Genomic DNA, 41,932 nt, shown 5'->3' on the forward strand with positions numbered 1-41,932 from the left:
ACCACGCGCCTGGGCATTCCGCCGGGCCGCGACGAACACCTGTTCTACCGCTACGTCGATCCGGCCTATGCCGCGTTCTGCACCCGCAATCCGCTGCGGCGCGGGCAGCGGCAGGGCACCGACTACGTCTGGGTGGACCGCGGCGGCGCGGTGGTGGTGTAGAGGCCAGGCCCGCCCGCCAGCGACGCACGCCGGCGGCGGCCGTGCGGATCTGCCGTGGGCCGCCGCCGCGACCGGGCGGGCGCGTGGCACGCCGCGGGCCGCACGAGAAACGCCCGGAAGCCGCCGAGATGATCCGGCATGCCTCCGGGCGTCGCGCTGCGTGTATCAGCGCGTCAGGCGCCTACTGCGTCGCCGACAGGTCGATGGTATACAGCGCGCGGCCCGCGCCGTCGTTGGCCTGCACCTCGGTCACTTCGTCCAGCCCGGCCGCCGTGGCCACGCCCGCCGCACCCTGGCCCGTCTTGAACAGCACGCGCCCGGCCGTGGCAACCGGCGTGAAGTGCCAGCTGCGCGCCGAACCGTTGGCCGCGCGGGTGATCGCCGGGTTGGCCTTGATGTAGTTGATCAGCACGTCGCGGTTCGCGTCGGGCGAGGCGTACACGATGTCGAACTGCTTGCCGTCGCCCAGGATGAAGCGTGCGCTGCTCTCGGCGCGGTAGTTGTTGGTGGCGACGATGAAGTCCATGCCGTCCACGGGATTGCCCTGGTAGGTCAGGTTGCGGATGCGGTCGTTCTCGGCACGCGTCACGTCGATCTCGTACTGCAGGTCGGGCGTGGTGAACATGTCGTAGTTGTAGCCCGCGAACGCCGACTGGCCCGCCGGCACCTGGCCGGTGGTGGTGTCCTTGATCAGCCACTGGTCCGCGGTGGCCGCCGGATCGATGCGGTTGAAGCGCTTGGCCGCGTTCTCCAGCCACAGCTTCAGCTCGGCGCCGGTGACCTTCACCGCGTACACCGTGTTGGGGTACAGGTACAGGTCGGCGGCGTTGAAGATGGCCACGTCGCCGGCCGCCACGTCGGTGTAGTCGCCGCCGCCCTGGAAGCCCGCCTTGAAGGGCGCGCTGATGGACAGCACAGGAATTCCGGCATACTCGGGCAGGTTCTGGTCCACGTAGTCCTGCACATAGGCCTGCTGCGCCTGGTTCACCAGCTGGATCGCGGTGGGGTCGCCCACGTCGGCGAACAGCGTGCTCATGCGGAAGTCGGTGGCGCCGATCGGCGTCCTCACGTAGTCGATGGCGGCTTCATGCTGCGTCTCGACCGAGTCGCGCACTTCCTGGTCCGGCGCCACGTAGGCGGGCGTCGTGCCGGCGATCTGCGTGCTGCGCAGGTCGACGCGGGTCTGGTCCTTCGCAACCTGCCACGCCTTGCCATCCCAGTTCAGCGTGTAGTCGATCACGCCCAGCGCCTTGCCCCACGAGCTGGCCATCGTGGCCGGCACCCCGTTGACCGTGCCGGCCTTGTTGTCCACGCCGCTGTACGTGAAGACCGGGCTGGCGCCACGGTCCGGGAAGGTGTTGTGCTGGTGACCCATCACCAGGCCGTCGATGCCCGCGATCTGCGACACGTACAGGCCCGGGTTCTCCATGTCGGCGGAGTAGAGGGCGTCGCTCAGGCCGCCGTGCAGCAGCACGAACACCAGGTCGGCGCCCTTGGCGCGCGCCTCGGACACATACTGCTGCGCGGCTTCGCGGCCGCCCTTCACCGTGACCTTGCCTTCCAGGTAGCGCTTGTCCCAGTTCATGATGCCGGGGGTGGTCAGGCCCACGATGCCGATCCTGATCGGCAGCTTGACCTGGTCGCCGTCTTCCTGCGTGGCGGTGACTTCCCGGTCCAGGATCACGTACGGCTGCAGCAGTTCCTTGCCGCTTTTCACGCTCATCACGTTGGCCACGGTGACCGGGAAGCCCGAGCCCGCGCACTTCAGGCTGGCGTCCACGCCGTCGACGTCCAGGCCGCCGCCCAGCACCTGGTTCAGGTAGGGCAGGCCGTAGTTGAATTCGTGGTTGCCCACGGTGCCCGCGTCGTACTTCAGCACGCCCATGGCCTTGTACATGGACGACTGCTGCGCGCACGGGATGGGCGAGACCTGCGCCTCGTAGTCCGACAGCGCGGTTCCCTGGATGGTGTCGCCGTTGTCGACCAGCAGGGTGTTGGGGAATTCCTGGCGCGCGGCGCGGATCAGCGTCGCGGTGCGCTCGAAGCCGTACGACGCGTCGTCGGCCAGCTTGAAGTAGTCGTAGCTGCGCACGTTGAAGTGCAGGTCCGTCGTGGACAGCAGCGCCAGCTCTGCCGTGGCCTTCTCCTGCGCGGCCGGGGGCGGCGTGGTCGAGTCGCCGCCGCCATTGCCGTTGTCGTCGTCATCGTCGTGATCGCCGCCGCAGGCGGCCAGGCTGGCGGCCATGGCGATGGCCAGCGCGGTGTGAAGCAGACGTTGGCGTTTCTTGCGAGGATCGTTCAGCGACGCGAGGGTAGGCATCTGAGCTCCTGGATGAGTGGTGTGTAGGCATCGCGGACAGCGTGTGCAACACGGCTGTAGGCGCGACCGATTATTCAGAGACCCGCTGACCCGCCCGTGACTTCCCGCGTAGCAAATGACGAGCATGTGTAGCAAAACTTTCCTTCCCCTGAAAATGGCCATTGCGGCCGGACGCCGGCGTGGTTTTCATGCAACCGTGCCGCGAGCGGCGGGGCGCATCGTGCGACCGACGTGGGGCGGACTCGGGCCGCGTGCATGGCGGCGCCTGGGCGACCCGTAGAATTGGCGCTTTCCGGAGAACTGCTTGGACTCGATGACCTTGCTATGGGTGGCCGCCGGCGCGGCCGTGGCGGCCGCGCTGGTGGGCTTGATGGGCCTGGTGGCGCTGACGCGCCAGCCGCGCGGGGGCGGGACCGACGAGGTGGCGGAACTGCTGGAGCGCCTGGAGCGCACCCTGCGCGCCGACCTGGCCGACAGCCAGCGCGGCCTGCGCGACGAGCTGTCGGATTCCGTGCGCGCGTTGCGCGAGGAACTGGCCCAGCGCCATGAAGACCTGCGCGCGGTGATGGCGCGCGACGCCCGCGAATCGCGCGCCGAGCATGGCGAGTCGCTGGCGCGCTTCGCCAGCCAGTTCGGCGAACGCCTGCAGGGCCTGGTCGAGCTGAACGATCGCCGCATGGGCGAGGTGCGGCAGACGGTCGACCAGCGGCTGCAGGCGCTGCAGGCGGACAACGGCCAGCGCCTGGAGGCCATGCGCCGCACCGTGGACGAACAGTTGCACGCCACGCTCGAGCAGCGCCTGGGCGAGTCGTTCCGGCTGGTCTCCGAACGCCTGGAGGCCGTGCACAAGGGCCTGGGCGAGATGCAGACGCTGGCCGCGGGCGTTGGCGATCTCAAGCGCGTGCTGACCAACGTGAAGTCGCGCGGCACCTGGGGCGAGGTGCAGCTGGCGCGCCTCATCGAGGACGCCATGACGCCCGAGCAGTACGGCCGCAACATCAAGCCCGTGCCGGACAGCGACGCCATCGTCGAGTTCGCCATCCGCCTGCCGGGCCGCGCGCCGGACAGCGCGCCGGTGTGGCTGCCCATCGACGCCAAGTTTCCGAAGGAAGAGTACGAGCGCCTGATCGAGGCGCAGGAGGCCGCCGATCCCGACGGCGCGCGCGCCGCCGCGCAGGCGCTGGGCCGCGCGGTCGAGACGCAGGCCAGGCTGATCGCCTCGAAATACGTGGCGCCGCCGCACACCACGGACTTCGCCATCATGTTCCTGCCCACCGAGGGCCTGTATGCCGAGGTGCTGCGCCTGCCGGGCCTGCACGACAGGCTGCAGGCGCTGCGCGTCAGCGTGGCCGGGCCAGGCAACCTGGCAGCCATGCTGAACAGCCTGCAGATGGGTTTCCGCACGCTGGCCATCGAGCAGCGTTCGTCCGAAGTGTGGCAGGTGCTGCGCGCGGTGAAGACCGAGTTCGGCAAGTTCGGCGCCTCGTTGGCCAGCGTGCGCAAGACGCTGGACAACGCCAGCAGCAAGATCGGCCAGACCGAGGTGCGCACGCGTGCCATGCTGCGCAACCTGCGCGACGTGGAAGAGATGTCGGATGCGCAGGCGGCCGAGCTGTTCGGGGCGCAGGAAGGGGCAGAGGCGCTGGGGCTGGCGGACGACCAGGCGCAGCCGCCGTCGCGCTGAGCGAACGACGCGGGGCCGCGTACCGGCTGCGGCTGGCGGGACGCGGGGCGTGGCCTCGCCATGCGCGCCGGCGCGCCGCGGCGCTTGCCTGCCGGCCGGTGCTGCTGCTAGCGTAGGGCTTCGGGCCGGCGCGGCACGGCTGGCCGAAGGAGACCCGCATGCAGGCGTTCAGCACGCATCAGGTGGCCAACCAGGTTCCGCCGCTCGAAGACTATTCGCTGTACGACACCGACCCGGTGCTGCGTGCGGCCGTCGCCCGCGAGGGCGCCGGCGCCTGGCAGGACGAGTTGCGCGAGCACGGCGCCTGGCTGGGCCGCGCACAGACGCTGCAGGCGGCCGAGCTGGCCAATCGCCACGGTCCCATCCTGCATGCCTACGACCGCGCGGGCCACCGTGTGGACCAGATCGAGTTCCATCCCGCCTGGGCGCAACTGATGAGCGGCATCGTCGCGCGCGGCCTGCACAGCAATGCCTGGCTGCGGCGCAAGCCGGGCGCGCAGGCGGCGCGGGCGGCGGCCTACCTGATGCAGGGCCAGGCCGAGGCCGGCACGCTGTGTCCCACCACCATGACCCATGCCGCCATGCCGCTGCTGATGCGCGAGCCGGCGGGCGACCTGGATTACGCGCGCGACTGGCTGCCCGCGCTGTACTCCCGCCAGTTCGACGGCAGCGACGCGCCTTTGTCGCTCAAGCGCGGCGCGCTGATCGGCATGGGGCTGACCGAGAAGCAGGGCGGCTCGGATCTGCGCGCGGTGGCCACCCGCGCGGTGCCGTTGGGGACGGGCGGCCGCGGCCGCGCGTATCTGCTGACCGGCCACAAATGGTTCTTCTCGGTGCCGCAGGCCGATGCCCATCTGGTGCTGGCGCGCGTGGACGGGGGGCTGTCCAGCGCGGCGGGTCCGTCCTGCTTCGTCGTGCCGCGCTGGGTTCCCGACGGCCCGCGCAACGCCGTGCGCGTGCGGCGCCTGAAGGACAAGGTGGGCAACCGCAGCAATGCCAGCGCGGAGGTGGAGTTCGAACAGGCCTGGGGCGTCATGTTGGGCGAGCCCGGCCGCGGCCTGGCCGTCCTGCTGGAGATGGCCGCCGCCACGCGGCTGGACTGCGTGCTGGGCAGCGCGGCGCTGCTGCGCCAGGCGCTGGCGCAGGCGCTACACCACGCGGCGCATCGCCAGGCCTTCGGCCGCCGATTGCTGGACCAGCCGGTGATGCGCGGCGTGCTGGCCGATCTGGCGCTGGAAAGCGAGGCCGCCACCCTGCTGGCCATGCGCCTGGCGCGCGCGGCGGATCATGCCGATCGTACCGATCGTGCCGGCGAGAGCGCTCCGGAACAACGCGCCGATGGACGTGCGCCGCATGCGCGCGGTCCGGATGACCACGCTCGATACGACCACGCCTGGAACGACCACACCCGTGACGGGCACGCCGCGAGCGAGCGCGCGTTGCTGCGCGTGGGCACGCCCGCGGCCAAGCTGTGGATCTGCAAGCGCGCCATCGCCGCGTCCGCCGAGGCCATGGAGGCGCTGGGCGGGAATGGCTACGTGGAGGACGGGCCGCTGGGCCGCATCTACCGCGAGACACCCGTCAATTCCATCTGGGAAGGGTCGGGCAACGTCATGGCGCTGGACGTCCTGCGCGCGCTGGGACGCGAGGCCGAGGCGTTGCCGGCCCTGTGCGCCGAGCTCGACCCGGCGCGCGGCGTGCTGCCCGCCTACGACCGCGCTTTGGATGCCTGGCTGGCCCTGCTGCAGGACCCGGCACGCGCCGAGCCGCGCGCCCGCACGGCGGCGGCGGGGCTGGCGCGGCTGTGGCAGGCGGCGCTGCTGATCCGGCATGCGCCGGCCGGCGTGGCCGCCGCGTTCGCGGCCACGCGGCTGGGGCAGGGCGCGTCGCTGTTCGGCGAATGGGATGATGCGTACGATGCGGGAGAGGTGCTGGCCCGTGCCTGGCCGGGCATGGGCTAGCGCGGGCCCGAAAGCACCCTTCGCATCTGCTACATTGCCGGACGGATTCGTGCCGCGGGCCGCCCCGGCAGAAGCGTCCCTTCCAAAGGGGACAATGCGCGCAACAATGGGGCGGCGTGCAGGCCTTCTTTACATGCTCGCGCGCCATGCGCGCCGGAATCACATCATGCTTACGCAACAGGAACTCAAGCAACAGGCGGCCGACGCCGCCCTCGAATTCGTCGACGCCGTGGCGGCGCCCGACGTGGTCATCGGCGTGGGCACCGGCTCGACGGCCGACCTGTTCATCGACGGACTGGCCCGCTTCAAGGGCCGCATCCGCGCCACCGTCGCCAGCTCCGAGCGCAGCGCGGCGCGCCTGGCCGGCCATGGCCTGGCGGTGCTGGACCTGAACGACGTCGACGGCATGCCCATCTACGTGGACGGCGCCGACGAGATCGACGCCGGGCTGTCGATGATCAAGGGCGGCGGCGGCGCGCTGACGCGCGAGAAGATCGTCGCCTCGGTGGCCGAGCGCTTCATCTGCATCGCCGACGAGTCCAAGCTGGTGCAGCGCCTGGGCGCCTTCCCGCTGCCCATCGAGGTGATCCCGATGGCGCGCGAGGCCGTGGCGCGTCGCATGGCGGCCCTGGGCGGCCAGCCGCGCCTGCGCGAGGGCTTCGTCACCGACAACGGCAACGTCATCCTGGACGTGTCCGGCCTGGCGATCGCCGACGCGCACGCGCTGGAAGCCGAGATCAACGGCATGGCCGGCGTCGTCACCTGCGGGCTGTTCGCGCTGGCCGGCGCCGACGTGGCGCTGCTCGCCACGCAGGGCGGCATCCGCAGGCTGGACAAGCCGGCCTGAGGGCGTCTGCTTCATATTGCTGTCATAAACAAGTCATAAGCTTGCGGGCCGTATGGGTCTCCATGGCCGCGCGGCACCATTTTTCCAGGCATCGCCTGCTCATAACCACGCAAGGAATCCGGATGACGGAGCACACCAACAAGCAGTTCGAAGCCGACCTGGAGCACGTCCGCTCCCAGTTCCTGCAGATGGGCGGCGTTGTCGAGGCCATGATCTACGAGGCCGTCGAAGCCCTGTCGTCGCACGATCCGCTGCTGGTCGAGAAGGTCCGTGAGCGCGAGAAGGAAGTCAACCGCCACGAAGTCGAGATCGACGAGCGCATCAGCCTGCTGCTGGCGCGCCACCAGCCCACCGCCATCGACCTGCGCACGCTGCTGGCCGTCAGCAAGATGCTGACCGACATGGAGCGCTCGGGCGACGAGGCCGACAAGATCGCCAGCACCGTGCGCCGCATGCAGGACAGCGACCGCTCGCAGATCCAGCTGGTCGAGCTGCGCCACATGGCCGACATGGTCGGCAACATGCTGCGCATGTCGCTGGACGCGTTCGCCCGCCTGGACGCCGTGCAGGCCGCCAAGGTCGTGCGCAGCGACAAGGAAGTCGACAAGGAATGGAAGGCTGCCCTGCGCAACCTGATCACCTACATGATGGAAGATCCGCGCACCATCTCGCGCGCCATCGACATGGTCTTCATCGCCCGCGCGCTCGAGCGCATCGGCGACCACGCCAAGAACATGTCGGAACGCGTCATCTACATGGTCAAGGGCGCCGACGTCCGCCACACCGGCGTGCGCAACACCGAACGCCAGGCGCGCGGCGACGACGACGAGTCGGCCGAAGGCTGATTCCAGGCGTGCTGCCGCGGTTCGCCGCGGCGGGCCGCCGATACGAAGGGCCTCGCGCGCGAGGCCCTTTCCTTTGGCCGATCATTTCGCTGCCTGCGTCTGCCCGGGCAGGGATGCACCCCATGGCTACCGCGCCTGCGCGGTTTCGGCCAGCGCCGCAACCCTTGCGTACCTGCACCGTTGCCCGCTTGCAACGGCATCCCGGCCAAATGCAACGGTATTAATGAGAATGATTCTGTTTTTGATATGATCGCGCCTTGTTCGCTGTCAGACCTTTCCTTTTCGCGATTCCGCATGAAACTACGTCCCCTGGCTTACCTGATCGCCACGCTGCCCTGCATGGCCCCCGTCCACGCCCAGACTTCCGATGCGAAGCCTGAAGGCACCATCACCATGCAGGCCGTCAAGGTCGAGGCCAGCGCGGATGCGTCGGCCGAAGGCCTGGCGCCGGCCTATGCCGGCGGGCAGGTCGCCACCGGTGCCCGTGTCGGCATCCTGGGCACGCGCAACAACATGGAAACCCCGTTTTCCATCACCAGCTACACCGATCAACTGATCCAGGACCGTCAGGCCAAGGGCGTGGGCGACGTGCTGCAGAACGACCCCGGGGTGCGCGTGGCGCGAGGCTTCGGCAACTTCCAGGAGTCCTATTTCATCCGCGGCTTCATTCTCGGCTCGGATGACATCGCCTACAACGGCCTGTACGGCCTGCTGCCGCGCCAATACATCTCGACGCAGCTGTTCGAGCGCGTCGACGTGCTGCGCGGCGCCTCGGCGTTCCTTACCGGCGCCTCGCCCAACGGCGGCGGCATCGGCGGCGTGATCAACCTGGTGCCCAAGCGCGCGGGCAACGAGCCGCTGACGCGCCTGTCCACGGGCTACACCAGCGACGGCCTGGGCGAAGTCGCGGCCGACGTGTCGCGCCGTTTCGGCCCGGATGACAGCTTCGGCATCCGCATCAACGCGGCGCAGCGCGGCGGCGAAGGCAGCGTCGACGATTCGCGGTCGCGCAACACCGTGTTCGCGCTGGGCCTGGACTGGCGCGGCGACCGCGCCCGCCTGTCGGCCGACGTGGGCTACCAGGACAACCGCCTGAAGCAGACGCGTCCCAACGTGACGCTCAGCGGCACGACCGTGGTGCCGAGCGCGCCCGATGCCCGCTCCAACTACGCGCAGCCGTGGACGTATTCGAACGAGCGCGACGTCTTCGGCACCCTGCGCGGCGAGTACGACATCACCGACAAGGTCACCGCCTGGGCGGCCTACGGTACGCGCCACAGCAAAGAGGAAAACTCGCTGGGCAACATCACCGTCACCAACGGCGCGACGGGTGCGGGCAACTTCTACCGCTTCGACAACGCGCGCAAGGACACCGTCAACACGGGCGAACTGGGCGTGCGCGCCAAGGTCGTCACCGGTCCGGTGAAGCACGAGATCGTCGCTTCGGGAGCCTATTACGACCTCGAGAAGAAGAACGCCTACGTGATGGACTTCTCGAACAAGTTCGCCACCAACATCTACAACCCGGTCAGCTATGGCCAGCCGCTGATCAGCGCCACGGCGCTGCGCGGCAACGACCTGGACGATCCTGCCAAGCAGGGCGTGGTCCGCACGTCCAGCTACGCCTTGGGCGATACGCTGTCGTTCCTGGACGACCGCGCCATCCTGACACTGGGCATCCGTCACCAGACCCTGTACCAGCGTGACGATGCCTACAACACGGGCGCGCGCGGTACGGCCTACGATGCCAGCCGCAACACGCCTGCCGTCGGCGCGCTGTTCCGCATCACGCCGGAAGTGTCGGTGTACGCCAACTACATCGAAGCCCTGACCGCCGGCGCCACCGCGCCGCAGACCGCCAACGGCGCGCCGGTCGTGAACCGTGGCCAGGCGCTGGCTCCGTATGTGTCCAGGCAGAAGGAAGTGGGCGTGAAGCTCGACCGCAATGGCCTGGGCGCCGGCCTTGCGTTCTTCTCAATCGCGAAGCCGCGCGGCTTCACTGGTTCCGACCAGGTGTTCCGCGAAGCGGGCGAAGATCGCCACCAGGGCCTGGAACTGACCACGTACGGCGAAGTGACGCGCAGCCTGCGCGTGCTGGGCGGCCTGACCTGGATCGACGCCGAACAACGTTCCACCGGCAGCTCCGCCACCGACGGCAAGCGCGTCATCGGCGTGCCGCGCTTCATGGCCAACCTGGGTGTCGAGTGGGACATCCCGGGCGTGCAGGGCCTGGCCGTGGACGGCCGCATGGTCTACACCGGCGCATCGTATGCGGACGGCGCCAACACGCTGCGCGTGCCCAGCTGGACCCGCTTCGACGCCGGCGTGCGCTACATGACCGAAATCGGCGGCCGCCTGGTCACCTGGCGCGCGCGTGTCGAGAACATCGCCAACCGCGACTACTGGTCGTCGGTCGGCGGCTACGAAGGCAGCGGCTACCTGGCCCTCGGCGGCCCCCGCACCTTCACGCTCTCCGCCAGCATGGAGTTCTGAAGCGGTTCAGCGGAGCAGAGCCGCGAACCGGTCTCCTCAGGGGACGTCCCCAAGTGGAAAAGCGAAGGCCCCGGAGCGATCCGGGGCCTTCTTCTTTTGGTCGAGCGACGTTTCCTGCTCGCCAAAGCCATGCGCATCTCAGGCCGTGCCGGCGGGCTTTGCAGCGGGCGCCGCGGCGCCCGTCCCGATTACTCCGCCACCGTCACGAACACCGGGTTCGAGTAGAACCACAGGTCGTTGTAGTTGCGTGCGTTAAGCGCGTCGAAGCGGGCGGCGTTGTCGGCGAAGTTGATCGTGGCATCGGCCAGCGGCTCGCCGGCGGCGGTCTCGTTGGCCACGGTCACGCCCAGGTTCGTGCCGCGCAGCCGCAGGTACTGGTTGCCCGACACCGTCATGTTGTACTTGATGACGTTGTAGCCGTCCTCGTCCACGGTCCAGTCGTCGCGGCCGAAGCGCGCCATCACGCGGGTCGACGGATTGGTCGCCGCGGCGTATTCCGGAGTGCCGGGTGCGGCGCGCTCGCCCACGTCGCCCACGATCAGGTCGACGTGGTCCACGGTCGGCTTCACGTAGGTCGGGTTGCCGCTGTTGAACGGATACTCGTAGTTGTTGCGCTCGGAGCTGCGGAAGCGGATGGTGACCTCGATCTTCTCGCCCTCGGCGGCCTGCACCTCGCCGCCCATGTGGGCCGTGCCGGCCGCGCTGGCGGCCGTGAAGTCCAGGTGGTCGATCAGGTCGCCGAACACGCTGTAGACGCGGCCGCTTTTCAGGCCGGCCACCACCGACGCCATGTCGTCGCCATCCTTGTACACGTACGTCTTGGAGTACTCGCCAGGCGCGTAGCCGCTGCTGTACAGGCCGCTGGCCGTGCGGAAGTGGTAGTCCGAATCGGCCACGTTCCAGATGCGGCGGCCTTCGCCCAGCAGCGCATCCCATACGCCGCCCAGCTGGGCCACCATCGAATCGGCGCCACCGTAGGTGCGCGCCGGCGCGACGTAGCCGCCGCGATCCGGCTCCATCTGGTTGCCCACCATGCCTTCGATCGAGAAGAACTGGTCCGGCGCGATGTCGTGCATCTCGCGCACCTGCGCGGCCGAATAGCGGCCGACGTAGCGCGACGGGTGGTTCAGCAGGACGTAGCTGTCGGGATGGTTGTCGCGCAGCCAGCGCAGCGCGGCCATGGCGTCGGCGTGCGTCGTGTAGGCGCGCGGCGTGCCGCTCAGGCGGCTGACCAGCGCCGGATCGAACAGGTTCGCGGCGCGGTTGGTGAAGAGGTATTCGAACTCGGCCACGGCCTGCAGCGAGGCCGCGGACATCGGGTCATCGACGCCGATGCCGATGTTGACGTGGTCATGCGTGGGCATGTCCCATTCGAACGACGAGAAGATGATCTTGCCTTCGTAGCGGCCGGCGGCCTGCTGCTGCTTGATGAAGGGCACTTCGAACTCGGCCATGCCGCGCGAGAACGCGATGGGGCCGCCGGGAATCGTGGCGCCGGTATGGTCGCGGTTGGACGTGCGCAGGTGGTTCGAGATCGAGGCCCAGTCCAGCTGGTAGCGGTCGAAGGCCTGGTCCAGCACGTGCTCCAGGCTGACCTGGGCATCGTCGGACTGGTAGGTGTGGACGTGCAGGTCGCCCTTGGTCCAGGCGCCGGTCTCGACGGGGGCGGGAGGGGCGGGCGCGTCGGTGCCCGGGGCCGGTTGCTCGGTGGCGGGCGGCGTGGCCGGCTGGTCGTCGTCGCTGTCGCCGCCGCCGCCGCAGGCGCTCAGCAGGGTGGCGAAGAACACGGGCACCAGCGCCCGGCGAAGTTGGCTTGGGCCGAACTGCATAGTCATAACCGGATGAATCCAAGTAATAGGCGGCCGGAAAGCGGCGCCTTTCAACGAGGCGCAAGTATTGGCATCCGCGGTTACGACACGGTGACAGCTGGTTGTCAGCGTTCCATCCCTTCGTGCGATTATCAGGAATGCCCCGCGCGCGAGGCTGATGGGCACGGGCAGCTTCACCGCCGCCGGCCGTGCAGAAAAAAGGCCCCGGATCGCTCCGGGGCCTGGTCTTCCGACGCGGCGCGCGCGGCGCCGCAGGGCAGGTGTCTTACACCTCGATCACGTCCGCCACGTCCTTGTAGTCGGGGATCTTGTCGAAGTTCAGGTACTGGTAGATCTGGTCGCCGCTCTTGTTGATGACGCCCATGTCGGCCATGTACTCGTCCTTGGTCGGGATGCGGCCCAGGCGCGAGCAGATGGCGGCCAGTTCGGCCGAACCCAGGTACACGTTGGTGTTCTTGCCCAGGCGGTTCGGGAAGTTGCGGGTGCTGGTGGACATCACCGTCGCGCCTTCGCGCACCTGCGCCTGGTTGCCCATGCACAGCGAGCAGCCCGGCATCTCGGTGCGCGCGCCGGCCGTGCCGAACACGCCGTAGTGGCCTTCCTCGGTCAGCTGCTGCGCGTCCATCTTGGTGGGCGGGGCGACCCACAGCTTGACGGGGATGTCGCGCTTGCCTTCCAGCAGCTTGGACGCCGCGCGGAAGTGGCCGATGTTGGTCATGCAACTGCCGATGAACACTTCGTCGATCTTGGCGCCGGCCACGTCGGACAGCGTCTTCACGTCGTCGGGGTCGTTCGGGCAGGCCACGATGGGTTCATGGATGTCGGCCAGGTCGATCTCGATGACGGCCGCGTACTCGGCGTCGACATCGGGCTGCAGCAGCTGCGGATCGGCCAGCCAGGCTTCCATGGCCTTGATGCGGCGGCCCAGCGAGCGCTCGTCTTCGTAGCCGTTGGCGATCATCCACTTCAGCATCACGATGTTGCTGTTGATGTACTCGATGATCGGTTCCTTGTTCAGGCGCACCGTGCAGCCGGCGGCCGAGCGTTCGGCCGAGGCGTCGGACAGTTCGAACGCCTGTTCCACCTTCAGGTCGGGCAGGCCTTCGATTTCCAGGATGCGGCCCGAGAACTCGTTCTTCTTGCCCTGCTTGGCCACCGTCAGCAGGCCCTGCTTGATGGCGTACAGCGGAATGGCGTTGACCAGGTCGCGCAGCGTGACGCCGGGCTGCATCTTGCCCTTGAAGCGCACCAGCACGGATTCCGGCATGTCCAGGGGCATCACGCCCGTGGCGGCGGCGAAGGCCACCAGGCCCGAACCGGCGGGGAACGAGATGCCGATGGGGAAGCGGGTGTGCGAGTCGCCGCCGGTGCCCACGGTGTCGGGCAGCAGCATGCGGTTCAGCCACGAGTGGATCACGCCGTCGCCCGGGTTCAGCGAGACGCCGCCGCGGGTGCTGATGAACTGCGGCAGCGTGTGGTGCGTCTTCACGTCCACGGGCTTGGGATAGGCGGCGGTATGGCAGAACGACTGCATCACCAGGTCGGCCGAGAAGCCCAGGCAGGCCAGGTCCTTGAGCTCGTCGCGGGTCATGGGGCCGGTGGTGTCCTGGCTGCCGACCGAGGTCATGCGCGGTTCGCAGTAGGTGCCCGGACGCACGCCCTTGCCCTCGGGCAGGCCGCAGGCGCGGCCGACCATCTTCTGGGCCAGCGTGTAACCCTTGCCGCTGTCGGCCGGATCCTTGGGCAGGCGGAACAGCGTCGAGGCAGGCAGGCCCAGGGCCTCGCGCGCCTTGGCGGTCAGGCCGCGGCCGATGATCAGCGGAATGCGGCCGCCGGCGCGCACTTCGTCGAACAGCACGTCGGACTTCACGTCGAAGGTGGCGATGACCTCGCCGTTCTTCAGGGCCTTGCCTTCGTAGGGACGCAGTTCGACCACGTCGCCCATTTCCATTTTGGAAACGTCGAGCTCGATGGGCAGGGCGCCCGCGTCTTCCATGGTGTTGTAGAAGATCGGGGCGATCTTGCTGCCCAGGCACACGCCGCCGAAGCGCTTGTTCGGCACGAAGGGGATGTCCTCGCCCGTGAACCACAGCACCGAGTTGGTGGCCGACTTGCGCGACGAACCCGTGCCGACCACGTCGCCCACGTAGGCGACCAGGTGGCCCTTTTCCTTCAGGTCCTGGATGAACCGGACCGGACCGCGCTTGCCGTCTTCCTCGGGCTGGAACGCGGCGCCTTCGCGCTTGTTCTTCAGCATGGCCAGTGCGTGCATCGGGATGTCGGGGCGCGTGGTGGCGTCGGGGGCGGGCGACAGGTCGTCGGTGTTGGTTTCGCCAGGCACCTTGAAGACCGTGACGGTCAGGCTCTGGGGCAGTTCGGGACGGCTGGTGAACCACTCGGCATCGGCCCAGCTCTGGATCACCGCGCGCGCGTTGGCGTTGCCCTTGTCCGCCTTTTCCTTCACGTCGTGGAAGGCGTCGAACATCAGCAGCGTCTTCTTCAGGCCGTCGGCCGCGACGGCGCCGACTTCGGCGTCATCCAGCAGCTGGACCATCGGGCCGATGTTGTAGCCGCCCAGCATGGTGCCCAGCAGTTCGGTGGCCTTGGCGCGGCTGATCAGCGCACACGATTCGGAGCCCAGGGCCACGGCGGCCAGGTACGAGGCCTTGACCTTGGCGGCGTCGTCCACGCCGGCCGGCACGCGGTGCGTCAGCAGGTCCAGCAGGTTCTGTTCTTCACCCGCGGGCGGGTTCTTCAGCAGCTCGATCAGGTCGGCGGTCTGCTGCGCGGAGAGGGGAAGGGGAGGAATGCCCAGCGCGGCGCGCTCGGCCACGTGTTTGCGATAGGTTTCCAGCATGGATGCCTGCCTAGAAAAGTCGGGTTGGCGGTAGGGTTGCGGCAGCGATTGTAGAGGCAACCGGGGCGATGGGGCAAATGTCTTATATCTTATATAAGACTTATGGGCGAAAGCGTGTCCCGCATGGGGCGCCGGTGTGGCGCGCAGGCTACATCAGGAAGCTTTTATAGCGTTCGAACCACAGCCAGCCGTTGCGCATGGTGGTTTTGCGCAGGGCCTCTGCCTGGTCGGCGTCGCCTTGCCGCAGCGCCTCGAGCAGGGCGCGGTGTTCGCGCAGCGCCTGTTCGCCGCGTCCCGGCAGGATGATGATGCGGCGGGACAGGAAGATGATCTTCTCGCGGATGCTGTCCAGCATGTCCTGCAGCAGCTTGTTGCCGGCCGCCTCGATGATGCGGCTGCGGAAGCTTTCGTAGCCGATCTGGAACTGCTCGTAGTCCCCGTCCTTCAGGTATTGCACCATCGGGCCGTCGAACAGTTCGACGAACTCGTCCCAGTCGCCCGGTTGCGAGCGCAGGGCCGCGGTGCGGGCGCACAGGGCCTCCAGCGCTTCGCGCACCGAAAAAATCTCGGCGACCTGCTCGTAGTCCAGCCGGTTGACGATGGCGCCCCGGTTGGGAATGCGCTCGATCAGCCCGCGCTGGGCCAGGATGCTGAAGGCTTCGCGCACCAGCGCGCGCGACACGCCGAACTGGTCGGCGATCTCGCTTTCGCGCAATTTGCTGCCCGGCGGGATGCGCTGCGTGGCGATCTGGTCGCGCAGGATCTCGTCGATGCTGATTTCCTTGCGCTTGGCCGGAACGGCGGCGTTCTTGGCTTTTTTCGAGGCGGGCCGGGACATGGGAAGACGTCAGGGTTCAGGGCAATCGCCACTCTACCAGAGCCAATTCCGTCACGTGCCGTCCGTTCACGATGTCAGACTAAAAGCCGACAATTCTGTCGACATGATTATTTACAATATGCACATGTGAAATCGGTCGTGGCCGGGCGTGCGCCACTTGCCTACGATGCCCGGATTGTCCTTGCGGGCGTCACCGGGGGGGTCATGGAAGCGGACCACCGACACGACCAGGCGCGGCGTGAAACCGCCGCCATCGAAGTCTCCGTCCTCGTGGCCTGGGCCGCCCGGATCCTGGCGCATGCCGGCCTGGCGCCGCAGGATGCCGCCGAGGCCTCAGGTCGCCTGTTGCTGGCCGACGAGATGGGCGTTGCCACGCACGGCATCGCGCGCTTGCCGGTCTATGTCGAACAGTTGCGCAGCGGCGCCCTCAATCCCCAAGCGCGGCTGGACTTCGACCCGGCGCCGCCCGGCGTGCTGCGGGTGCGGGCCAATCGGATGCTGGGCCAGCTGGCCGCGCTGCGTGCGATCGACCTGGCCTGCCGCGAGGTCGGCCCGCGACAGCCTGTCGTCACCGTGACGCTGAGCGCGGTCGGCCATCTCGGCGCGCTGCGCACGCACGTCGAGTCCGCGGCGCGCGCGGGCTACGTGGCCTTCCTGTGCCAATCCACCCAGCCCGTGATGGCGGGCGTGGGCGCGCACGGGCCGGCGATCGGCAACAACCCCTTCGCCTTCGCCGCGCCGCGTCCCGACGGCCCGCCCCTGCTGATCGACATGGCCGCCAGCCACGTGGCGCGGGGCAATCTGCTGGTGGCGCAGCGCGAAGGCACGCCGCTGCCCGACGGCTGGGCGATCGACGCCACGGGCGCGCCGACCAACGATCCCGCCGCGGGCCTGGCGGGCGCCGTGCTGCCCGCGGCCGGCCACAAGGGCCTGGCCTGGGCGATGCTGGTGCAGGTGCTGGCCAGCGCCTTGACCGGATCGCAGGCGGATCGGCTGGCCAGCGCGGGCGCGGGCGCCGGCGCGTACGGCGTCGTGATCGACCCGGCGGGATTCGCAGGCCGCGCCGTCTACGAGCAGACCATGGCCCAGTGGCTCGACACCTATCGCACCGCCTGCGGCGCGAGCGCGCACGTGCCGGGCGAAGGCGCGCATGCCGCGCGGCTGCGCGCCGCGCGCGACGGCATTTTTCTTTCGGCGGCCCTTGCCGCGGACCTGCAGGCGCTCGGCCGCAGGCTGGACCTTTCCTTTCCGTACGGAGCATAGTGATGAGCAGGGCAATACAGCTGGACCCCAGCGACAACGTCGCGACCATCGTCGGCGATCCCGTGAACGCCGACGATGCCATCCGCATCCAGGGCGACGGCGGCGTGACGCTGCAGGCGCGCGCCAGCATCGCGTTCGGCCACAAGGTGGCGCTAGAGGCCATCGCCGCGGGCCAGGCCGTCGTGAAGTACGGCGAGGTGATCGGCCGCGCTTCGCGCGACATCGCGCAGGGCGACCACGTGCACAGCCACAACCTGCAGACCGAGCGCGCGCGCGGCGACCGTGGCGAGGTGGAGGCATGAGCCCGCCGAGCCGCCTCAAGGGCGAATACCGGAGTGCGCAGCACGAAGGTGCACCATTGAGCGCCGATACCTTCCTCGGCTTCGAGCGTCCGGATGGCAGCGTGGGCGTGCGCAACAACGTCGGCGTGCTGTCGCTGATGGACAACTCCAATCCCATCGTCAGGCAGATCGTCGCCCTGGTGCATGGCACGGTGCCCATCACCACGCTGTTCGTGCGCGGCCAGTACGGGCGCGACCTGCAGATCACCTACGACACCATGGTGGGCCAGGCGCTCAATCCCAACCTGGCCGCCATCGTCGTGATCGGCCTGGAGCCCAAGGGCACCAAGCTGGTGGTCGACCGCATCCGCGCCGGCGGCAAGCCGGTATCCAGCGTCGTCGTGCAGGAAGTCGGCGGCACGCTGACCGCGGTGGCCGAAGGCGCACGCCTGGCGGCGCGCTACGTGCGCGAGGCCTCGCGCCTGCGCCGCACCCCGCAACCTTTGTCGCGGCTGCGCGTGGGGCTGGAGTGCGGCGGTTCGGACACGACTTCGGGCCTGGCGTCGAACCCCGCCATCGGCCACGCGGCGGACCGCCTGGTGGCGGCGGGTGCGCAGGTCATCATTTCCGAGACCCTGGAGTTCCTGGGCGGCGAACACCTGTTCGCGCGGCGCGCCACGGATCCCGCCGTGGGCCAGCGCTTCCTCGAGGCCGTGCGCAGGCTGGAAGCCGAGGCGCTGGCGCGCGGCGTCGACCTGACGGGCGTGAACCCGGCGCCCGACAACATCCGGGGCGGCCTGACCACCATCGAGGAAAAGGCGCTGGGCGCCATCGCCAAGTCCGGCTCCACGCCGCTGGTCGAAGTGCTGAGCTACGGCCAGCCGCCGACGCGCCCGGGCCTGAGCTTCATGGACACGCCCGCGCCCGCGGTCGAGTCGCTGACGGCCTTCGCCGCGGGCGGCGCGCAGCTCGCGCTGTTCTCCACCGGCGTGGGCAACCCCGTGGGCAATCCCATCATGACCTCGGTGAAGATCACCGCCAACCCGCATACCGCGCGCGACTTCGCCGACAACGTCGACGGCGACATCTCCGGGATCCTGACCGCCGGGCTCAGCGTGCAGGACGCGGGCGACATCCTGTTCGACATCGTGCTGGATGCCGCGTCGGGCACGCTGACCACGGCCGAGATCCTCGGCCAGCAGGAGACCGCCATCAGCCGCTTCGAGCCGTCGTCGTAGGAGCCCGCCATGCACGACATCGTGGTCACCGAATTCATGGACGAGGCCGCGCTGGCGCCGCTGGCCGCGCGCTACCGCGTGCATTACGACCCGGAGCTGCATGCCGACGCGGCGGCCATCGTCCGGCTGGCGCGGGGCGCGCGCGCCCTGGTCGTGCGCAACCGCACGCGCGTCGACGCCGCGTTGCTGGCCGGCTGTCCCGCGTTGCGGGTGGTGGGCCGGCTGGGAGTGGGCCTGGACAACATCGACCTGCCGGCCTGCGCCGCGCGCGGCATCCCGGTCGAGGCGGCCGTGGGCACCAACGACGTGTCCGTGGCCGAGCACACGTTCGCCGCACTGTTGTGGCTGCACAAGTCGGCATTGCGGCGCACGGCCGACGTTGCGCGGGGGCAGTGGCCGCGCAGTCCAGCGGGCAACAACGAGATCGCCGGCCGCACGCTGGGCATCATCGGATTGGGCCGCATCGGACGCCGCGTGGCGGCGCGCGCGCTGGCGTTCGACCTGCACGTGCAGGCCTGCGATCCGGCCCTGGAGGCCGGTGCCTTCGCGGCGGCGGGCGTGCGGCAGGCCAGCCTGGACGATCTGCTGCGCACCAGCGACATCGTCAGCCTGCACTGCCCCCTGAACGACAGTTCGCGCGGCATGCTGGACGCGGCGCGGCTGTCCACGCTGAGGCCCGGCGCGGTGCTGCTGAACACGGCCCGCGGCGGCATCCTGGACGAGTCCGCGGTGGTGGCCATGGTGCGGGACGGGCGGCTGGGCGGCGCCTTGCTCGACGTGTTCGGCGACGAACCGCTGGCGGCCGACGCGGGGCTGGCCGACGTGCCCAACCTGCTGCTGAGCGCGCATACGGCGGGCCTGACGCAAGAGGCATTCAGCCGCGCGAGCCATCACGTGGCGGATCGGGTGCGGCAGACGCTCGACACCCTGTAGCCTGACGACGCACGCAACGAAAAGGGGCCGCCGGCATCCGCCGGCGGCCCCTTCGCTTTGCCGCGCGTATTACTTGGCGTACGGGTTGTAGTCGTTGGTGTAGACGTCTTCGACGTTCAGGCCGGCCTTCAGCTGGCCTTGCGTCGTCAGCCACTCCGCCCAGCGGCCGAACTCGTCCTTGGAGATGACGCCGCCCTTGTTGTGCACGGCCTGCGTGTCCCACAGCTTGATGGCGGGCACCTGGTCGGCGCGGCCGATCCGGGTCAGGTAGTCGCCATAGACCTGGATCACCTTCTCGCGCGGCTGCGTCTGCGACCATTCGATCGCGCGCGCCAGCGCGCCCACGAAGTGGCGCGACGCCTTGGGATTCTTCTTCAGGAAGTCCGTGTTCATCACCACGCTGGCGAAGGTGTATTCGCCGAACAGGTCGTAGTCGCTGAACAGCTTGCGCAGGCCGCCGCGGTCCTGCGCCAGTTGCTGGAAGCCGCCGTTCATGATGGCCACGTCCAGCTGCTTCTGGCGCAGTGCCTGTTCGGCATTGGGCGGCGGGATCGGCACCAGCGTGACGCGCTTCTGGTCGGCCGCGCTTAGCTGGCCGCGCTTCAGGTACTCGTCGACGTAGGCCTGCGCGGCCGCGCCCAGCGTGTTCACGCCCACCTTCTTGCCCGGCAGGTCGGCGGCGCTGCGGATGGGGCTGTCTTCCAGCACCCAGCCGCCGTAGTAGTGCTCCTGGTTGGAGCCGTGGTAGCCGATCACGGCCTTGATCGGCGCGCCCGCCGCATAGGCGTTCAGAATGGCGCCGTTGAACGACTGGCCGAAGTCCACCTGGTCCGTGGCCGTGGCCTGGATGTCCGCGGGGCCGCCCGTGACGATGCCCAGGCGGTTGAGCTTCAGCGGCGCCAGATAGCCCAGCGCGTCGGCCAGCTCCGCGTAGACGACCTGTCCGCCGCTGAAGCTCTGGTAGCGGATGGTGTCGACTTCCAGGTCGCCCGTGGATGCGGCATGGCCGGCGGCCAAGGGCAGCAGCGTGAAGAGCAGCAGCGTGAAGCGTTTTTTTAGCGTCATGGGTCTTGCCTATGTGCGTGGGGAAAGGGAGGGCCGGGCCAGGCCCAGGTGGTCGCGCAAGGTGCGGCCCGCGTAGTCGCGGCGGTAGATGCCGGCCTCTTGCAGCAGGGGCACCACCTGGTCGACGAAGTCCTGGATGCCGCCGGGCAGGTGCGAGGACTTGATGATGAAACCGTCGGCGCCGCGCTGTTCGAACCACTCGGCCATCGTGGCTGCGATGCGCTCTGGCGTGCCGACCACGGCCAGGTGGCCGCGGCTGCCCGCCAGGCGGCGCACCAGTTGCCGGATGGTGAGCTTCTCGTTCCAGTGACGCACCAGGTGCTCGATGATCGCCAGGCGGCTCTTGATGCCTTCGAAGTCGCTGATGTCCCCCAGCTTCTCGGGCAGCGGATCGTCCAGGTCGTGCTTGGACAGGTCGATGCCGTAGCTGCCCAGCAGCGTGGCGTAGACGGAGGGCACCAGCAGGTCGTCCAGTTGCTCGCGCAGCCTCGCGGCCTCTTCATCGGTCGAGCCGATCACCGTCAACAGGCCGGGTATCACCTTGAGCGAATCCGGATCGCGGCCGAACCCCGCCGCGCGCGTGCGCAGATCGCTGTAGAAGGCCTGCGCATAGTCCAGCGTGGGCTGCGCGGTGAACACCAGTTCGGAATGGTTGGCGGCGAAGTTCCTGCCGTCTTCCGACGAGCCCGCCTGCACCAGCACGGGCCGGCCCTGCGGCGTGCGCGGCAGGTTCAGCGCGCCGTGCAGGCGATGGTGGTCGCTGTCGTGTGCCAGCGCGTGGATGCGCGACGGCTCGGCATAGGCGCCCCGGGCGGCATCCGCCGTCACGGCATCGTCCTGCCAGCCGTCCCACAGCGACGTGATGAGGTGCACGTACTCGTGGGCGTGCGCGTAGCGTTCGCCGTGCGGAACCACGCTGGCGTGGCCGAAGTCCTTCGCCGTGGCCGGCTCGCCGGTGGTGACGATGTTCCAGGCCGCGCGGCCGCCGCTGATGTGGTCCAGGGTGGCGAAGCTGCGCGCCAGGTTGTAGGGCTCGTTGTACAGCGTCGATCCGGTGGCCACCAGGCCGATGTGCCGGGTCGCGGCGGCGATGCCGGCCAGCAGCGTCAGGGGCTCCAACTCCCAGCGCACACTCTGGCGGATGCGCGGCGTGTAGGCCAGGAAATCGGCGAAGAACACGAAGTCCATCTTGCCGCGTTCCGCCACGCGGCTCAGGGCCTGGTAGTAAGAAAGATCGGTGCCGCGCCAGGGCTGGGCGGCCGGCATGCGCCAGCCCCCCTCGTGATCGCCGGATTGGTGGAATTCCGCGCCGAGGATGAGTTGGCGGCTTTGGGTGGGCATGTTCTGTCCTGTGTTCGGATGGGCCGGGAGGGCGTGCGCGGCTCAGGCGGCAGGCGTCGCGGCGGCGCGCCCGGCGGGGCGCGGCAGGCCGGCGTGCGCCCGTAGCGTGCCGCCGCCGTAGTCGCGGCGCAGCGCGCCGCGGTGCTGCAGCTCCGGAACCAGGTACTGGACGACGTCTTCCAGGCCGTCGGCGGTCACGGGCAGCGCCAGGCTGAATCCATCTGCGGCGCCGCTGTCGCGCCAGTGCAGCAGCGCGTCCGCGACCTGCGCCGGATGGCCGGCGATGACGGGCCAGGCCGGCGGCCAGTGCGGGCTGGCGTGCGCGGCCAGGGCGTCCAGCAGCCGGGCGCGCTGGCTGTCGCTGGGCGAGCAGACCACGCTGACCACCGGCCATGCCTGCGGACGGTTGCGCAGGCCCTGCAGGTGCCTGCGCTGCCGGCGCGCCTGTTCGAGGTCCGCGGGACGGTTGATGAACACCTCGCAATCGTCGGCGCCGGGGCCTTCCGGATCGCCCTGGCGCATGACCGGCACGTGCCCCTGGGGCGGACGCGGGATGTCGATGGGGCCGGCCACGCGGAACGCGCGGCCTTCATGGTCGATGGGTTGGATCAGGTCGGTGCGCACGTAGTTGCCCGCGGCCTTGTCGGCGATGCGGGCGCCGTCGCCCCAGCTGTCCCACAGGCGGCGCAGCACGGTCGCGTACTCGGCGCTGCGCGCCCACGCCTGCGGATCGCCGTCCTGGTCGAAACGCGCGGCCACGTCGGGCGCTTCCTCGTCCGCGGCCAGCCAGCCGGCGCGGCCGTTGCTGGCGTGATCCAGCGAGGCCAGACGCCGCGCCGTGTTGTAGGGCTGGTTGTGCTGCGTGGGCACCTCGGCGATGAGGCCGATGCGCTGCGTCAACGCGGCCAGTGCGCCCAGCACCGTCAGCGGCTCGAGCCGCAGGCGATGCGGCGTGGCCGCGACGCCGTCGTCCATGCCGCGGTCGTCCAGCAGCGTGATGGCGTCGAACTTGCCTTGTTCCGCGGTGCGGGCCAGATCGGCGTAGTAGGACAGGGATACCGGATCGTAGGCGCGCGTGCCCAGGCGCCAGGCGGCGGGATGATGGCCGGCGCCGGCGATCAGCAGGTTCAGGTGCAGGGAGGAGTCGGACATGGGATACGTGGCGCTCATTGCTTCCAGGCGGAGAAATGCCGTTCCAGCGACACCAGCGCGTAGTTGATGGCCAGGCCCAGCATCGATACGGACAGAATGCCGGCGTACATGCGGGCGATCTGGAAATTGTTCTGGGCGTAGGTGATGTAGTAGCCCAGGCCCGCGTTGGCGCCGACCATTTCCGCGGCGACCAGCACCAGGATGGACGTGGCGCCGGCCAGGCGGATGCCCGTGAATATCGTGGGAACGGAGGCGGGCAGCACCACCTTCTGGAACAGGCGCAGCGGGCCCAGCCCCATCGATTTGGCCGACTTGATCAGCAGGGGATCGACACTGCGCACACCGCTGATGGTGTTCAGCAGAATTGCCCAGGTGCATGCATAGAACACGATGGCGATCTTCGAGGTCTCGCCGATGCCAAGCAGCAGGATGAACACGGGCAGCAACGCCAGCGTGGCCGTGTTGCGGAATACCTCGATCAGCGGATTCAGCACGTCGCCCGCGCCCTTGTACCAGCCGATCAGCAGACCCAGCGGCACGCCGACCAGCAGCGCCAGTCCGAAGCCCGTGGCCGAACGCACCACGCTGGCCGTCAGGTTGGCGAGGGTCGTGCCGTCCTGCAGCATGTCGATCCAGGCCAGGGCGACTTTCGAGAAGGGCGGCAGGAATGCGGCGCTGACCAGGCCGGCGCGCGGCGCGGCCTCCCACAGGATGAGCAGCAACGCGATGGCGATCACGCGTTTCAAGGCGTTCAGAACGAAACCCAGCGGCGAGCGGACGTCTACCGGGGAAGGGGGGGAAAGCGAACGGGCGATCGATGCAGGCATGACTGGGGCAGGGGCAAGAAGAAATGGAAGGTCGCGCCGGAAGGCGGCGTCAGGCAGGCGCCAAGGCGTCTTCGCGCGCCCGGCTCATCTCGTCGCGCAGCAGCGTCCAGACCTTGTGCCGGTCGCGCACGAAAGCCTCGCTGGCGCGGACGTCGTCGTCCTCGTCGTCGCGCCAGTCGGACTCGATGTCGACGATGCACTTGATGCGGCCGGGACGAGAGCTCATCACGGCCACGCGCTGGCCGAGATAGACGGCCTCGTCGATCCCGTGGGTGATGAACACGATGGTCTTGCCGGTGGTGCGCCAGATGCGCAGCAGCTCGTCCTGCAGCTGTTCGCGCGTCTGGGCGTCCAGCGCGGCGAAGGGTTCGTCCATCAGCAGCACGCCCGGTTGGTAGGCCAGGCTGCGGGCGATGGCCACGCGCTGCTTCATGCCGCCGGACAACTGGTGCGGATAGTGGTCCTCGAACCCCGTCAGCCCCACCAGGGCCAGGCATTCGCGCGCGCGCTCCGCACGTTCGGCGCGCGTGACGCCGCGCAGCGACTCCAGGCCGAACTCGACGTTGGCGCGCGCGGTGCGCCATGGCATCAACGCGTATTGCTGGAACACGATGCCGCGGTCCAGGCCCGGTCCCACGATGGGTTTGCCATCGAGCAGGACACGGCCCGCGCTGGGCCGCGCCAGTCCGCCCAGCAGGTCCAGCAACGTCGACTTGCCGCAGCCGCTGGGACCGACGATCACAAGGAATTCGCCAGCCTCGACCGTCAGCGAGACGTCCTGCAGCGCCGTGAACGTCCGCGGGGCGTCGGCCCCGCGCTTCTTGCCGACGCCGAATACCTGGCTGACCGATTCGACGACGATGCGGGAGCCTGCTTGATGGTTGCGTAAGGGGTGGGTCATGAGTCTTTCTGGGCTGGCGATATGCACCCGAAACTGTAGACCTTGTGCGCGATTCCTTTAGGACAGATTTATCATTTGCATTCACCCTGTCGGTATAAATGAATACAAATTTGTCGACACGATATTCGACAAAAATCCAGGACGGGAACGGCTGTCCGAGCCCTGGGAGCGATACTTGCTGTCGACCTCGCAGGCCGCGGCCGGCTTCAGGAAGCGGATGGAAACAGGAGCACTGCATGACCTACAAGCTTTGGTACTGGGACGGCATCCCCGGCCGCGGTGAATTCGTCCGCCTCGCCCTGGAGGCAGCCGGCATCGACTACCGCGAATGCGCGCGCGAGCCGGGCGCCACGCCGCAGACCGTGGCCGATGACATGCAATCCGACCGCAGGCATCCCCCGTTCGCGCCGCCCTACATGGAAGCGGGCGAATTGACCCTGGGCCAGACCGCCAACATCCTGCTGTACCTGGGCGAGAAGCACGGGCTGGCGCCGGAGTCCGTCGAGGGCCGCTACTGGGTCAACCAGCTGCAGCTGACCATCGCCGACATGGTGGCCGAGGCGCACGACACGCACCATCCCATCGCGGCCAGCGACTACTACGAGGACCAGCGGGAAGAGGCCGCGCGCCGCGCCGAGAATTTCCGCACCGAGCGCATCCCGAAATTCCTGGCCTACTTCGAGCGCGTGCTGGAACGCGCGCAGGCCGACTGGCTGGCGGGCGGCGAGCGCTGGAGCTATGCGGACTTGTCCCTGTTCCATCTGGTGGACGGCCTGCTGTACGCGTTTCCCAAGCGCATGGTGTCGCTGTCCTCGCGCTATCCCAAGGTGATGGCGCTGCACGCGCGCGTGGCCAATCTGCCTGCGCTGCAGGACTACTTCTCAAGCGACCGCCGGCTGCCGTTCGGCGACGGCATCTTCCGCTATTACCCGGAGCTGGATGGCAAGTAGGCAGGGCCGCACGGCGGGGCCGCGCTCGGATCGGCGGCATCGGCGGTGCGCGGGTGCAATCCCGCCGGCGCGCCTGGCCGCCGCGGTCGACGCGCATCCCGTGCACGCGACCGCCTACAATCGCGGGATCCGTTGTCTTCCGACCCGCCCCGCATGGCCTATTTCCGCCGCCGCTATTCCACGCCGAATCCCTACGCCGGCGCCTATGCCGACCCGTATTCGTCCGTGGCATCCGACCCGGCGTTGGCGCCCGCCCGGCTGCCCGCGCGGCCGGCCCCGGCGGCGCGCCAGGCCACCGCCGCGCTGAGCGCCCTGGGCGGCGCCTTCGCGGTCGCCGACCTGGAAACTACCGGCCTGTCGACCGCGTCATGCGAGATCCTGGAGTTCGCGGCCGTGCGCGTCGGCCTGGATGGCGGCGTCGAACGCGAGTACACCCAGGTGGTGCGCGTGCGGTCGCGCGTGCCGCCGTTCATCTCGCGCCTGACCGGCATCTCGCAGGCCGAGGTCGACCGGCACGGCATCCCGATGCGCGAGGCGTTCGGGGCATTCCTCGATTTCGTGGACGACGTGCCCGTGTTCTTCCACAATGCCTCGTTCGACCGCCGCTTCCTGCTGGCGGCGGCCGAGACCACGGGCATGCCCTTCGCCAATCCCACGCACTGCACGCTGGCGCTGGCGCGCAAGGCCTGGCCCGAGCTGGCCTCGCACAAGCTGGGCGTCCTGGCGCAGCACCTGGGCGTCAGCGCGCCCACCCACCGCGCGCTGGCCGACGTGCACACCACGGTGGCGGTGGCCCTGGCCGCGCGTACACGTCTCGGTACGGTCTGATTCCCAATTGTTGCTGCGGCGAGGGGCTGGTTTCAGCCGATTTCGCGCCCCTTCCACTTCCTGACACGATCCTTATACTGAAATCTCCCTAAACGGAGTAAGGACGTGCCATGTACAAGCGCTTGATTGCAGTCATGTTGAGCTGCTCGCTGCTGGGCGTCAGTGGGCTGGCCCACGCGGACGATCACCGCGGCCACGACCGCGGCCGTCACGAACATCGCGACAAGCATCACGGCAAGGATCGCCGCGACCACGATCGCGGCCGCCATGAATGGCGCGGTGACCGCCATGACCGCCGCGGCCCGCCGCCGCGCGTGGTGGTCGAGAAGCATTACCACCAGGCGCCGCGCCACTACGCGCCGCCGCGTCATCACCATCGCTGGTCGCGCGGCGAGTACGTTCCCGCCCCGTACCGAGGCGGCCAGTACGTGGTGGTCGACTACGGCGCGCGCCACCTGGCCCCGCCGCCCCATGGCGCGCACTGGATCAACGTCGGCCCCGACTACTTCCTGATCGGCATGGCCACCGGCATGGTGCTGCAGTCGGTGCTGAGCCGCTGAGCCGTATCGCGCTAGCATAGGCGGATTGCGACTGCACCGCGCACCGCCGCGGCTGCCCATGCCGACGATCCTCGACGCGCCTGCCAGCCTGGATGCTCTCATTGCCCACTGTCGCCACTTCGAGGCGGACGTGCGCGCGGACGCGGGCGGCGGCCTGGATGCCATTCCCCGCCCCGTGCGCGAGTTGTTCCCGCCTAACGACCCCTATCCCCGCCTGCCGGGCATGTGGGCGCCGCTGGTCTGGCTGCTGGCGTGTTCGCTGGCCTTGACAGGCATCGACGTGGTCATCCTGCAGGTGCTGCCCCGCCCGTCCGGCGAGGCGGCGGCGCGGGTGCTGCTGATCATGCTGGTGAACGTCGTGGCCGCCCTCGCGGCGGTGGCCGGCATCGTCGGCGCCGCGCGCGCCTCCAGTCATGCGCTGGATGGCCTGCGCCGCCTCACGCAGGCCATGCTGCTGGTGGCGGCGGCCGTCACGCTGCTGGCGATCCATGCAGGCCTGTTCTGGATCTTTCCTACCCTGACCATGCTGGGCGCCTTGCTCATGTGGCTGGTCCTGTACTCGCGGGCCTTCCGCGTGTGGGGTGGCTACCAGCTGGCCGGACGCCGGGTGCGTACCCTGCGGGCGCAAACCCGCGCGGCAAGCGTGCGGCGCTGAATTCCGCCTACCAGCCCACCGCCGCGCCGTCGCTGCGCGGATCGTTGCCGCCTTCCAGCAGGCCGTCGGCGTGCCGCACGATGGCGCCGGCATGGCCCATGGTCTCGTCGTAGGCCTGCAGCACTTCCACCGGATGGCCCAGCGCGCGCAGGGTGTCGATGGTGTCCGGCGCGAACCGCGATTCCAGCTTCAGCGTCTCGCTGCTGTTGCCCCAGGTGCGGCCCAGCAGCCAGCGCGGCGCGTCGATGGCCGCCTGCGGGTTCATGCCGAAGCGCGCGATGCGGTTGAACACCGCGGCCTGCGACTGCGGCTGCCCATCGCCGCCCATGTTGCCGTACACCATCGTGCGGCCATCGCTGAAGCGGGCCAGCGCGGGGTTCAGCGTATGGAAGGGCTTGCGGCGCGGCATCAGCGGATTGCGCGATTGCGGATCCAGCGAGAAGCCGCAGCCGCGGTTCTGCCACTGGATGCCGGTGTTTTCCAGCACCACGCCGCTGCCGAACTCGTGGTAGATGCTCTGGATGAAACTGACCGCCACGCCGTTGCCGTCGATCACGCCCATCCACACCGTGTCGCCGGGGCCCTTGCCGCCCGCCCACGCGCCGGCCATGCCGGGCTTGATGCGCGCGGCCATCTCGTCCAGCCGCTCGGCCTGCAGCAGTTGCTGCGGATCGATGCTCATGTAGGCCGGATCGGTGATGTCGCGGTCGCGGATGGCGAAGGCCTGCTTGGTGGCCTCGACGCAGGCATGCACGAACGGCGCGCCCAGCGGGTCCATGCCGTCGTCCAGCAGGCGATCGAGCTGGCCCAGGATCAGCAGCGACACCAGGCCCTGGGTGGGCGGCGGCATGTTGTAGACCGTGCCCAGCGTATGCGTCAGCGCCAGCGGCGTTTTCCAGACCGCCTGGTGCGTCTGCAGGTCGGACAGCCTGATCGGGCTGCCCGCTTCCTGCAGGTCCTGCGCGATGCGGTGCGCCAGGTCGCCCTGGTAGAAATCGTCCAGGCCCTGCATCGCCAGCTGCTGCAGCGTGGCCGCCAGGCGGGGCTGCCGGAAGCGGCTGCCGGTTGCGGGTACGGCGCCGTCGGGCAGGAAGGTCCGCGCGAAACCGGGCACGTCGGCCAGCTCCTCGCGCTTGGCCGCGATGCAGGCCGACAGGCTGCGCGACACCGGAATGCCGTCGCGTGCGTAGGCGATGGCGTCTTCCAGCAGGCGCGCCACCGGCATGCGGCCGCGCAGTTCCTGCCGCGACCAGGTATAGGCCGCATCCCAGCCGGACACGGTGCCGGCCACCGTATTGGCTGCCAGTCCGCCCCGGAACGGAATGCTGTCCAGCCCGCGCGCGCGGTAGGAGTCGATGCTGGCCCCGCCTGCCGCCGCGCCGCAGGCCTCCAGCCCCATCGGCGCGTGGCCTGGCCGGCTGATCAGCCAGAAGCCGTCGCCGCCCAGACCGTTCATGTGGGGATAGACCGCGGCGATGGTGGCCGCGGCCGCGATCATCGCCTCGACGGCGTTGCCGCCTTCGCGCAGGACGGCCAGCGCGCTTTGCGAGGCCAGGGCGTTGGGGGCGGTCGCCATGCCGCGCGTGCCGCGGGCGGGATGAGAAGGATGCTGCACGGATTGTCTCGCGATGGGCCCCGGAACAGGGCCGGAGCGCGGTGAACGGATGGGAAGGACCGCGCCATTGTAGGTCGCGGCCCATCGGGCCCGGCTTGGATCTGGCTGTTGGATCGGGCTGTTGCATCGGTCCGGTGGATTGGGCCGTTGCATCGGCCCGTTCGCGCAGGCCGCGCCCCCGCGCCCGTCTTCCTACAGCACCTGCTGCTCGTGGTGCACGTCCGGCGGCGCCTCGAAATACGGACCCACCAGCTTGCGCCATTCCTGGAAATCATCCGACTGGCGGAAGTCCACCATGTGGTTGTCCACCGTTTCCCAGTCCACCACCAGGGTGTACCTCTGCGGGTTCTCGATGCTGCGGTAGAGCTGCATGCCGTGGCAGCCACGGGCCCGCAGGAACAGCGGCTTGGCCTTTGCCACGCCCGCCTCGAAGTCGGCTTCCTGGCCGGCGAGCACGCGGATGCTGGCGATTTCCTGGATCATTTCTGTCTCCGGTGGGGGCCGCGCCCGGAACGGCGCGGACAATGCGCCAGTATGGCGCATGCGGCCCGGCCGCGCGACCATCTTGCGTATATGATGGTGCGCCTGGAAAGGCCGTCGCGGCCTAGGAGTGACATCATGCATTTCCTGCTTTTCTACGACGTGGTGCCCGATTACGTGGTGCGCCGCGCGGCCTGGCGCGAAGAACACCTCACCCTGGCCCGCCAGGCCGCGCAGCGCGGCGAGCTCGTGCTGGCCGGGGCGCTGGCCGATCCCACGGATGGCGCGGTGCTGCTGTTCCAGGGCGACAGCCCGGCCGCCGCCGAGGCCTTCGCCGCGGCCGACCCCTACGTGCGCGAAGGCCTGGTCACGCACTGGCGCGTGCGCGCCTGGACGACCGTGGTCGGGGAGGGTGCGGCGCATCCCGCGCCGTAACGCTCCATGCCATTCTCCCACCTGCTGCTGGCGCTGTCCGTCGTCTTCGTCTGGGGTACGAATTTCGTCGTCATCAAGTGGGGGCTGGACGAATTCCCGTCGTTCCTCTTCTCGGCCCTGAGGTTCCTGTTCTCGGCGCTGCCCTGGGTGTTCCTCATGGCGCGGCCCGCCGTGCCATGGACGCGCATGGCCGCCATCGGCACCCTGCTGAGCGTCGGGCAGTTCGGGCTGCTGTACTGGGCGATGCGGCACGACATCTCGCCGGGCCTGGCGTCGCTGGTGGTGCAGGCGCAGGTCTTCTTCACCATCCTGCTGTCCATGCTGATCAGCGGCGAGCGCCTGCGCAGGCTGCAGGTCGTCGCCTTGCTGCTGGCCGTCGCCGGCTTCGCGGTGGTGGGCTGGCACAGCATCATCGATCCGCGCGCGGCCGTCACGCTGGCCGGCCTGGCCATGGTGCTGTGCGCGGCGTTCTGCTGGGCATGCGCCAACACGTTGGTGCGCACGGCGGGCAAGGTCAACATGCTGGCGCTCACCACCTGGAGTTCGCTGTACGGCACGGTGCCGGTGCTGGCGGCCAGCCTGCTGGTCGAGGGGCCCGCCGCCATCGCCCAGGCCATGTCGCAGGCCTCGATCAACGGCTGGCTGTCCGTGCTGTGGCAGGGGCTGGGCAACACCACGTTCGCCTTCGGCGCATGGAACTGGCTGCTGTCCCGCCATCCCGCGTCCACCGTCACGCCCACGGCGCTGCTGGTGCCGGTGGTGGGCATGCTGTCCTCGGCGTGGCTGCTGGCCGAGGCCTTGCCCGGCTGGAAGCTGTATGCCGCGGCACTGGTGCTGGGCGGGCTGGCGCTGAACCTGTACGCAGGCCGCGTCGCGACGCGGCGCGCGGTGCCGCAGGCCTAGGGCAGGCCGGCGGAAAACACTGCGGTGTTGTGGTACTTCGCGGATTTGAGGTTATCCTGCCGACAAAATCAGGCATTCTTGCAACAACGTCTTGGCGCTCGAAGATCGATTCGGTATAGTTTCCGTCGAATCGACAAGTCCGGAGCCGCGCAGTGATGGAGACGTTCGTGGATTACGAGAATCTGTTGTCCCGAGCGGCGTGTGGCCTGTTCGAATGCGAGCCCGACGGCACGCTCTGCTACGCCAACCAGGCCTATGCCGATCTCACCGGCCAGGCCATTCCCGACCTGGTCGGCAAGCGCTCCTTCCTGTCCCTGCTCGATCCCAATTCGCCCGAGACCGGCATGGGCGGACCGCAAAGCTGGCTCAAGGCCCTGGCGGCCGACCGCCATTTCGAGCAGGAATGCGTCTACCAGTGCGGCGACCGCGCGCGCCGTACCGTGCTGCAGGCCATCTCGCCGCTGCGCCAGAACGGCCGGCGGCGATACGTCGGCGTCACCATGGACGTCTCCGGCCGCGCCAATGAAAGCCGCAACGCCTGGTACGCCTCGCACCACGACACCGCCACCCGGCTGCCCAACCTGTTCCTGTTCGAAGAGCGCCTGGCCCTGCTGTTGCGCCGGCGGCCCGTGGCCGTGATGTCGCTGGGCCTGGACGACATCGGGACCCTGCCGCGCGCCAGCGGCCTGCCCGAATGGGAAAGCGCGGTGCTGGCCGTGGCCGATCGGTTGCGTACCTTCAGCGGCTACGACGGCGTGGTGTCCCACCTGGGCGCGGGCGAATTCCTGATGGTGCTGGACAGCGGCGATCCGGCCCTGCCCACGGCCCAGGCCATGCTCAAGCGCGTCAGCGAGCCCCTGCAGGTCAACGGCCGCATGGCCTATCCGCGCGCCAGCGCGGGCCTGTACGAGCACGAGGGCGGCGGCGAAACCGCCTGTGCCCACGACCTCATCCGGCGCGCGCACCTGGCGCTGTCGCATGCGCGGCAGGCCGGCGGCAACAACCTGCGCAGCTTCGAGCCGCGCATGGAAAGCGCGCTCAGCGATCGCTGGGCGCTGGCCAGCGACCTGGCCGCCGCGGTCAATGCGCGCGGCCTGTACCTCGACTACCAGCCGGAATTCGACTTGATGGACGGTCGCATGCGCGTGGCCGAGGCGCTGGTGCGCTGGCGTCATCCGGCGCGTGGCCAGGTCAGTCCGGCCGAATTCATCCCGGTAGCCGAAACCGCGGGCCTGATCGAAGTGCTGGGCTCGTGGGTGCTGGAATCCGCCTGCCGCTTCGGTCGCATGCTGCAGACCCGCTACGAGAACCCGCCGCGCGTGGCGGTCAACGTGTCGCCGGTGCAGTTCCGCCGACCCGACTTCGCCGACGAGGTCGTCGACGTATTGGTGCGCACCGAACTGGCGCCCGAACTGCTCGAACTCGAGATCACGGAAGGCGTGCTGATGGAGGGCGGCAAGGAGATCGAAGCCACCCTGCAGCGCCTGCACGCCATGGGCGTGGGCCTGGTGCTGGACGACTTCGGCACCGGCTTCTCGTCCCTGGGCTATCTGGCGCGATACCCGGTCGATCGCCTGAAGATCGATCGCTCGTTCGTGCGCAACCTGCCCGACGACGCGCGTAGCCTGGCCATCGTCACCGCCGTCATCGGCATGGCCCGCGCCCTGAAGATCGAGGTCACCGCCGAAGGCATCGAGCACGAGGAACAGGCCGAAGTGCTGCGCGGCCTGGGCTGCACGCTGGGGCAGGGCTTCGGCCTGTCGCGCCCCATCGCGGAACGCGCGCTGACCAACATGCTTAAACCGCGCTTCGGCTGAGACCCGGAATTAGGCGGGCTTGGGCGGCGGCGGGCCTTCGGGCATCGGCGCATCCCGCGGCGGGGGCGCCACGGCCGTGCCTTCCGGAGGCGCAACGGGTTCGTGCTGCGCCGCCGCCTCGCGCAGCAGCATCGTGGCCTGGGGCGCCATCTCCAGCTTGGCTTCGGCCAGTCGCCGCAGGATCTCGAACAGCAGCTTGCTGCGCGTCACGTAGGCCGCGCGCGGCGAGCTGACGTAGCCCACCGCGTTGAACATCAGGCGATCGGCCTCGATGCCGTCCAGGTACACGTCCGCCGCCGGCGTCTCCAGGATCTCCTCGCGCTCGGCGAAGGCGGACAGGATCAGCTCGCGCACTTCGGCCGGATGCGTGCCCAGCGGCATCGGCAGGCGGATCTGCACGCGGCCCAGCGGATTCGAGTGCGTGACGTTGCGCACGGTCTTGGTGATGAACTCCGAGTTCGGCACGATCACCGTGGAGCGATCCGCCATCTGGATTTCCGTGGCGCGCACGTTGATGCGCTGGATGTCGCCTTCGATCCCTCCCAGCGACACCCAGTCGCCCACGCGCACGGGGCGCTCGGCCAGCAGGATCAGGCCCGAGACGAAGTTCTGCACCACCGCCTGCAGGCCGAAACCGATGCCCACCGACAGCGCCGACGCGATCCACGCCACGCGCTCCAGGCCCAGGCCCAGCACGGATAGCGACAGCGACACGGCGAACACGATGCCCGCGTAGCCGAACAGCGTGGCCGCCGAGGTCTGCATGCCGGGATCGAAATTCGTGGTGGGCAGGTAGCGGTCGGTCAGCCAGCGCTTGAGCACGCGCACGGCCAGGACGCCCAGCACCAGCGATGCCAGCGCCTGCAGCAGCGAACCCGGTCGCAGCTGGATCTCGCCGATCTGCAGGCCGCGGTGCAAGAGCCCCAGGCGATGCATCAGTTCCGTGGGGCCTTCGCCGAACGGGCTGGCCAGCAGCACCACCGCCACCAGCAGCACCGTGATGCGGCTGGCGCCCGACAGCAGCACGGCGGCCTGCTGGCGCAGCTGCGACTGCGGCGTCTTCTCGTCCACGTGGCGGCCGGCCAGCACCGTGGTGAAGCCGTCCTCCAGCAGGACGGACGCCAGGTACGCCGACGACACCACGATCAGGGCCCACAAGCCCTGGCCGACCATGAACGTGCCGAAGGCGGCGTAGCCGATCAGGATGCTGCCCAGGCTGACGATCAGCGCCAGCCAGACCAGGTTGACGACGATGCCCATCCAGAACGGGCGCGGAGGCGCGGGTTGGCCGGCGTCGGCGCTGGTATCCGCCGAGGCAGTCGCCGCGGCGATGGCGGCTGCGCGCCGCAGCCGTTCGCCGCGCATCAGCGCCGCGGCCAGCACGCCGCCCAGCACCAGGGCGGCCAGGCTGTTCAGCGCGATCGTGGAGGTCAGGCTGATGTTCAGCAAGCCGGGTAGCCGCTGCGACAGCCACATCGCCACCGCCAGGATCGCCAGGCTGCCAGGCAGCCAGCGCAGCCCCTCGGCCACGTTGTCGGGCAGCGGCAGCAGGCGCCACGACGGCCGGCTGGCCGACAGCAGCGCGTAGCCCAGGCCCGCGATGTAGCCCGCCAGGCCCACGATGCCCACCATGTCGCCCAGCAGCGACTGGATGTCGTCATCCAGCGAACCGCTCCAGGTCAGGCCGACGCTGATCAGGCCCGCCACCGCGGCGGGCACGGCGGCCCCCAGCAGCGCCAGCGCCGCCGCCAGGAACGAGCGGCGCAGGCGGCCGGGCGGCACGCGCGTGCTGGTCAGCTTCAGCAGCAGCTCGCGCAGCCAGCGTCGAATGGCCAGCAGCACGGCCAGCAAGGCGGCCAGCGCGACCCAGGCCCAGGCCGGCGTCTGCGCCATGCCGGCCAGCAGGTCGCGCCCGAGGTCGCCCACGCGGCGCAGGTCGCGCGGTGTTTCGTTGCGCAGTTCGCCCCAGAAACGGCCCGACAGGAACGTGCCGCGCCGCTCGCCCAGCCTTTCCTGGAACTGCGTGCGCCGCATGGCCGAGATGCGCTCGCCGGTCTGGCTGGCCTCGACGGACAGCAGCCGCGCCAGCTTCACCTGCGCATCGATGCTGCTGTTGGATTTCTCCAGCTGGCGACGCTGCTCGGCCACGTCGGGCGCTTCCTTCACGTCCTCCGGCACCGGGCCCAGCTGGCTCAGCCGCGCCGTCACGTCGGCCAGCCTGGGGGCCAGCGCATCGGCCAGGGCATCCGCCTGCGATTGCACCTGCTGCACGTCGCCGCGCCACTTGTCCAGGTCGGCGTCGGCCGGCTTGCCATCCAGGCCCTTGCGGATCGCGTCGATCCGTTCGCGCGCCTGGGACAGCTTGGTGTCCGCATCCGCGGCATTGTCGGGCTGTGCCTGGACGGCGCCGCCCGAGACGAGGGCAGCCAGCGCCAGCAGGCAACACAGCATCCAGCCGCGCAGGCGGATAGGGGAAAGTAAATTCTTGGACTTCATGCGCACACGGCCAGGGCATTTTCGACCCGGCAGCATAGCAATTCTGCCCAGGGCGGGTGCGACAAAATCTGTCGCGGGAAAAGGGTGCGGAAGGGCGCTGTTCCGGCGGTTGTTACGTCCCTGTATCCAGGCTCGCGAGCGTCTGCGGTATGCACCATCGGAGTTTCGTCAATTCCTGTAAATCCGGAAGGCAAGGCCGCCGGTCGACGCCGAGCGCGCCAACGGCGGCCCGCCCTGCACTGGGCCGCCGGCTCGGCCCGGGCGACCGTTGCGTCTCCTTCAACGAGCCACCGCCATGTTCCGTAGGAACCTGCCGCCGCGCCTGCGCGCCGTCCCGCCGGTCGGAACCGGACGCGGCGGACAGGAAAAAGCTGCCCGCGACCGGCGCGCGTCCCTGACGCTTCGACGTCTGCAGGTGCCCCGGACGCGTGGATGGAAAAAAGGCCGCCCGCACCCGGCCTGCATCCGTAAAGCGTCAACGTCTTCGGATGCACGCGGACGCGGCCGGCCCCGCGGCCCTTTGCGGGACGCGATCAAACCGGCATGACCACGCGCGGATTGCCCGGCAGCACGCGCAGCACCCGCTCGCTGGCCACGGCGGGCGAGGCCGGCGCCTTGTCCCCGTCCAGCCGTTTCATCGTCTTGAACGTGCACACCAGGCCGTCCTCGCTCAGCGACACCACCGCGTAGCCCTGCGCATCCGTATCGGCCACGTCCATCCAGCTGCCGTTGAACTGGCGCAGCGTGTCGTTGAACGCATTGGTGACCACGCCGCCCGCTTCCGAATAGATCAGCGGCTTTGCCGCGGCGAACACCGGATTGGTGTCGACCACGTTCTTGAAGTAGCTGAAGAACGAATTGCTGGACACCCCGGCGGTCACCAGGTCAACCATGACGCGCCGCGGTGTGGCCGCGTCGTAGTCGTCCATCACAGAGCCCGCGAAGAACGCGTGGATGTCGCCGGTCAGGGCCACGACGTTGTCGATGGCGTTGTCGCGCAGATGCGCCATCATGTCCTTGCGCTCGGCATTGAAGCCGTCCCACTGGTCGGCGTTCAGCAGGTATTCGTCCAGCAGCAGCGAGGGCGGCAATTGCGCGTCCAGCGCGGGCTTGATGCCGGCGGCAAAGGCGGCGGGCGCGATGCCGGCCTGCGCATCGAGCAGCGCGGCCAGGTTGGGATAGGCAGTCACGGGCTGCGCGCCGCTCTTGTCGGCGGCGGCCAGGTCCTGCACCAGCGCCACGATCATCTGCCCGGTCAGCGGCGCCAGGCCGGGCTGCGCGGCGGCCAGGCCCTGGCCCAGCAGCGCGGCCACGGCCTGCGTGCCGTTGAACTGCATGCGCAGCAGGGACACTTCGTTGCCCCAAAGCTTCCACGTCGTGGCGCTGTCGCGCATCTGGCGCTTCCACCAGTCGCGCTGCGTGTCGCCCAGCACGGACACGGGCGTCAGCGCGCCGCCGGCCGCGGCCATCTTGCCCGCTTCCATGGCCGCCAGGCCGGACTTGGGCACGAAATACCGGCTGCCGATCTCGCTGCCGACCATGGCCTCGGGGATGACGTGATCCGCTCGGTATAGACGCTGGTCCGTCATCACCAGCGTGGCCAGCGTGCCGAAGCGGAACGCGCGATAGATCTGGATGTTGTTGAACGACGGATTGCCCAGGTCCAGGCTGACGTCGGCCGGCATGAACTCGAACCATGCCTGGTTGGCGCTGCGGCGGCGCGCGGTGCGCGGCGTGTCGTCGTCGCCCGCGTCGTACGTCTGGTGATCCTGCCAGCAATCGTCCGAGAACTCGTGGTCGTCCCAGATCGCGACCATGGGAAAACGCGCGTGCAGCGCCTGCAGGCGCGGGTCCGAGCGATAGCTGCGATACAGCGTGCGATAGTCGGCCAGCGTGGTGGCGTAGGTCGCGCCGTCCTCGCGCAGCGTGCCGTCCGGCAGCGTCAGCGCGCCGTGGGCGCTTTCCACCACGCCCGTCTGGAAGGCTGCGTCCACGGTCTCGTACACGTAGTCGCCCAGGTGCACGATGAAGTCCAGGTCTTCCTTCGCCAGCTCGTCGAAGGCGGCCCAATGGTTCACGCTCCAGTCCTGACAGGAGATGAACGCAAAGCGCAGTTCGTTCACCGACGCGCCCTCGGCCGGCGCGGTGCGCGTGCGGCCCACGGTGCTGACGGCCTCGCCCGCGGTGAAGCGGTAGTAGTAGGTCGTTCCCGCCTGAAGCCGGGTGACCTTGTGGCGAACGGTGTGGTCCCAGTCCGGCTCGGCGCTGATGGTGGCATCGCTCAGGTTCACCTTCCGAGTGAAGGCCTCGTCGTAGGCCAGTTCCACCCGCACCGGCACGGCGTTGCCGGCATCGCCCTCGACGCGCGTCCACAGAACGATGCTGTCCGGACGCGGATCGCCCGAGGCCACGCCTTGCGGGAAACTGTAGGAAATCGGACCGCCAGTAGGCGGCGGCGTCTGGCCGCCGGTGTCGCCGCCGTCGCTGCCATTGCCGTTGTCGTCGTCGTCATCGCTGCCACCGCAGCCGGCCAGGCCTGTCGTGGCAACGGAAACGGTGAGGAAGCTGCCCCATTTGAGGAATTTTCTGCGGTCCATGGAGATGTCCGGTATGAGGTGGATGCAAGACGCGCGATGCGCGGAGGGCCGCATTGCTGTCTATTCGCTTAAAGGTTGCAAGCGCCGGTATTACCGCATCGACCTATTGCATCGGCGTGACAGTCGCGGTGCCACGCGAAGGCCGAAACGGTACGTGCCACCCCATCTCATCTCATTCGCAATCGAACCACGGCATGTTTTTCGGATGTGTGTTCTGCATTGCCATTGCGAACATCCCGCCGATCTACCGAGCGGCTTTTTCATGCAGTGGGACAGTACGCGCGCAGGCCCATTCGTCGGCATCCGCCCGCCGTTTCCGTTATTTGCATATACCCGTGCGATCAACAATAATCCCGCGGCGTCATGACTCATTCATCCGACTCCTCTTCGGCACGGCCGTCCCGGCTGCGCCTGCTGCGGCCCATGCTTGCCGGCGCCACGTGGCGCGAGCGCTTGGTCTCGTGCTTCGGCGCCCTGGTCGCCATCGGATTGACGGGCCTGCTGTGCGGCCTGATGCTGGGCAACGATCCGCAACTACCGCTGCTAGTGGCGCCCATGGGCGCTTCGGCCGTGCTGCTGTTCGCGGTGCCCGCCAGTCCGCTGGCCCAGCCCTGGTCCATCATCGGCGGCAATACGCTGTCGGCCTTCATCGGCTACGGCATGAGTCACATCATTCCGCACCCCATGCTGGCCGCGGGCGCCGCCGTCGGCTTCGCCATCGCCGCGATGTCCATCGCGCGCTGCCTGCATCCGCCCGGGGGCGCCGCAGCGCTGACCGTCGCGCTGGGCGGCCCAGTCGTGGCTAAGTGGGGCGCGCTGTTTCCGCTGGTCCCGGTCGCGCTGAACTCGTGCATCCTGGTCTGCCTGGGAATCCTGTTCCACAGATTGGCCAAACGTTCCTATCCTCACGCCGCGCCGCCGCCGGCCAACCCGCACGGCACCTCCGATCCGCCGGCCACGCTGCGCGCGGGCCCGCGCCAGGAAGACCTGGACGCCGCGCTGGACAGCCTGGGCGAGACCTTCGACATCGATCCCCAGGACCTGCAGCGCCTGCTGCGCGAGATCGAGCAGCAGGCCTTGCTGCGCACGCACGCCAACCTGCTGTGCGAGGACATCATGTCCCGCGACGTCATCTCGGTGCCGCCCACGGCCACCCCGCGGGAAGCCCAGGCCTTGCTGCTGCGCCACGATGTGCGCACGCTGCCGGTGATGGACGCCGACGGCCATCTGCTGGGCACCGTGGGCCTGCGCGACCTCGTGCATCCGGCCGCCACGGTGGCCGAGGTGCTGGCGCCGGCCCGCACGGCCGAGCCCCGCCAGCCCGCGGCCGCGCTGCTGCCCGCGTTGGCGGACGGCCGCACCCACGCCGTCATGATCGTCGATGCCGAGGGCCGGGTGACGGGCGTGGTCTCGCAAACCGACCTGCTGGGATCACTGGGCAAGGTCCACCTGGCTGCGCAGCCCGCGTGAGCCATCCGACGTCGTCGTGGCTCGATTGACGTGCGATCGACGGGGCATCCGAGTCAGCTGAATCAGCGAGGCAATGAATCGCCACAAATTGACGCGTCGGCGAATCGACCAGCTAGCGGATCAGCGAGTTGGCGAATCGGCTAGTCAATGGAGCAGTGGGTCAGCGAATCGACGAGTCGGCGAACCAGCCGAAATAAGCTGAATAGCGATCCAGCCGCCTCGATCAAGCCAGCCAATGCAGCCGACATAACCGACACAGCCGACACAGCCGACATAACCGACATAACCGACAAAGCCGATGCAGCCGACACGGCTGACCCAGTCGATGCCGCCGACGCAGTCGATCCCAGCCAAACTCACCGAATCTACGCCGCCGGCTCATCCCGCGTGACGCGGGCCTGCGCGGCCCGCAGCTCGTCCCGCAGCCATGCGCGCAGCGCAAGCAGCGGCGGCCAGTCCCGCAACTCCGGCCGATAGGCCAGGTGATACGTCTGCGTATCTTCGTACGCGATGGACAGCGGCGAGATGCGTTCCAGGCGGCGATCGGCAAGCGCGTCGGCGGCCAACAGTTCGCGGGTCAGCGCCAGTCCGAGCTCCTGTTCAGCGGCCTGCAGCAACAGGCCGGCGTCATTGAACACCGCCACCGGCGTCACGCGCGTATGCACGCCGGCTGTCTGGAACCATGCCTGCCACGCGTCCCGGTCTCCCAGCAGTGGCTCTCGGGTAAGGTCTTGCGGCGAGGCGTTCCGTAACCGTTGCGCGGCGGCGGGCGAGCCCACCACGGCCCATGACAGCGGCGCCTCCAGCAACGGCTCGGATTCCAGTCCGGGCCAGGGCCCGCGGCCATAGCGCAGGGCGGCGTGCAGCCCCGCGCGCGGCAGGTCCACCAGGTTCTGCGAGGCCTCGATCTCCAGCGCCAGGTGAGGATGCCGCGCCCGCCAGCTGCCCATGCGCGGCAGCAGCCAGCGTTGCGCGAAAGAAGGCAGCACCGTCACGCGCAGCCGCTGTTGCTCCCCGTTGGCTGCCGCCGTGGCCGCGTGCATGCCGTCCTCCAGCATGGCCAGCGCTGGGCCCACGCTGCGCAGCAGCGCCTGCCCAGCGGCATTGAGCACCACGCCGCGCCCGAGCCGATCAAACAGTTGAAAGCCCAGTTGAGTCTCCAACGTACGGATCTGCTGGCTGACCGCGCTATGTGTCAGATGCAGTACTGTTGCCGCCGCCCGCAGGTTCTGTAGCTCGGCCACGCAGCGAAACACAGGTAGGGTATTCAGTGGAAGTCGGCTCATATTGGTAAGGATAACCGACCGTTGTGGCCAAAACATATCGATTTTCCAAGAGATTATGGGCGGATATGCTGACCATAAATCGACTCGGAGACCATCATGTCCCCCGACCTCCACACTACAGCGCCGTCCCTCGCTGGCAGCGAGTCTCAGGTTGCACCCGTCCGATCGGGCATGTGGCATCGCCTGGCTGCCTGGCTGCGCGGCACGCAGACAGCCGCCTGGACGGCACAGGCAGAAGGCGAGATCCTCAATATGGACGACAGGATGCTTAAGGACATTGGCGCACCCGACCATCTGCGGGAACAGGCGGCCGGACACCGGGCACGGTGTACGCGCATCGGGCTCGATGCGCATCACTGGTAATCTGCCTCATCCATCGTTGCCAACGTTGCGCCGCGGTCGCCCTGTCCCGCGCCTTGCGCCAACAACAAAGTCTGGCCAATTTGCACACCGTGAAAACCCTGTGCTATAGTTTCTGGCTCGGCGGTTGAAACGTTTTACGCAGTAGCGACAACGCAGCGGCGGCCGGGGTAAAGCAGGGTAGTGAAGAGTAGTCAGGTCAGTGCGTGTCTCGCGGAGGGTTTACGAGGCGGGCGCCGAAGGGGTTCGGAAGCTTGGCGCGATGCGCGGCGCAGGAACCCAGATCGAAGAGCGGGGCGTCGATTGGAATTCGGTGTCGAGCGAGCCGGCTTGACACGCTGTAAAAGCTTCTTCATAATCTCGTCCCTCTGTTGCCCAAGCGGCAGCGAGACGAAGTGAAGAGGGTTGAGTTAAGTCTGTGTTTTTCGTGGGGTTTTACGAAAAACGTGGCTGGCGAAGTGGTTCTGGAGTTTGGCGCGATGCGCGGCTTTGGGGTCTAGGTCGAAGGGTAGTGCGTCGATCGAAAACGGCAGCGAAACAAACTGACTTGACAGCGTAAAAAAACGTCTTCATAATCTCGTTTCTCTGCTGCTGACACAGCGGCAGACGAAAAAGCAAGGCAGCCGCAAGGCTGGCAGTACAG

33 protein-coding genes (1 of these 33 only partly in view) are annotated in these 41,932 nt (G+C 68.8%); 19 read left to right on the top strand and 14 right to left on the bottom strand.

Going from position 1 to position 41,932, the window contains the following annotated elements; all coding sequences use genetic code 11:
• Positions 1-162, top strand: the 3' end of a protein-coding gene (locus FS845_RS21380; RefSeq protein ID WP_144639107.1) for a DNA-3-methyladenine glycosylase. Its footprint begins 564 nt before the window's first position; 162 of the gene's 726 nt are visible here — the last part of the coding sequence; its start codon lies beyond the left edge, outside the window; the stop codon is at positions 160-162.
• A gap of 181 nt (positions 163-343) precedes the next feature.
• Here FS845_RS21380 and FS845_RS21385 read toward each other — a convergent pair whose 3' ends face one another.
• Complete coding sequence (locus FS845_RS21385; RefSeq protein ID WP_260986385.1) at positions 344-2,482, bottom strand: bifunctional 2',3'-cyclic-nucleotide 2'-phosphodiesterase/3'-nucleotidase; 2,139 nt, start codon at positions 2,480-2,482, stop codon at positions 344-346.
• A 313-nt stretch (positions 2,483-2,795) separates the two neighbouring features.
• On the opposite strand from FS845_RS21385, the gene rmuC reads away from it, so the two are divergent.
• The 5 genes from rmuC to FS845_RS21415 all read left to right on the top strand — a co-directional run bounded on the left by rmuC (position 2,796) and on the right by FS845_RS21415 (position 10,312).
• Positions 2,796-4,166 (top strand): DNA recombination protein RmuC, encoded by a 1,371-nt coding sequence (gene rmuC, locus FS845_RS21390; RefSeq protein WP_144639195.1) that lies wholly within the window; start codon positions 2,796-2,798, stop codon positions 4,164-4,166.
• Positions 4,167-4,324: 158 nt separating this feature from the next.
• A complete protein-coding gene (locus FS845_RS26885) occupies positions 4,325-6,127 on the top strand; it encodes an acyl-CoA dehydrogenase family protein (RefSeq protein ID WP_260986386.1) in 1,803 nt (600 codons plus the stop codon).
• 166 nt (positions 6,128-6,293) lie between these two features.
• Positions 6,294-6,974, top strand: coding sequence for a ribose-5-phosphate isomerase RpiA (gene rpiA / locus FS845_RS21405; protein WP_144639109.1), 681 nt, complete (start codon positions 6,294-6,296; stop codon positions 6,972-6,974).
• 122 nt (positions 6,975-7,096) lie between these two features.
• Positions 7,097-7,819, top strand: a complete 723-nt coding sequence (gene phoU, locus FS845_RS21410) for a phosphate signaling complex protein PhoU (protein ID WP_144639111.1) — start codon at positions 7,097-7,099, stop codon at positions 7,817-7,819.
• Positions 7,820-8,113: 294 nt separating this feature from the next.
• Entirely contained in the window at positions 8,114-10,312 is a 2,199-nt protein-coding gene (locus FS845_RS21415; RefSeq protein WP_144639113.1) for a TonB-dependent receptor, read from the top strand.
• Positions 10,313-10,500: 188 nt separating this feature from the next.
• Here the strand turns inward: FS845_RS21415 and FS845_RS21420 are convergent, their stop codons facing one another.
• The 3 genes from FS845_RS21420 to FS845_RS21430 form a co-directional block, all read right to left on the bottom strand.
• Positions 10,501-12,141, bottom strand: a complete 1,641-nt coding sequence (locus FS845_RS21420; RefSeq protein ID WP_144639197.1) for an S-layer protein — start codon at positions 12,139-12,141, stop codon at positions 10,501-10,503.
• Positions 12,142-12,406: 265 nt separating this feature from the next.
• Positions 12,407-14,998 carry a bifunctional aconitate hydratase 2/2-methylisocitrate dehydratase gene (gene acnB, locus FS845_RS21425; RefSeq protein WP_144639115.1) on the bottom strand — a complete coding sequence of 864 codons (2,592 nt, stop codon included), beginning with the start codon at positions 14,996-14,998 and terminating at the stop codon, positions 12,407-12,409.
• Positions 14,999-15,146: 148 nt separating this feature from the next.
• On the bottom strand, positions 15,147-15,836 hold the full coding sequence (locus tag FS845_RS21430) for a GntR family transcriptional regulator (protein WP_144639117.1): 690 nt from the start codon (positions 15,834-15,836) through the stop codon (positions 15,147-15,149).
• Between the two features lie 204 nt (positions 15,837-16,040).
• Here FS845_RS21430 and FS845_RS21435 point away from each other — a divergent pair, with 204 nt between their 5' ends.
• The 4 genes from FS845_RS21435 to FS845_RS21450 are packed head-to-tail and all read left to right on the top strand — an operon-like array spanning position 16,041 to position 19,551.
• A complete protein-coding gene (locus FS845_RS21435) occupies positions 16,041-17,099 on the top strand; it encodes an Ldh family oxidoreductase (RefSeq protein ID WP_144639119.1) in 1,059 nt (352 codons plus the stop codon).
• A gap of 2 nt (positions 17,100-17,101) precedes the next feature.
• Entirely contained in the window at positions 17,102-17,401 is a 300-nt protein-coding gene (locus tag FS845_RS21440) for a UxaA family hydrolase (RefSeq protein ID WP_144639121.1), read from the top strand.
• Positions 17,398-18,618 (top strand): UxaA family hydrolase, encoded by a 1,221-nt coding sequence (locus FS845_RS21445; protein ID WP_144639123.1) that lies wholly within the window; start codon positions 17,398-17,400, stop codon positions 18,616-18,618. Before FS845_RS21440 ends, FS845_RS21445 begins: the two co-directional genes overlap by 4 nt.
• Positions 18,619-18,627: 9 nt before the next feature.
• Entirely contained in the window at positions 18,628-19,551 is a 924-nt protein-coding gene (locus tag FS845_RS21450) for a hydroxyacid dehydrogenase (RefSeq protein ID WP_144639125.1), read from the top strand.
• Positions 19,552-19,620: 69 nt separating this feature from the next.
• Here the strand turns inward: FS845_RS21450 and FS845_RS21455 are convergent, their stop codons facing one another.
• The 5 genes from FS845_RS21455 to FS845_RS21475 all read right to left on the bottom strand — a co-directional run bounded on the left by FS845_RS21455 (position 19,621) and on the right by FS845_RS21475 (position 24,837).
• Positions 19,621-20,616 (bottom strand): ABC transporter substrate-binding protein, encoded by a 996-nt coding sequence (locus FS845_RS21455; protein WP_144639126.1) that lies wholly within the window; start codon positions 20,614-20,616, stop codon positions 19,621-19,623.
• 9 nt (positions 20,617-20,625) lie between these two features.
• On the bottom strand, positions 20,626-21,957 hold the full coding sequence (locus FS845_RS21460; protein WP_144639128.1) for an LLM class flavin-dependent oxidoreductase: 1,332 nt from the start codon (positions 21,955-21,957) through the stop codon (positions 20,626-20,628).
• Between the two features lie 42 nt (positions 21,958-21,999).
• The gene (locus tag FS845_RS21465) at positions 22,000-23,109 is read right to left on the bottom strand and encodes an LLM class flavin-dependent oxidoreductase (RefSeq protein ID WP_186332366.1); all 1,110 of its coding nucleotides are present in this window, start codon (positions 23,107-23,109) and stop codon (positions 22,000-22,002) included.
• A gap of 14 nt (positions 23,110-23,123) precedes the next feature.
• Positions 23,124-23,846, bottom strand: coding sequence for an ABC transporter permease (locus tag FS845_RS21470; RefSeq protein WP_260986391.1), 723 nt, complete (start codon positions 23,844-23,846; stop codon positions 23,124-23,126).
• Between the two features lie 139 nt (positions 23,847-23,985).
• Positions 23,986-24,837 (bottom strand): ABC transporter ATP-binding protein, encoded by an 852-nt coding sequence (locus FS845_RS21475; protein WP_144639134.1) that lies wholly within the window; start codon positions 24,835-24,837, stop codon positions 23,986-23,988.
• Between the two features lie 236 nt (positions 24,838-25,073).
• Here FS845_RS21475 and FS845_RS21480 point away from each other — a divergent pair, with 236 nt between their 5' ends.
• The 4 genes from FS845_RS21480 (at position 25,074) to FS845_RS21495 (ending at position 27,830) form a co-directional block, all read left to right on the top strand.
• Complete coding sequence (locus tag FS845_RS21480) at positions 25,074-25,787, top strand: glutathione S-transferase family protein (RefSeq protein ID WP_144639136.1); 714 nt, start codon at positions 25,074-25,076, stop codon at positions 25,785-25,787.
• Positions 25,788-25,940: 153 nt separating this feature from the next.
• Positions 25,941-26,615 carry a PolC-type DNA polymerase III gene (locus tag FS845_RS21485; protein ID WP_144639138.1) on the top strand — a complete coding sequence of 225 codons (675 nt, stop codon included), beginning with the start codon at positions 25,941-25,943 and terminating at the stop codon, positions 26,613-26,615.
• 110 nt (positions 26,616-26,725) lie between these two features.
• Complete coding sequence (locus tag FS845_RS21490; protein WP_144639140.1) at positions 26,726-27,175, top strand: RcnB family protein; 450 nt, start codon at positions 26,726-26,728, stop codon at positions 27,173-27,175.
• Between the two features lie 58 nt (positions 27,176-27,233).
• The gene (locus FS845_RS21495; protein WP_144639142.1) at positions 27,234-27,830 is read left to right on the top strand and encodes a hypothetical protein; all 597 of its coding nucleotides are present in this window, start codon (positions 27,234-27,236) and stop codon (positions 27,828-27,830) included.
• A 7-nt stretch (positions 27,831-27,837) separates the two neighbouring features.
• Here the strand turns inward: FS845_RS21495 and FS845_RS21500 are convergent, their stop codons facing one another.
• Together FS845_RS21500 and FS845_RS21505 are read right to left on the bottom strand one after the other, a co-directional pair.
• On the bottom strand, positions 27,838-29,406 hold the full coding sequence (locus FS845_RS21500) for a gamma-glutamyltransferase family protein (RefSeq protein WP_144639199.1): 1,569 nt from the start codon (positions 29,404-29,406) through the stop codon (positions 27,838-27,840).
• 231 nt (positions 29,407-29,637) lie between these two features.
• On the bottom strand, positions 29,638-29,928 hold the full coding sequence (locus FS845_RS21505) for an antibiotic biosynthesis monooxygenase family protein (protein ID WP_144639144.1): 291 nt from the start codon (positions 29,926-29,928) through the stop codon (positions 29,638-29,640).
• A 135-nt stretch (positions 29,929-30,063) separates the two neighbouring features.
• Here FS845_RS21505 and FS845_RS21510 point away from each other — a divergent pair, with 135 nt between their 5' ends.
• From FS845_RS21510 to FS845_RS21520, 3 genes are all read left to right on the top strand, one after another.
• Positions 30,064-30,360 carry a YciI-like protein gene (locus FS845_RS21510; protein ID WP_144639146.1) on the top strand — a complete coding sequence of 99 codons (297 nt, stop codon included), beginning with the start codon at positions 30,064-30,066 and terminating at the stop codon, positions 30,358-30,360.
• Between the two features lie 6 nt (positions 30,361-30,366).
• Positions 30,367-31,263 carry an EamA family transporter gene (locus FS845_RS21515; RefSeq protein WP_144639148.1) on the top strand — a complete coding sequence of 299 codons (897 nt, stop codon included), beginning with the start codon at positions 30,367-30,369 and terminating at the stop codon, positions 31,261-31,263.
• A gap of 167 nt (positions 31,264-31,430) precedes the next feature.
• The gene (locus FS845_RS21520) at positions 31,431-33,080 is read left to right on the top strand and encodes an EAL domain-containing protein (protein WP_186332367.1); all 1,650 of its coding nucleotides are present in this window, start codon (positions 31,431-31,433) and stop codon (positions 33,078-33,080) included.
• A gap of 9 nt (positions 33,081-33,089) precedes the next feature.
• On the opposite strand, the gene FS845_RS21525 is transcribed toward FS845_RS21520, so the two are convergent.
• Positions 33,090-35,576: a DUF3772 domain-containing protein gene (locus tag FS845_RS21525; RefSeq protein WP_260986387.1), complete on the bottom strand. Its 2,487-nt coding sequence runs from the start codon at positions 35,574-35,576 to the stop codon at positions 33,090-33,092.
• A 533-nt stretch (positions 35,577-36,109) separates the two neighbouring features.
• Positions 36,110-38,173 carry an alkaline phosphatase D family protein gene (locus FS845_RS21530; RefSeq protein WP_144639154.1) on the bottom strand — a complete coding sequence of 688 codons (2,064 nt, stop codon included), beginning with the start codon at positions 38,171-38,173 and terminating at the stop codon, positions 36,110-36,112.
• Positions 38,174-38,536: 363 nt separating this feature from the next.
• Here FS845_RS21530 and FS845_RS21535 point away from each other — a divergent pair, with 363 nt between their 5' ends.
• Positions 38,537-39,643 carry an HPP family protein gene (locus tag FS845_RS21535; RefSeq protein WP_144639156.1) on the top strand — a complete coding sequence of 369 codons (1,107 nt, stop codon included), beginning with the start codon at positions 38,537-38,539 and terminating at the stop codon, positions 39,641-39,643.
• Positions 39,644-40,008: 365 nt separating this feature from the next.
• Here the strand turns inward: FS845_RS21535 and FS845_RS21545 are convergent, their stop codons facing one another.
• Positions 40,009-40,941, bottom strand: coding sequence for a LysR substrate-binding domain-containing protein (locus tag FS845_RS21545; protein ID WP_144639201.1), 933 nt, complete (start codon positions 40,939-40,941; stop codon positions 40,009-40,011).
• Between the two features lie 84 nt (positions 40,942-41,025).
• Between FS845_RS21545 and FS845_RS21550 the strand changes: the two genes are divergently transcribed.
• Positions 41,026-41,292 carry a hypothetical protein gene (locus FS845_RS21550; RefSeq protein WP_144639159.1) on the top strand — a complete coding sequence of 89 codons (267 nt, stop codon included), beginning with the start codon at positions 41,026-41,028 and terminating at the stop codon, positions 41,290-41,292.
• Positions 41,293-41,932 lie beyond the last annotated feature (640 nt).

The organism is Bordetella genomosp. 13 (assembly GCF_007679965.1).
Classification (GTDB): domain Bacteria; phylum Pseudomonadota; class Gammaproteobacteria; order Burkholderiales; family Burkholderiaceae_B; genus Bordetella.

Coding starts and splice junctions, on each gene's coding strand:
- FS845_RS21385 (WP_260986385.1), bottom strand. CDS start 2,482: ATGCCTACCCTCGCGTCGCTGAACGATCCTCGCAAGAAACGCCAACGT.
- rmuC (WP_144639195.1), top strand. CDS start 2,796: ATGACCTTGCTATGGGTGGCCGCCGGCGCGGCCGTGGCGGCCGCGCTG.
- FS845_RS26885 (WP_260986386.1), top strand. CDS start 4,325: ATGCAGGCGTTCAGCACGCATCAGGTGGCCAACCAGGTTCCGCCGCTC.
- rpiA (WP_144639109.1), top strand. CDS start 6,294: ATGCTTACGCAACAGGAACTCAAGCAACAGGCGGCCGACGCCGCCCTC.
- phoU (WP_144639111.1), top strand. CDS start 7,097: ATGACGGAGCACACCAACAAGCAGTTCGAAGCCGACCTGGAGCACGTC.
- FS845_RS21415 (WP_144639113.1), top strand. CDS start 8,114: ATGAAACTACGTCCCCTGGCTTACCTGATCGCCACGCTGCCCTGCATG.
- FS845_RS21420 (WP_144639197.1), bottom strand. CDS start 12,141: ATGCAGTTCGGCCCAAGCCAACTTCGCCGGGCGCTGGTGCCCGTGTTC.
- acnB (WP_144639115.1), bottom strand. CDS start 14,998: ATGCTGGAAACCTATCGCAAACACGTGGCCGAGCGCGCCGCGCTGGGC.
- FS845_RS21430 (WP_144639117.1), bottom strand. CDS start 15,836: ATGTCCCGGCCCGCCTCGAAAAAAGCCAAGAACGCCGCCGTTCCGGCC.
- FS845_RS21435 (WP_144639119.1), top strand. CDS start 16,041: ATGGAAGCGGACCACCGACACGACCAGGCGCGGCGTGAAACCGCCGCC.
- FS845_RS21440 (WP_144639121.1), top strand. CDS start 17,102: ATGAGCAGGGCAATACAGCTGGACCCCAGCGACAACGTCGCGACCATC.
- FS845_RS21445 (WP_144639123.1), top strand. CDS start 17,398: ATGAGCCCGCCGAGCCGCCTCAAGGGCGAATACCGGAGTGCGCAGCAC.
- FS845_RS21450 (WP_144639125.1), top strand. CDS start 18,628: ATGCACGACATCGTGGTCACCGAATTCATGGACGAGGCCGCGCTGGCG.
- FS845_RS21455 (WP_144639126.1), bottom strand. CDS start 20,616: ATGACGCTAAAAAAACGCTTCACGCTGCTGCTCTTCACGCTGCTGCCC.
- FS845_RS21460 (WP_144639128.1), bottom strand. CDS start 21,957: ATGCCCACCCAAAGCCGCCAACTCATCCTCGGCGCGGAATTCCACCAA.
- FS845_RS21465 (WP_186332366.1), bottom strand. CDS start 23,109: ATGTCCGACTCCTCCCTGCACCTGAACCTGCTGATCGCCGGCGCCGGC.
- FS845_RS21475 (WP_144639134.1), bottom strand. CDS start 24,837: ATGACCCACCCCTTACGCAACCATCAAGCAGGCTCCCGCATCGTCGTC.
- FS845_RS21480 (WP_144639136.1), top strand. CDS start 25,074: ATGACCTACAAGCTTTGGTACTGGGACGGCATCCCCGGCCGCGGTGAA.
- FS845_RS21485 (WP_144639138.1), top strand. CDS start 25,941: ATGGCCTATTTCCGCCGCCGCTATTCCACGCCGAATCCCTACGCCGGC.
- FS845_RS21490 (WP_144639140.1), top strand. CDS start 26,726: ATGTACAAGCGCTTGATTGCAGTCATGTTGAGCTGCTCGCTGCTGGGC.
- FS845_RS21495 (WP_144639142.1), top strand. CDS start 27,234: ATGCCGACGATCCTCGACGCGCCTGCCAGCCTGGATGCTCTCATTGCC.
- FS845_RS21500 (WP_144639199.1), bottom strand. CDS start 29,406: ATGGCGACCGCCCCCAACGCCCTGGCCTCGCAAAGCGCGCTGGCCGTC.
- FS845_RS21505 (WP_144639144.1), bottom strand. CDS start 29,928: ATGATCCAGGAAATCGCCAGCATCCGCGTGCTCGCCGGCCAGGAAGCC.
- FS845_RS21510 (WP_144639146.1), top strand. CDS start 30,064: ATGCATTTCCTGCTTTTCTACGACGTGGTGCCCGATTACGTGGTGCGC.
- FS845_RS21515 (WP_144639148.1), top strand. CDS start 30,367: ATGCCATTCTCCCACCTGCTGCTGGCGCTGTCCGTCGTCTTCGTCTGG.
- FS845_RS21525 (WP_260986387.1), bottom strand. CDS start 35,576: ATGAAGTCCAAGAATTTACTTTCCCCTATCCGCCTGCGCGGCTGGATG.
- FS845_RS21530 (WP_144639154.1), bottom strand. CDS start 38,173: ATGGACCGCAGAAAATTCCTCAAATGGGGCAGCTTCCTCACCGTTTCC.
- FS845_RS21535 (WP_144639156.1), top strand. CDS start 38,537: ATGACTCATTCATCCGACTCCTCTTCGGCACGGCCGTCCCGGCTGCGC.
- FS845_RS21550 (WP_144639159.1), top strand. CDS start 41,026: ATGTCCCCCGACCTCCACACTACAGCGCCGTCCCTCGCTGGCAGCGAG.